The sequence below is a fragment of the Vibrio gigantis genome (assembly GCF_024347515.1).
Lineage (GTDB): Bacteria > Pseudomonadota > Gammaproteobacteria > Enterobacterales > Vibrionaceae > Vibrio > Vibrio gigantis.
On record NZ_AP025494.1, the window covers coordinates 113918 to 169399 of the forward strand.

Consider the following 55482-nt stretch of genomic DNA (forward strand, 5'->3'; position numbering starts at 1 on the left):
GATTAATAATTGCTTCACCAGATTGGTGATATAACAGTCCCAATTGGAAAAGAATTGGTAGTAACCAACTTCGGTTTTCACAATGATTCAATTCGCTCAACAAAACTGGGAAATCACGTTTAGATATTCTAAATCGCTCATTAAGCTTCTCGCCGTTGAACGGCATTGTAAGCTCAACTTGTGATGATATCTTTTCCCAGTTTGAATCGTGCAATCGCTTAATCACTGCGCCTTTGTTTAGTATTCGTCGCAACATGATGCGCTTAAACTTCGGACTATCGGGGATCTCGATAGCTCCCCTTTCCACCCAAGTCGACAGGTTAACATCGATACTATTACTCATAAGCTACGCAACCTTGTTTGAATTAACACCCGCGATTTGTCTAGCTAACTCAGCAAAACCAAGGCATACAGCAACTTCATGTTTCTCGACTAACTTCACAGTATGTCTCGGAAATGCACGTTCTAGCGCTCTCGCGAAATCTGGAGCTGGACCACCAGAAACAATAAACTCTTGTATGTCTGATGCTTCACCAAGCATGTTAGTAAGCAAATCGACTGCTTCATTGCACAAACTGTCAATCAGCGGCAAGCAGTCAAAGACACCATCAGCGACAGGGAAGTCATACGCTTCAGCAAATATTTCAAGCTTGTTCGTGTTGAATGCTTTGTCTACCAATTCGGTGCCGATTGATGTACCCAAAATTTCAGACAGGTAGGTGCTCAGGCTTCTGAGAATTTTCCCCTGACCTAGTTCGAATGCCTTTGTACGTTCTTCGTCGATTGTAAGCCCCGTAGAAGTCAAGAAGTCGGTTGTTCCATAACCTGGATCAACAGTAACTCTCGCTCGGTTCCCAAGCGCCTCCATAATCCCGCAGTTCATTTTCTTTGCTTCTGACTTTGCATGATAAGTAAGTGCGCCAAGTGGCTGCGGCAATACATGTGCCTGTTTGACTCGGATCACTCGCCCATCCACATGATGTTCACCAATCATAAAATTGAGTAATTCATCTTTACGATCAAGTTGGTTTAATGGAAGACCAGCCACCAGCAAGTCAATGCAATCCGTTTTTAATAGACTTAAGCCACCGATAAACAGCGCCTTGTAAGCCGGACTTGAGATGTAACGTTTATTAAGAAGTCTTTCGTTGGCGTCAGCTGCTTTTGACAAAACTCCCGGCCCCACTTCATAACTACTTCCGTCAATGTTCACTAAAACCGTATTTCGCTGAGTTGTGCCAAACGATTCCAGTCGCTTCAGCTCTGTAGGATTCACCTTTACAGCTCTTGATGGGAAGCAATGGTAATAACAGTGATCGCCTGTTATTTCAGATGCAACGCAGGTGGTTCCAAAGCCTACATCTATCGCTGCAACTTCCAGTTGTTTGTTCATAATCAATCACTCCGATCATTTGTCTTGATGTCAAACCTAGTGATACACAAAAATTGATGATGGTTTAGCAATTAGTGAGGGCATTTTTCATGTTTATTGTTAGCTGTTGAAAAATATCGTGCATGAATCGAATAAAATTGTATTGCGTATGAGGAAAATCGAGATGCTTGGGAAATATTGATAAACACCGTAATAAATCGGTTAAGGAATGACATTTGTAGAAACAATTGAAAAAAATTGCATAACATCGTTTCCATTTTGGTGGGATTGGGAATTGTATGGGAAGATTTGCTCGTTCTTGAAATTAATTAGCCAGAAATCGAAAATCATTACTCAAAAGAACGCCCATCAACCGACATACACATTTTGAGTGGTTCTGTTAATCCTTATTTTCAACGACGCGCCTTAACGAAAGTAATCTAGTTCTGATCTTCACTGCTAATCAACCACCATAAAACGACAGTTCGTTCCAGAATTTGGCATCACCGTCCCTACATATATCAATGGTGGTATCAAAATTCGATTAAAATTAAACCATCAGAACATTAGTGCCTACTAATAAACAGGAGGTCCGACACCCCCCTCAATATATGTAGGGAATTTGAAAATAAGGATTTTATGAGAGTGGTGGTCATATCTCCTACATATACATGGGGTGGTATCAAAAAGAAGAAAAAGCGACTGGTGACAACGAAAATTCACGCGAAAATTCGGCCTTTTGTCATATATTAGTGGTGGTGTACCACCCTCCGTATAGTAGTATTATAAAGGGGGAGCTAAAAAAAAGGCTCCCGCCAAGGGAGAGGTCGCTGGCGCATGGCAATTTAGAAAAGAGCCTGCCCGAGAGTTAATCATTGACCGTGACACCCTAAGAATCAGAATTGACCCTGCCCGAGCATCTTTCATCGACCGTGACATCCTAAGAATCAGAATCGACCCTGCCCGAGCATCTTTCATCGACCGTGACATCCTAAGAATATGATTCGACCCAGCCCGAGAGTGAATCAATGACCACTGGCTAACCGGAAAGAGTCTAACCAAGACATTGAAATCGAATCCTGAGCGGTACAGTCCTTCTTAAAAACAAAAAAATAAATATAAATATCCAAAAATCATCTCAAGCCGAACGGTACGACCCAAGATTGAGTCGTTGCCCGAGACGGTTCAATTTCTCGGGGTGACAATGAATATGAATTAATTACTAAACAATCTAGAAAATGGTGTTCAAGCCAATTGTCTTTGACGGATTCTCAACTCACGATGACCAGCGGATTCTCGGGTGAAAGACCGGCGCTGGTGCTGCGTCATAACATCCCGTGTCAGTGCGAGACATGGGGAAATGATACTTACGCCGGAGCGAGCGCCTGGGTGCTGGCCAGCCGCCGGTTCCCAGCCGAGGAGCTGGTGCCAGGTTTATTGCATTCAGTGTCAGGCAATGACATTGAGTTTGATAATTTTCATACCAGCGAGGCCCAGGTGATACTCGTGACCAGCAGGTTCTCGGGTGATAAACCGGCGCTGGTGCCGGGACACATCATCCCGTGTCAGTGCAAGACATGGGAATCGACATCTGCGCCGGAAGAAATTCTTGGGTGCTGGTCATCCGCCGGTTCCCAGCCGAGGAGCTGGTGGAAAGTCATTAGTTCCAATGTCATTCAGAGAAATTGAGTTGAGCGACTGCACGAGCTCAAATCGTGAATTCCACGAACGCTGGTCATGTCTAGTCCCCCTTCCCTGTCATAACGAGACAAAGCGTTAGGCTAAACAAATTCAAATTCGTCGCTACGACATTCATGATTGAACCATTGTTCATACCAACGAAAACACCCGCAGACCTGCCCTATTCGAAAAGCAATTCTGAAATCTATTAGCGAAAATTCGTCCCTTATTTGAAAAAACGTCGATTTAATTCATGCAGTATCAACCAATACCCCATTTGGGAAGGAGACAGGGTTTATGCATGAACAGACGGATGTCCTTGACGTTCAAACAGACGAACTTGATGTTCTTACTGAGGACATTGAGGCTGATGTTCAGGTTAAAAAAGACGATATCCATGCAGGTCTAAAATTGGGTTTGCTCACCAAGAACCTAAAACGTAATGCAATGGAACTGAAGGCGGTCTATGCCGAAGCCGGTGAACTTATAGCCGAAATGGAAGACTTGGCTGACAAGTATTACCGAAAACCTCAGCTCGAACAGAACCATACAATTATCAAAGACAATTCTTACCACCGTAGAAGCACGTTCGCCAATACAGGCCATGTACTGATTGGGACTAAGTATTACACCAAAGACAGGGACGGTTGGGAGAAGGTGATGTGTTTTGAACTTCGAATGCGTGACATGAGCCGCTTAAACAAAACAACAAAAAAGAAGGCGTATCACTTTGATCCCGATAAGAAGATTCCGAATTCAGAGAAATACTATGAAATTCCTAAGTTCGCGACGAAGTACGAGAACAAGTCAGAGAACAAGATTCCCTACAAAGTGCTGACCCACCCTTTTTCCAAATCACAATGTAAAAAATACATGAGGGATTGGGAATTAAAGCAGTTCCTAACATTTAAGCAAATTATCAGTCCACCCACACGACGTTACCTCGGATTAAGGGAGCGCTATAAAACGCTTCGAGAGGAACGACGCGTATTACTCAGCATTTTCATTGCAGATAGAGGGCTCCCACTAAGCAGGGAATACAACCGAAAAATAGGCGAGCTAGAAAAGGTCATCGCTGACCATTACCCAGAACTCATCAATCTCTAAGGAGAATCACCATGGCTGAATTTAAGCAAATGCGACGCCACATCCCCGTTTCAATCGTGTGTCGAAGCGAGACAATGTACCGCTACTTAGGTCAAAAAGGCGGTCAATTGGTTGGCGCAACACAACGAATTGCGACGCTGTACGAGTCCACCGAAGACAACGATGAAAACCGTGATGCGGTAGTGTCTATCTTTGAAACCAACTTTGAACATTTGGAAGAAGGTCAAGGTGAGTTTGCAAGACAGGCTGATGCAGTGAAGCGTAAATACCGCAAACAAAATCGCAATGTACCTTTTCCTGAAATCGAAGTACCAGATAACCACAAAGTCGTCATCGATGTGACCCACCCTGTCTTCCAACGTGTGTTGCAGGTCATTCGAAAGTTCGACAACTCGATGGCGGTCATGGAAGTACTTTGGATGGTAGGCGATGTCGACGAAGAACGTTACAAGTACGCGAAAATCAAACTCGCTTCTACGATGTCGCGCTTCTCTAACGACGTGTTCCGTATTACCAACCAACTTCGCTCGCTAGACACTGGTCGCGGCACAACACACCAACGCGTTAATCAACAAATCAATCAAAAGTTGAAACCAGTAGAGGTGGTTGAAGAGGTCACCGATGAGCAGCCAGATAACGTGTCGGCTCCATTGAATGAAGCTGAAACTGAGCAAGAAGCAGAACCGGTGGATATTCATGCTGGTGGCGCTGAGATATTAGGCGAAGACGAAGACCCACTGAGTGCGGAAGAAATTCAAGCCGTAATAACTCAAAAATCCGATGAGTCACTACAGGAATCAGCTTAATGCGAATGTTTGATGGCGTCAGATCAAAATTAACTCAAAGTGCAATTATCGTAAAAGAGAAATTACGCTTGAAAACTGGTGAGCTGCATGAGGAGTTCGCCAGTGAAACTATTTTGAAGCAGCAGCAGGAGATCACTCGCTTGCAGAAAGAAGTCGCAAGCATGATCAAATACCCGCCGACGCCAGATGGTGTCCCTGTCTTAACGGAGGGGGACATTTTATTCGCTTATAGAGGCATTATTAAGGAAACGTTCCTTGCCGTAGGCATGCTCGAAGGTACAGATAAAAGCCTGACTCCATGCTTTATGAACACGTACATGCATGCGATCCGTTCTGTGATTTCATTTTTCCACCTACTGCCTGCTAGTGAGTACCATCATCACAATGAAGTTGGCGGCCTACTTCGTCATTCATTAGATGTTGCCTTAATGACCTTAAGAATGTCGAAGGGCTCTCGACCTTTGGCTATCGGATTCCAAGATGAGGAGATGCTACGAGAACCGCGATGGCGCTTTGCCGCATGGTTAACAGGTTTGTTGCATGATGCAGGGAAAGTCATTTCTGACATGAGGGTTTCGGGGAAAGAGCTGGATACCACTTGGAACCCACAAATTGAAACCATTTACGAATTCAGTGAAAGATATGGTATTGACCGCTACACCGTTAGCTGGAATCCACGCCGTGCTAATCATTACCATGAGAAGCTGTCAGTGCTGTTATTAGACAGAGTACTGAGTGACACAGCAAAGCGCTGGTTATATCAATCTAACGATAACCTTTCAGGACCAATCATTGACGCGCTGCAGAACTATGCCCGTAAGGAAGGGTATATCGAGAAACCATTGCGCCGTGCCGATGCGCTCAGTGCCGAACGAGATCGTAGAACCCAATTCCACAAACTCATCGGACAGCGTAAAGCCGGTAAGAGTCACGGCATTATCTCGGCCATCCGAGATTTACGAAAAAACCGTTGGAACAAAGTCAATGAAATCGGTGCTCGCATGTATGTCATTGATGGGGAGGTATACCTCGATTACCGAAATGGCGTGCAAGACATCATCAGCCACATGAACGCTAATTCTAGCAACTCGGGTCACCTAGCCAGAATTGAATCCAACATTGGTATCGTAGTTCAAGAGATGGAAGAGCTAGGTATTGTGGAGCCGATGCATGAAGAGTCAGACTTTGTGAGGCTCACATTTACAGCGAAGCAAGGGAAGATGCGACAAGTTGATATCGTTCGTATCAGTTATCCAGATTTGGTCTTCGAAGGTGAATTACGCCCACCTAACCTTAAAGACTGTTACATCGAATTTTCTAGCATGGGCGAACGCTTAACAATCGACGCCAAAGGCAGCTTGGATTATACCGAGCCAAAAGATAACCCATTTCAGACCCTTTATAACTTGGACCCAGAACAAGGCTCCCAAGTAAATCGTAATAAAGCTCGTTCGTTGAATTTGCCGGGGCTACCAAAACCACCTGAAGAACTCATGCAAGCTGCTGAAAATCAATCACCGACAACGACCCCGCAGCAGATCAATGCAACAGCACCAGCACCGGCCAACACGAGCAACAATGGGAAGCCAGCAACAGCGACACCTGCTCAGAAAAACGTTCCTGCTCAGAAAAACGTTCCTGCACAGAAAAACGTTCCTGCTCAAAACAACGTCCCTGCACAGAAACCAGCACCCAAACCTCAAGCAACGAAAAAGCCAGCGACGAAAAAAGCAGCGACTAAGACGAACACCACAAAGGCAAACTCACCGTCAAAGACAAGTGGGCCAACAATCGTGTTCGAAAATGAAACAAATCAGTCGGTGGAAGAAAACAATGCGGCACCTAGTGTATGGGATGGCATGAACATCAACGCAGCTGACGACAAACCGGTTCAGGCACCGTCGTCCAAACCTCTAGCCACCGCAGCTAAAGGGCGTAAGTCCCAAACACAGAAAGCACAGCAAAGAGCTTCCGCTTTAAAAAATGTGTCTGATAAAGACCTAAGAACCCTATGTTATGTGATGGCATGGGCGCTATCCAATGGTAAGACCGATGGTGATTCCATTGTCAGCTACAGCTCAAGAAATGCGATCTACGCGCACAAAACGTGGGTTCTTTGTCTTGTAGAGATGACCAACATGGAAATGAATACGACGGCCTTTTTTGACCGCTTCGGAGATGACATAGAACCAGGGAAAATATTGGGCATTGACGCGACAGAGCACATCAAGTTGGACAGCAGTTGCGTCAAAGCCTTCGCAGAACTGTTCGGTGTGGGCGAAAAACTGTTCTTAGATCAAATTAAAAATTTCAATGACTATGGTAGGCCAGAGCGTATGGATAACCTCGATTTCTTTGCAGGAAAGCTCACCATTAACAGCGAGCAAGAGAAGTTAATTTTAGATTCAAACCTCGCCAAAGAATTGAACTTAATTGCTAATGGAGTCGCTTCTGATGTTTAAGTCAAAGACAAAACCCCTGTATGACGATATTCAAGACTACTTCCGTGAAGTGTTTGAGATACAACAAGCTCGCGCATGGCTGGCTTCGGGTGCTTTTTTCAGTGTCGCTGGTGGATATCAAGCATTGTACAACCTATTCACTGAGACACCGGCTCCCGATACGGTGATGTTGACAGGGCTAGGTATGGCCACCAGCTTTGTCATGGCCGCCAAACGATCTTCTGAAGCATGGCCAATTCTAAAGATGCAGGCTCGATTGTGTTCGAACAAACTGGATATAGAGTCTTTGGAAGACACTCGAAAGAAGGCAGAGAAATACAAAGACCGTATGTACTTAGGGACCGGCTTTAATTGGGGGCCAGAGCACGCCATCAATATGTATAAAATCAATGCCCTCCCTTCTGCACGCCGCGACCAAAAAGTGCCTTTATATTTAAGGAAGTTGATCCCCTATAACCCTGTTCTGAACGAAGCATTAGGTGGGGAGCCATTCCTCATGGCCTTGGGCAACGAGAAAGATGTGACTGTGCATTATGATGTAGGCCGCGCACACACAATCATCTACGGCGTTCCAGGCTCAGGCAAAACAACGTTGTTAAAGTTAATCGCATTAAACAAACTGTGGTCAAAGCGAAAATGCTTGCTCATCATCATCGACCCAAAAAATACGCCGGAAATGCGAAATGGGTTGAAAGCAGAGATGGAGCGTCAGGGTAAAGGGGACCAGTTCTACTATTTTGCCCCCGCACGGCCATCTGAATCTGTCGTTGTTGATTGCCTAGCCAACTATAACCGAACATCGGAACTGGCAACCCGTGTCGTTGAATGTATTCCAACGGGCGGCTCTTCTGGGGAAGTCTTTAAACAATTCTGTTGGGAACGTGTAAACCAAATTACTCAGGCAGCGGAATACATCGGTGAACGACTCACACTTCGTACCCTTCATTATTATCTGCGTGAAGGTCTAGTACGTCTGGTAGAGAAAACGTGTGAAACGTACTTCAGTCAAGAAATAGGTGTGGACTGGAAAGCCCAAATGAACGGTCGCATCAAAGCCATGGGCTCGCAAGACTGGCTTGAAAATATGATCATGTATTATTCCGATGTCATGGCTAAAGACAAACCTTGCTCTCAACTTTCAGGGATCATTGACGCCTTCCATAAAAAATCGTCTGAAGTGAGCACCAAAACTGGCTCACTGAATGCAATTCTGGAACAACTTTGCTCGGCGCCTCTAGATACATTGTTGTCCCCTGATTTAAATAATTTATCGGACAACCAACCGAACGTCGTCAATTTACGCGAGTTATCAAACACAGGTGGAGTGCTGTACTGCGCCACAGACGGTTTAACAGACCCAGTGATTTCAGGCACCTTATCGAAGCTTGTGTCGGCAGCTGCAGCGGCATCGTCAGCTGAACGTTATAACTTTGGTACAGGAGAAGAGCCAGAGGTTTGCTTTATGGTCGATGAAGCCCATAACGCACTTAATGATCCAATCCTGAATTTACTCGCCGTCGGTCGTCAGTCCAAATACGAACTGTACTTAAGTACACAGTCCATGCCCGACATCGTAGAAAAAACCTCGCAAGCGACCGCCGATAGGATAACCGAGCTGTGTGCCAATACCATCGCCATGCGATGTGAAGGCAAAGTAACTCGTGAATATGTATCAGAAAAGATGGGGGCTGCCGATCTAAGAAAGCATCAAAAGATGATTTCAAACAGCGCCTCAACACAAGATTCCGTCTCTTCATTCAATTCAGGTTCTGGTGTACGTGAGTCATCAGAAGAGCGCAGTTTATTTCCACCGTTCATGGTATCGGCCTTACCCAATTTGCAAGCTATATGCAGCTTCTCAAATGGAAATAAAACCCTACTCCGCCTGCCTGTAGAGCCACGTTAAGGAAATATTATGAAAGTATCGACCAAATTCAAAAAAATTACTGCCAGCGTTTATCTGAATCGAACGATCGATAAAGAGTTGAGCGAGCGATTGAATTATCAAGCGTTTATTTGGCCGTCTCTTGGTGAGGTTCAAATGCGAGTAGTGAGGTTATTCGGTGACGTTGTGCCAGCTTCTTTCAATGAAGGAGAAGAAGAACTCTTACTTGACGTGGTATTGCGAGAGATGGCCGATACATGGGATGAGCATTATGAGACACACGGCAAGGAAGTCGCCTTCAAGCACATCTTTTTGAAAGTGTTTGACCGAACCTCAGAACTATTCAAAGTCATGGTCACATCAGAAGACACAAAGGCAGGCTGCGACCTAATCTGGGACCCGATTCGCTGTTCATTTTCAGACTTTGCTACGTCCAGCCGCGTATGTTGCATGGAAGTCATTGACAGAAAACTAACCTCAGAGAGCGAGAAACATTGTCGCCAACTGAGCCTGTTACTGCTCCCTCAACTCTTCGGTCGTCCTGAACTCAATACAATGGGTATCGCACCCTACGCCTTCGAAGACCCTCGCTCGGTGAATTTGTTAGACCTGTTACTCAAACCTGAAAAGATATTGGAGGCTGCTCATGGCGCATGATACCCAATCTTTTATCGACGAAGGTAACAAAGCCCTACTCGGTGATGGTGTCTCGATACTAAACCCGTGGGTAAGGTTGGGGTTTATGATCTGGTTCTTTTCTTTGTTGTATTGCTGGTTTGGTATGTCAGCGGAGCAATTTAGAGCCGACGTCATCGATGAGGTGTCCATTGTTCAGTCGACAATGACCGAAGAGCAATCAGAAATAGTGTTCGACCGTGTAAACGGTCAATACCAGACGACGATGGTCGATACGGGCATCTCCAATGTCATTGATAGATTTTATATCAAACCTGAAAAAACAAATGGGTCCGGGGTCTTTATTGCAGGTATATCAGAGCGGCTGGTGGATAACACAAAGATGTGGTGGTATCGCAGCATACTTCGACTGAACGTACTCATGGAATGGCTTCTTTTAGGCGGGGTGCTTATCTTCGCGTTCATGAGTGATTCTTACTACGAATATCGTAAGCGAATCTACGCCTTTACACAGCACAACGTGAAAATAGCGGCAATGGCCTTTCGCATGATATTCATCATTCTCTTTTCACTATGGGTCTTCCTTGTTGTCCCCATCATTGATGGCGGATTCTGGCGATATTTACCCCTATTTTTCATTGGTTTATGCATCCTATTAACCACCACGATCATGCGTGAATTCCAACGCTTTTAAACAGACATAGGTAATCAATAACATGCGGATATTTAAAAAGAAGAATCAAGAACCAAAGTCATTGAGAGAAAACCTCAAAGAGTTTACGCAGCGATACCGGTCTATTCACAACCTAAATCGGATTAAGGTTGGTTTCATTGTTTTTGGTGTGTTGTTCGCGGTCGGTCAAACCATATACCGAAGTCACTATTTCAACATGCCGGTTCCGCACATAGCGCTCATACAACTGGAGGGAGCCGTAGAGAGAGGCAGTCCGACAGCTGATGGAACTATCCTGTCAGAAAGCATAAGAAAAGCCATGAAAGATCCATTGGCTCATGCCATTTTGATTGAAGCGAACTCACCAGGTGGCAGCCCAGTGCAGGCCGAGATATTACATAGGACTTTAATGTCCATGAGAGAAACTACCAATAAGCCGGTCTATTTTTCGATAGGTGAAATGTGTGCGTCGGCTTGTTTATACATCAGCTCCTCGGCAGACAAAGTGTATGCCCATAAAAACTCGTTGATCGGCAGTGTCGGTGTCAGAATGGATACCTGGGGATTCGACAAACTCATTCAACAACTTCAAGTTCAAAGACGGACATACACAGCGGGTAAAAACAAAGCCTTGCTGGACCCGTTTTTACCCGAGAACCCTGAAGCAACAGAGCACATAGAGTCACATGTCCTCCAGCCATTATTTGAGGAGTTCAAAGGAGCGTTAATTGAAGGTCGTGGCGAGAAATTGGAAACAGACAACCCGGACATCTTCACTGGTTACATTTGGACAGGTTCAGAGGCCGTTGAAATCGGATTTGCCGACGACATTCAAACCCATTTCGAGATCCGTGAAAATCTGCGTGATGAGTACCAAGTGACGGACATACAGAACTACACCAAGCCTAAGTTCAGCATGATGAAGCTCCTGAGTTCCGATTTCTGGGCTGAGGTGTTAGCGAAAACTGCCATGAAGTTAGACTCAGGCAGCGAGATGGAGCTTAGATAGACAAATGGAGTGTTGGTTGTTCAATGAAAGACAATCAACACTCCTCTTCTGCTGGCAAGGTGGTGCAAGAACGTCGGTTCGTCGCTGGTGGAGGGGTGGCAAAAAATAGACGTCGCCCGTATGCGATAACATAATATGGTAATGAAAATCAGGCAAAGACAGGCAGGGTAAATGGGAAATTTCTTATCTCGGATGCGTCTTCACCCTAGTAAGAATCGTTAACTGGGAGCTTAAACTGTGAGGCGCGTTGCACTTTTGTTGAGAGGATGTAAAGGCATTTCATCGATAAACCCCTTCCCAATAAATGTGACGTGATTCAAACCTAAGCAGAATTTCAGTCAACAAAATCATATGCTTGTGTATATGTGAAATGCAAGTCATTGATATGTAGACACAAAAAACATACAAAAAAGCTATCTATAAATTACCTTACATTAGTCATGGTTATGCACATAATTCGGTAAACAGCAATATCTTATTTGGTGATTTGCCAATACTAAAACCCTTAATTACTATTAATTATTATGTTGAAAACTCTCAAAATTTTATTATTTAATATTAATGCAGTTGGGTGTCATTATGAGTAATAAGAAAACAGGAAATGAAAATGATACACACGCCGGTGAGCTCAGTTTGAAACATCTTCGTCCTGTATCTTTCGACAGCGACACAGCAGCTGACGCACATACCATTTTGCACAAAGTGTCTCTCACGGACCATGAAACGAATAAGTTCGATGCGGAATGCTGCAAGAAAGTGGCTGATAAGTTAAAACGCCTATACGAATCACGGGGACTGATTGATGGGGATCTTACTGAGCACCACAAAGAAATGGTAAACTTTTCACCTGAAGTTGAGCTACAACGATACTTATCGGGTCAGCCTAACCAAAACCAACTGCCCAGCGAAAATGGTCACTCAGACCACCAGCATTTAGTTCAAATCCCACATTACTCACTTGAAACACCGGATGAGCGCATTCTCGCGATTGTTGCAGAAGGAAAATATCTAGAAAACAAAATGAAAGAGCTTGGCGCTAAAGGTGGTGGGATCAATACCATGAAACGCTCAATTAAGTGTTTGATGCCCGACTGGGTACTGAAGCATTTTGACGTGATCACTCCTACTCATTACAAAGCGCTCCATGTTCATAATTACACGGTCAGTCGAGACGAAGCAGAAGCTTTTTTGGAAGCCTGCTCTAAGGTGAGAATGGGGTTCTTTTGTATAGCGGAGAAACCGAGCTTTAAATAGGCAGCGGTACGAACAGATATTTTCTATTTCTGTCACTCCAATTTCTGTGGAATGACTTCCCACCCTCTCGATTCTTAACTCTCGGGGTGGGTAGACTCACTCAGGTCATACTCAAAATTTAATGCCGATTCATGAAGGATACTGGCCGTTGTCTCTGCACGAATTTCGGCCATAAATAAAGATACTTTGTGGGCGATTTCTACTTTATTCACTGCATTAAACATCCTTGACGTTCTCTTTCGTTTGGACGACCACTTCCCATGTTCATTATATGAAAATTCGGTCCAAGATAAGTCAAAGGCATCGTAGGTTTTTCCTCTAGAATGGAGCCTAGATTCTCTTACCGACACTTGGCACCCATATTTAAGTTTCTGTACCCATTGTGGGTTCGAATGTATCAATAAAGCGCGTCTGTCGCCGTAGATGCGAGCCAATAACGCTTTCACCTGTTGCTGTGCAGCCCTTTCGGGGTTTTTATATCGGGAACTGGAAAAGTACTCTTTTAGAAGTGGCTTATCAGACCAAACAGTCGGGATCTGGATATAATAAGATCCCGCCCGTTTACTACATGGAATTACATAGCTGTTCATTGATTTATAGTGTCCATCCTTGGTCTAATACCAGTCGAATCATGGTGACACGACTTTGCCAGTATTTAGTTATACAATTTTTCAAATTGAGCCACATCGAAGAAGATACTTTGATATGACTTCCACTTTGCATCAACGCCCTCTTGCCATGGAAAGCGGCCATTGGGATCGGGTAAAACCAGTTGAAACATCGGAATTTGCTTGTCATTCATACCCAGTGTGGTTTCAGCGACAGTGAACGTCCCATCGAGCATACAGTCCTGAGACACTTTAACCAACGCAACCGGCACATTGAATACCTCTTCAACATAAGTGATAGGCTCATCTAATTCAATCACACGTTCTTTGAGGTGTTTAGCAAAATGATTACCAAAGAAGTGCATTTGATCTGGACTTAAACCCGTGAGGGCGATCTCGAACTGATTATCCGTGCTGACGGATAGACCAACAGAATACACATAATCATTACCCTTTGGGCTGGCAGTCATAATGAACGTGGCCTCACCTCGATCTAACGACTTAGAAATTGAATCAACAACTTTAAAACGTTCCATAATTACCTCTCTCATTGTGTGGATGGGAGTATTATGTAAGTCCTTTTGCCCGTATCCCCCCGATGTATGAATCGTCCAAGCATTCAAAAGGGTTCATGGATTAAACGGGGGGTAACCGTAGTTGGTTTGAGGTTTAATTTCATGAAACGAAATCGGTTTGTTTCATCATCACACTGAAAAACGGAAGTAAGGTTGGGATTACCAAAATCCGCCCTGTCTCTTTTATGAGAATGAGTCCAAATTATACCTTATTTTCTTGATGGAAGCTGTCTTGCTTGGTAAACAGATATTAATGCATATGAGTGCTATGACACAAAACACTTAAAATGGCGTTAGGAAATGGAGTACACGACTTAGAGAAACTCTCGGGTGAACTATAACGGTCGCTATATTGTTACCTTTATTCAAAAATTTATACTAAGTCTTCAAATTCTTTCCGTTAATTGACATTTTGAACCAAACTCATCTGCATACTGTTTTACATGGACGGAAGTTCAATATCATTAGTAAAGCAAACGACTTTACAATGAATGCTATAATCACATAACAAAAAATAGATATAACACTCACAACCATTCAAAGCTTGAATGAAAGATGGGTAAAGCCTTTTGTATAAGGCACTGAACAAAGAAAAAAGCTAACCACGTCAAACGTTGCAAACAAGTTGATATATCCGATTAAAAGTAAAGGGGTGTAAGTCTAAACATTTCCTAAACATTTATAGCCATACGTAAGTCTGGTTTAACAAAAAGATAAGAAGACTAAGTTAATATTATGCAACTACATCATACGCACGAGCTAAACACCACATCGAATCCATTTGAAACGTTTGATGAAAATATCATTATGTTTTTGGAACATTACCAGATCCGAGACTTCAGTTTCGAATCCCTTACTGCCTTTTTAAAAGCAGAATACTGCGCAGCTAAAAAAACCGCTTCATTAAACCTCTCCTATCAGGAGTGGGCCGTGAAGAACGATGAGTATGTATCCACTGTCTCATCCTACTTCATATACAAAAACTGGTTAGTCCAATATGCACCAGAAGATTCGAGTTCAATCGTTACACTTCATTGACTGAACGCGTAAAGCCCAATCATCGATTACAATGATTGGGCTTTATATTTGTCTATCCCGCCACTCTTTCTATTCAATTGCGCCAGGTATTATCCTGTGCGATTCGGTGACTCCAAGTAAAATTGAACCTTACTTGTGTTTCTAGAAATGACATCGATCTGCTGTATGGACACGCTATCAGGAAGTGCAGGCTTACCACCAGCCTGTTCGAGATATTGTAGTTTTAGAAGTAACTGAATGAAGAACGCTTTGCACAGCAACCCAGAAATATCTTCGACACAAACAGACAAGTGCGCCAATGGGCTTGGCTTATCGAGGTTATTAAAGTATTCATTCTCAATGAAAGACAAGGTGATGGCACCAGAGCCAACACAAGGCTCATAAAGGGAAATTGACTCTCCATCCGTCTTCACACTACCGCGATTCAAACCGGCCATCAGTTTTGCTAACTCTATCGGCGTTGGAAAAAAGTCATTACTTTTCGCCAAGCTAGAGTACTTCGACAGCAAATCCCCTAATACATCCGTTTCTCCGCCTTCAACGGCCAATGTCGTGATCAAGTGAGTCATCAACTGACAATCCTTCTCGACATCCGGTGCTTTTAATTGCCCCATCACCACCTCGCTTGGTGGGTACATGTTCGTGTGCAAGAAACACCAATGGTCAATGAACATGTCGAGAAAGGAATGCGTCCCAAATTGATATCGCATCCCTTCAATGACCTTGTGAAGTTGGTTCTTAAGTGGTGTGCTCATGCGATTCTCTCCCAATGCTTCATCGTATTGGGATCAACGCAAAGCGCCCTTTCTAGCCATTCTCCTAGCGTGTCATCGCAATAGAACCGATAACTGAAAGCACAAGACTGCTGCTCTAAGTTGCCACGGATGTCAGTAAAACCTTCACTCGATACCGCTACCTTGAGATGTCGGGAGTCTTCAGAGAAAGTCAGCTGGTACTTCTGCATATACGACAACAGGGCAAACGGATCATCGAACTTACCATGTAGCGCGAAGAACCTCCCTTGAGTCTGTATCAACTGTTGAGTCATACGCTTCACACACTCAAGGTTATCGATAGGTACAACACGACCACTGTCCAACGACACATTGTGATTGATGACAAACCGAGGTGGCTTGTCATCGATGATCATGTAAATGGCACGACTTCGATAGCTCTGTTTCGAAAATGTGGTACGTAATACCCCATGATGCGTGCTGCTAAACAAAATAATGCTCATATGTCACCTCAGTATTAGTCGAGCTCGTATCCGTATTCGTCGAGACACAGACCACCAGCGTCATTGAGCCTCACTGAAACACCTTCAATACCCGTGTTATATACAGGGGTCGCCTCTGAACTCCCGTTCGCTATTGCCTCATCAATGAAGGCTTTAAGTTCCCCTAGCGTTAATAAGTCTTGGGTCTGTGGTGCTGTGTCGATGTCTTGCATTGGAATTGTGTCTGTCATGATCGTCACCTTAGTGGTATTAGTTAGTAGTTGGGTTGTGTGCATAGGTGGAAAGAAACCATTAGGCTGTACACCAATGGTTAAGCGAATTGGCAGTTACCATTCGAATGTTTCAAACAAAGGGATTTGATTTGCGTCTCGGTCGAATTCAATTAAGCCGATGCGGTTGCCGGTTGCCCAAGCCATGATTTGATTGAAGGCGTCACTCATCCCGTCGATATTATTGAGCGTTCGAGCTTCGGTGTTCATTACGACATCGGGGTCAGCGGCTTGCAGCTTAATGAAGTAACCATACTCACGCTCTAAAACGTGTGCGTTAACGGGGCCATCTTGTTGACTCAATAAGCTCAAGCGTTCAGAGTCTTCTTGGGTGAGATGGCAGGTAGACAAAGCCAGTGATAAGTAGAGCTCCATACTGCTTGTTTCAGTGAACTTTTGAATATCGCTTTGGATAGAGTTAATCATCGTCAATCTCCAAGTTATGTTTGGTACATAAGTTATGGCCAATCATAAAATGTGATGACAGCGGCTCCCCCCGATCTGGATGAGCGTGCAACCCTGACAATAGATAGAGTGCCAAACGGGGGGCTGAGTTTTACACGGCGGCTTTAATGACGATCGTAATAGACATACACAACACAATCGGAGGTCAATATGAGTGATAAACACCCAGTGATGTACGCACATTTAAAAGAGAGACGCTTGATGCCTGAGTTATATTCGGGGCTACATGTCGACACTGAGGTTGTTGTGTTTTGTATTTAGATTATGGTCACTAACCGGACGACTCGTTGGTTATCAACAGTACCGACCGTTTGCCCCAAAACACACAGCACCCGATCACCGTAAGCAAGCACGATATTTCACATATGTGTCGAAAGAACATATGGCCACCAGCCTTGCTGCATTTGGCGTCGAGCAACTGGATCTGAAACAACGAGTGCTGTTTCTCGCAGAAGGCGTCTTCGATGTTGTGCCTTTACATCGACTTGGCGTAAATGCATTGGCCGTTCTAGGAAATAATCCGAAGCACCTGAAAGAGTGGCTAAACACACTGCCTTTCCATGTCGTTGCATTATGTGATGGTGATGAGGCAGGCCAAACACTGGCTCGGTTCGCGCACCAAACCGTATCCTTGCCATCAGGCAAAGATCCTGGGGACATGTCCGACGAATGGTTTAAAAGTATGTTATCCGACTTTGGGTATCGTTTTTGAACGCCTTGCGTTGTGAGCACAGCGAATAAAGTATTTAAAGTGTGGGTCGCACTTATCGCGTTTGCGGTCCCACTTTAAATATTGCTTTTTGTTCCATGTCTTGACGCACTAGGACTGCGTTCAGAGTTTTCAATTAGCCTGCTCCCGCTTAGACCGCGAATAACAGCCTACGGCCATAGCGAGTAGACAGTACGGCTTTAAGAGTGAGTACTCATCATGAATTGTGCTCATGCTGAACCCTTCCCTTCCCTTCCCTCCCCCCTAAAATGATTCGACTCATCGGTTGATGCTCCCTGTGCAACGAAACGGGGGGATAGCCGAAGATTGGGCGCTAAATTGTTCATTCAACTGCTGACCTTTTCTCAGCAACAGCCAATTAAACAATGCCCACTTGGAGGTAAGCCATGGGAACCCTAATGAACAAAAACCAAGTAACAAAAAGTATGGGGAAAGCCTTTGGCTTATTAGCTGGCGAAGTCGCACTGGATTCTTTCGCTGGTGGCGGTGGTGCCAGTACAGGTATCGAGCAAGTTTTAGGGTGCTCTGTAGACATCGCGATCAATCATAATTTAGATGCCATCGAGATGCACAAGATGAACCACCCCAATGCACAGCATTACTGTGAGGACATTTGGGATGTGGACCCAGAAGAAGCCTTGCTTCGTAGTGGCGGAAATTCGATTGGATTAGCTTGGTGGTCACCCGACTGTACCCATTTTTCCATTGCAAAAGGAGGTACGCCCGTCAATCAAGCAATTCGTGGGTTAGCTTGGGTTGTCATCAAATGGGCGCTTCGTGTTCCAATCCGCGTTAACTTTCTTGAGAACGTTAAGGAATTCCGTACATGGGGTCCCTTATTGCAAGACGACAACGGCGACTGGCGACCAGACCCTGACCGTAAGGGAGAGACATTCGAAGATTTCATCAAAGCCCTCACTGTCGGATTATCTCCTCGTGACCCTTCATGGAGAGAGTGCGTACAGGCATGCGGGATTCAATACAACATCAAACAGAAACTTAAACTCTTCAAAGGGCTTAAGTACGACGTAGATTTCCGCGAACTCGTGGCAAGTGACTATGGCGCACCAACAATTAGAAAGCGTTTGTTTATGGTCATGAGAAATGACGGACAACCGATTGAATGGCCAGAAGTCACTCACGGTGATCCAGCAATCAATAAACAATTAGCCCCACAAAAGGTTGCTGCCGACGTGATTGATTGGACTATCCCTGTAAAATCCATATTCAATCGTAAAAAGCCATTGGTAGAGAAAACCATGGCTCGAATCGCGAAGGGCTTACAAAAATTCGTTTTTGATTCTGATGCGCCTTATATCGTCGAACACAAAAACCAACGACCATTCATTACCGAACACGCCAATGCGAGCAGTCAACGCAATATGCCAATCGATGAGCCATTAAGAACCATTTGCGCTCAGGTGAAAGGGGGTCATTTTGCAGTCGTTTCAGCCGATTTAGAGCAAGCTTATCCCAACGAGCAGAACAGTGACTCGACATCGGTTAAGGACAATAAACAAGAGCTGTTAGCATTCATGGCCAAGCACTTTACGGGCTGTGCTGGCGCGAGTATCGATGATCCTCTAGCGACCATTACAGGCGTCGACCACAACGCACTGGTCACAGCGAACGTCGAAAAATCCATCATTCCTACGTATGAAGAGTGGATTCAGTCAACGGAGAAGTGGGGAGGAACACGCGCTGAATATGATCGCCTTTTTGGTGAAGACGTGGACACAGTTACTACCAGTCACGTTATTAAGATGAGAGGCACCAACCTTGGGCATACCGTGAGTGAACCGGCTCATACAGTGAGCGCAGGTGGCAATCATTTAGGGATCGTCAACAGCTTTCTCATTAAGTATTTCGGTTCGAATTTCGGCACTGACATCAATACGCCAGTTCACACGTTAACCACCAAAGAGCGATTTGGGCTTGTTGTCGTTCAGGGCGAAGTCATGGTTAAGATGCACGGTGCTATCTATCGAGTGCTCGATATCGGCATGAGAATGCTAGAGCCTCATGAACTCTTCTTAGCTCAAGGCTTCCCAAAAAACTATCAATTTCAATTTGACCAAAATGGAAAGAAAATCAGCAAAGCCAAACAGGTTGCACGCTGTGGTAATTCTGTTTGTCCACCAGTAGCAAAAGCATTGGTTTCAGCCAACATCAAGCACATCCCGTTGAACTACGCTTTACCACTAGCCGCGTAGGAATTACGACACCAATACCCATACACTAGCGGCCAAGAGGGTCGCTAGTACCCAAACACAAGAACGTCACATCTCCACCAATGAAACTTGGGGTTAGCATGGCAACACAACTCAAAGGCGAAATCAAAATCTCGACAAGTGCAATGTCCGTTACAGCGGTGCCTGTTCACTACAACGGCAACAAATTTCTCGGGCTCATTGACCAAGACGGAGAAGTCATAGGCATGCTGTTCAATGACCGACCGTATAAGCCAGTCAACCCATACAGTGATTCCCACAACAAACCACGTATCGGTGAGCTCTACATCGGTTATGCCGCCAAGCAGCGTTTCGATGGCTCCTACGACGTCCTATCCGAACCCAAGCCTGTTTCAACATCCTGGGAGGACATCGAAGATGCACAAGTCACCGAACTTTAATGCAAATAAATACCGGAATCTCTGCGGTTAATTGAAATTGTGTCGAGCCTTAATTGTTATAAGTGGATATCACCTCAATTGGAGAGAGCATAATGCTAAAGAAAATCACGTTTCTTACCCTTAAATCAGTCCTCGCAATATTGGTAACGATAGTCATCGTAGCATTCGGTCAAATAGGTCAACTCATGGCGAGTAAAAACCACCTTGAGATGTCAGTCATTGAAAATTGGGTTACCGCTCACCCAGCTGATATCGTGCTGGTGGCTGAGTATCGAGAGAATTGCTTAAATCATGGCAAACAGGTTACCAGAGATAATCTCGAACAATCCTTAGCAGAGGCCAAACTAGAAGATGTCCTTGTCACCAAAGAGCGCTGTGCTAAATCGATGGGCCTAGAAGAGCTGCATAACAACATTGAAGTCGCCTTCCAACAAATCGAGTCGTATGCTTGGCCATTGTCATTGCTGGACGACTCACTAACAAACTAACGATGAGGAACCTGCGATGTTGCATACACAAATGAGCCCCACTACGGCACAACTAAAACGTATTATGAAAAAAGCCGAACAAGACAAGGCGTATCGATTAAAAACGGCAGCGTTTAAAGAGTGGCTGCACAAACTCCACCCAAATGATCAACTCCCCCGAGGTGCCTTCTTTAAAAACAAACGTGCGGGAAAGCCCATCGTTATCATGGACGAATGTCATATGTACTTCAAAAGACCAGCACGTCCATTCCCTCATGACCCAACAGCCGCTCTCAACTTCACAGACCAAACACAGAACGCTTTAGCCTAAGCCGCATTGGGAACACGAGTGCGAATACAATTCAGAAGATAGGAGATAGGTATGACAATTTCACATGGAGCAATGCAAGAGGCGTTGGATGCACAAGTTGAGTTCACAGCAGAACAAACAGGTGTCAGTGCGTTTTGGATAGAGATGGGGATGGTACTAATACCATTACTGATAATGCCTTGATTGTGGTTACGTCCTATTCGTTGTTATCCAAGCTGTCATCGAAAGAAGATGTGTTGTCATCGAAGGACAGTGAAGGAAAGTAATCGAGCGGAAGTAGAGGGAAAATACGATGAAAAAGCTAATTGCATCAGCACTTTTAATAATGTCGGCATCGAACGTGGTAGCTACTGAAGAAAAAGAACCCTATCCCGCTGCTGAACTAAAAAAGGTAGTGCAAAAGTTCGATGTGGCTCAGTTTGGTCAGCAAGTCGCGGTTATGGCACTGAGTTACGTCAAAGATATTCGAGAGGTAGATGGTCAGAAAGTGGTCGATGTGGTTGTAGTGGACAAGCTTTGCCATGTAACGGTTATTGAGCATGACAACGGGTTACAAGCTGAACAAGTCGCTTGTGATGCAGGAAATTATTTCGACAATCGATCCAAGTAGGGAAAAGAAATCGAACGGAAATGGCAGGTCAAAATATGCACAGTTTATGCAATTGGATTTCTTAGGCACCGATTTGGTTAAAAAATACACGGGGGTTATACCCCCAAATCCTCTGAATGACAATCAAGCAAGTGAATATAGCTGCATAATAATTCACACTAAAAGGCCCTGACATCCACTATCAACCTAGAAAATAATGTCGATACTCCGTCGAGCGTCTGAACCACATCATCTCTACGCCAACAAAGCGATTCAGTTCACCATAAGTCTGTTTCATTTCACTCATCAAAACTGATGTTATTTCAAAGAGTTTGTAATAGATAAATTCATACTTTCGCTCGTTAAGTTTGGCCAATACTTGATAGGTAGGGTCTACATAGTCGCCATTAGCCAGTTTGAGCCAGCAGTGTTCTACCGGTAGCCAAGTGCCGCTACAATTGACCATCGCAACCCCGTAAACCACACTGTCTGCATTCAGTAAATTCAAAGCCAGAGCGCTGTTGTCATAACAAAACTTCGGAATTGTTATTTCCTCTATGACGGCCAATTTATCATCAGGAAGGTCAGTCACCGTGACCCCCTGCATATGCTCGGGATTAACAAAGATCATTTTCCCCATTTCGGGACTCGCTTGAATACTCATACTATGCCCACCACGGTTTTGTGCAGGCCCAAACAATGGTCGCTCCCGCTTCATATTTGCATTGCTCTGCAAAGTCATGAGCCTCTTCTGAATTGCCAAAGCTTTCATCGGTATCAATACCGAACTCATCTGCCGCATGACCGTTCAGTCTTACGCCGAAGCCTGTGAACTGATTCGCTTTATCAAGGACTTCATAAATCGTTGCTGTGTTTTCTTCTGTATTCGTTGCTGTATTGATAGACATAGTAAGAACCTGTTTTTTGTTGAGGACAGGTTCATTATGCGCAGTCCAAAATGCGTTCCCCCCAGAACCAGGTGATGGTCAATGATTTAGGGTTTCTGAGGCATTTACGGGGGGAAGTGGGGGGAAGAGCCTTGCCTGCCCATGACTGCACGCAGGGGTTAGAATATGTAGTGTTCTCTCACACAGACAATATCATTTCAGTTTCAGTCCATGACATCACAAGACGCACACATCACTGAAAGCCGTTGCAGGGCTCTTTGAACGTGGACCATAGACATCAGTGACCTTTACCTAGCAAGTCATGATCTTGTAGTGTCCCATTGTCCCTCTTAGAAATTCTTTTGATACCCTCTTAATGTGCTCGATATCTGAGTCGTTGAGCTCAGGGTAGTAGTTGACAACCAAGGCACGCACCGCCGCATCACGACTGACATGTATACCCAAATCTCTTTCAATGACATTAACAAACTCAACGTTGCCTGAACCGCAATTACCTTGATCACGCTTCCGGCACGTCTTGAAAATAGCCCACTCTTTCTTGCTCATCGTAAAGCCCTTTTATTCTGGATGCGCTCTCAATTAACGCGACGCGACCTTGACCACCAAATCAATGAATGGGGGTTAACGTCATACTGAAATCAGGTGCCACCCATTGCTTGAAGTCACCGGAATGAACAACAAGTTGTAGCTTATAGCCAGTACAATTGAGCTCTTTTTTAGCAAGCCTCACTAGAGCTAGACCTGTTTTGTCCGTTTTAAATTCAACTGTCTTTGATGTGAATGCCGAGTGCAGTTCCGCTTTAAATGTTTGCATGAAATATCTCACTCTGTTCGTTAGATATCTCCAGTATCCACCCCCTTACTTCCTTCTCCCCCCATTTGGGGTTTGGCGTTATATATGCCCTACACACATTGATCGAAAGGGGGGAAAAATAGTGTGCAGCCATAGAATGAAAGTTCAGGTACATAAACCGTCATTCAAGAACAAGGAGCAGAGCATGAGCCAAACCATTACCGTGTACTCATCGAGCTACCATCATGGAAGCAAGTCTGATGGCGTATCGAGCGACGATCTGGAACCGTACATCTCCAACAATTACGCCGACGCTTTGGGTTACATATTCGATTACGTGAAACAGCGTATCATCCATTCTTGCCCAGACCTCTTTGTTGAAGAGCAGCTTGAACGTCCGTCGATGAACTGCGATGAGCTAAAAGTAGTGCTCGACGAAGCGAGCCAAGATCAGCAGGAGAACTATTGTGATTGGTATTTTGAAATGGAGAATGAAAGCCTGACCACGGCTTCGTATTGCATCAAAGAGCATTCTATTACGTTGTCGTGATGACGGATGGGGGAGTCCACCAGCAAATACGTATTGAACCAATGTCAGTCTTAGACGGTGAGCCCCCTTTCCCTTTATTGATGATGATGGAAAGATCAGCTTAAAATATTTTCTATCGAGATTCGCCCTCAAAAAATGAGCCTATCCATTTCGTCCTTAACAGAATTAAACTAAACCATCGTAAATGTATGAAGCATGGGTGTGTCCAACGATAAAAAAGAAGTCGATGTTCAACTCATCCCTAGCCAACATCTCCTCGGTGACAATCAGGCAAGGAACACGAGAGCTATTGCATAGGATGTGTCCTACCTCAAGTTTGTCTTTTTCTGCCTTAACTGCATTAGGATATACCGTTTTGACATCAGCTTCAGCTCGCTGCTGGTCTGTTAAGTGACGTACTACAGATGATTTTTTCATAGTAATTTCCTGATATTAAACTTCGCTAATCCAAGGTAATCGACGTGACTACCCACATCGACTGCCTTCATTCCTGCTTAAAGTGTTACAAGGAATCGTCTTGTACGACCGTTCCAATTGTCTGCTCCGTTGTCAGGTTCACCAAACGCATATCACAGACTCGCGCCACATTTTTAACCAAACATGCCACCTCATCGTCCGGTCCTGCGTCATAGTCGTCTGAAAACATCGATATGGTTTCCGTCAATGATTCAAAGGTACTGTAAGTCTTAAATACCGGCTGACCTTCACTAAACTCGTTGTAGCCATGAGTCGTGATGACATCCAAAAGAAAGGGCTTCCCATTTGTCGGTGCGACCTCTACTGCACCAAAATTAAGGATACCATCGAAGTCATGACCTTTAAGGGTAATAACCAAGGCTAACTGAGCGATTAGATTTTCATTACGTTCTTGTTGACTAGGTACTGTTGATATCGCTGCTGTATCGGTCTGATTCGTTTGAGGTGCTGCAATTACTTGTTCCATGTTCAATCCCTTGTGTTATTCACTTAGTTGCTTGGAATGAGTCTATACCTGCCGCTCTGAATGGACAAAAAAAGACGGGGGGAGGTGAATTAAAATGGGGGGAGTCCAATGACATATGCCTGTGCTTTCGATGCGACTGCCTAAGTCCTTGAATGTAAGCCACCAGCAAACATCAGTAGTTACTGAATGGCTAACACATAGTTTGGCAAACAGTTAACACGTAGAGCACGATAGATCGGCGTGTTGTTTTCAGATGAGCTGAATTTCGCCGTTTCAATGCAATAAAAGTGGGGAGCTTGTGATTGATAGGGACAATAGCCTACATATGACGCAGCGTTTGTTTCAAAAGGCTCAAAATCAATTAGCGTACCTCGGATGACGGCATGCACCAATTTTGATTGCTCTCGTTTAACCCTTGCTTGCCCCTTCTCGCTTACGACAAACTCACAGTCAATCAATGACACTGAGGAAGAGTAGCCAATCACCTTTCCATAAGACTCTTTCTCTCGTGACCGAATAGAATACACACGCGTCGTATCGGTGGAGCGATGTAAGTTCAGATACACATCAACTTTCATGTCATGATCTCCAAGGTCTTAAGAGAAAGAATCGAACAAGGTGTCACTTAGCAATAACGAGCTTCATGAGCAGCTTTGAGTTTTTCCATCAATGACGACAAAACAGCGGCTTCCGTTTCAGGCAGGGAATCACGAGCGAATGCTTCTAAGAACTCGAAATCCAGCGCTTCATACGTAGCATCGAACTGACATACCTCATTCGGAGCTTCAACTGCTGTTCTGTGCATGTCATCCAATAGTTTGCAATGGTCTAGGTATTGCTCGGTCGTTCCATCAAGCAACTGGTTGGTTTCAAGCCAATGAAGGAGCCTATTCCATGCCATGTCTTCGTCCGTGGCATAAACAAGGTATGATTCTGGTTCGAAACCTTCTGCGTGAGTAACGACTAAGTACGGTTGTTTCATGTCTATCTCCAATTTAAAACGTTAGGGACTGGGTGCTGCCCACGCCCCGTTCCAGTTAGGTTATGCCAGCTCGTGAGCATGCTTTGTCGCGATGTCCACAATTTCGCTTTCGAGGAATTCCTTTATTTTACTTTTACGAATTTGCTTCAAGTTCTTGGCTTTAAGTTGAAAGTCTTCAATGGTTTCCTTGCTGGTGGCAATTTTCGATTTCCAATACTGAACATGGTCAGGGTCAGATTTCAGCTGAACCTTAAACTCATCAAGATCACATTGCGTGTCATTGACCACCCATAGGTGAGCAAGCAGATCCGATCTGGATTTATCTAGGATATGACTTTTGCAGGCCAGCATCGCTGATCGTTGGTCTTTATGCTCAATGAAGGAAAAGCCTGAATTTTCAGGTAACGAAGGCATGATCACTTCTACAATCTCGTTGCCTTGACTGTCGTAGCCTCCATGAGCACTTGGGTACTTCGATAGCATTAGAATGCCGCAATATGCGAGCTCATCATGAATGACTTGATACCAGACGTTGCCCCAAAACATTGCCATGTGATTTCTCCATTCGTTTGTGTGTAATGACAACCAAAGCATAGGTTCAACCTCTCTCTCTTCCCCCCACTCACTCTGGCAAGTCAAACGATATCGACTCTGTACTCCAATATGGGGGGAGCCCTTCCATTCATCGAATAAAGTATCCCTAACGCCAATCAAGGAGATGCAGCATGAACAACCTTACTTTTGAACAATGGGTGGAATCCTTTAAACCAATCATCAACGAGAATGGGGGTAGCGCCATCTTCCTTGATGACAAATGCATCTCATTCGAAACCTATGGCAACGACCTAGAAACCATCAAAACAACCGACGCCAGTCGAGTCTGGACGATCATCGAGATTGATATCGACGAAGAAGAAGATGAGCTGGGTGAGCCTGTCGACAGTAAGTGGGTAATTGTGAATGGTTGCCATTGGGTTAACCGAGTCGGTTACATCATTACTGAAACGCCATGGCAAGACGGCATTGACTACGAAATTACTTACGACTGATACAAATCAGACGGACTCCTGAAGAGGCAAAGAGAGGCAAATATGGACATTAATAATCAAAAAATCGTCGCTAACGATCTACTCAAGGCAAGAAGTACTGCTGATCCATCAATCGTATTGGAATGTGCTGATGGCAAAGTTCGCATTTATTCGTTTCCAATCTCAGACCAAGACAGCAAAGAAAAGATGACCATGGCGCTGCGCGTACTGATGGGCAAACTCAACGTGCTCAAATACACGTTCGTTCTAGAAGCTTGGATGAGTACCAACCCCGACATCCGACCTTCGATGTCGCCTGCACGTCAAGAATATATGGTGTTTTTGATCAATAACCGTGTAGACGAAACATGCACCTTCTGGCCAATTCAACGCAATGAAGATGGTTCTGGTTTTGTCACCGAAACACACGATGTAAACCAAAACGGACAATCCGGTTTAATGTGCGATTTGTTTGACACTGAACCGTATGAAAAACTCAGTTTTACGAAAAAAAGAGCGGTCGACAAATTGGTTATCCGATTACTGAACATGCGTGCAGAAGCAACGCCCACCATGCATTAGTTTGGTTGTTCCCATGTAAAAAAGAGCACCATTGTGTGCTCTTTTTCAGTTAGGCGACTTGTGGGAACTTCCTTTCCGGTTCGCCATCTCTCACCAACTCATAAAGCATTGGTTCATAATGGTTTGTGGCCATCAGTATTAAATAGACGGGAACACCTTGGTCATACAGTGATTTTTGAAACACTTTGACTTCTTTCACTATCATTGAAGCTGTGCGTTCCCTCATCATTCGCGCTTCGCTGACCATGCTATCCGAATAAAACTGCCCAGCCTTGGAGTTGACCTTCAGGTATGGTTGAATGCGCTTACCCAATCGGTCTAACAAGAATTGGTCACTAAAACCCGACTGCTTCAATCTGAGAACCTTGTCCTTCAGTTGTTTCCTTCGATCAAAGACGTAGCGCTTTTGTTCATTGACCAATTGAGCGGCCTTATCCGTGAGTCCCTTTTTGTTTTTGAAAATACCATGCCTTGCGAGTCCCAATAACTCATGTTCATTCACTGTCGTTGATGAGGGCGAACCATCAAGGTTATACCGGGTATAGCAAGCTTGATGGCAATTAATCAGCGCCAGCTTGTACTCTCTGCTGGTGAAAAAACGGTCCAGAAAAAAAGAAACGTCTGCCTGACTGAACGATTGACACAACGTTTCTTGCAAAGCGGCACCAGCTCCGATGGCAAGAGGTTTGAGAGGCTTTCCTGACAAAATGGGAAAGCGTTTGAATGCATATTGTTGGATTTGCTCTTGAATAACACGATCCATGTTTACCCTCTTCGGTTGTTCCATACCCTCATCATTGTATCTAACTGAGTTTACAGATTGACAAATAGCGAGAGCAAAAGACGAAATTACCCAACTCAACAAAATGGACTGGTAAATTGCTAAACTGTCATGGTTTTCGTCGTATAACAAAGTTAGTGCATAACTAGCGAGATATAGTATGACGCCTGAATTTGAAGCAAAACTCGACCGCTTGAATAAACTTCGAAAAAACGCAATGAAAAGCAATGCGTTCTCGGATGCTGCCAAAGAACACGAAAAAGCCATCCAACAAACCGACAGCCACTCCCCTGCCACCACCAAAAAGACCAAAAAGAAAGGTCCCAAATCATTAGCGGAAATCTACAAACCGCATACACATGAAGAAACCCATTAGATAATGGAATCTAAGAATGGGCGCTGCTGGTGGTATTAGCGGATACCCAATCTTTGATATACGCCGAAAATGCACTCTGGTCAGAGATATGCCCCGAGCAAGCCGGTTGACCCGTAAACTCCGCTTTTCGTTTAGCAATAAAAGCCATGAACTCCCAATTGGTGCCAGTTGGACACCATTGTTTGAAAGCCAAATATCGTTCATTCATGATTCTTCTCCTCGGCAGAAACGCTGTCTATTGATAGTAACGTCCCCTCGTCAGAGTACCTAGAAACCTCCCCCCGTTTGGTATCGCTGGTGGTTGAAATCATCGCCATCGAAGCCCTTTCTATTCTGGCTGCAGCTCTGTACTCAGAACCCGTCATCCGCCTGAGATATGAAAGTCACAGTTGGTCGATGCATGGAACTCAATAAAGCATATTGATTGTCAACAATGAAATTTTGGATAAATCAAGATTTTGCCACATAAAAATAAGCATAAATAACAGGTACTTATGTAAAAAACAAATAAACCTAAAAAAACGGCTCACTATTTGGAATTCAAAATTAGGTTACCTGCAATGATTCAAGGGCCTACTTAAAAGGTATTTACCGGAATTATTGGAGATATTTCTATGCAAAACACAATCAACGTCAATGATGTACAAAAAGTAGATTCAAAGACGACATACCTCGGCTTAATTACATTCGCGCTTATGTTTTTTACCGTCTCGGCCATTGCCGGTTCAGGTGGTGATGCGTTCCAAGGCTTATTTGATGAACTAGTGAGCTTTGCTGAAGGTGTTCCTGGACAAATTATCGCGTTCTGTTCTTTCGCAGGGATCATCATCTTCTCAATGGTTCGACCAAACCTTATCGGTCTTGGTGTTTCTGTCATCATCATGCTGGTGCTGGCGCAACTTCAAACCATTATCACTACCATGCTAACTGCCGGTCTTCCGGTATAAAGCAACAGATGTCTCTGGGCCTTATAGAAGAGGCCCAGAAGTACATAAGGGGGTCATATGAGTAAGTTAGACATCAATAATGATGCTCGTCCTCAACTACCGAACAATCAAACCTATGTGCCACTTCGAGTAAACGACAAACAATCGGTGATCGGAATGGAGTCGGATACAGCGGGGATTTTGCTTGTCGGTATCGCTATCGGACACATCAGCAAGAACCTGTTACTTATCGGTGGAATCGCCATTCTTCTCGCTCTCGCCTATTCATGGGTCAAAGATAACTATCCCAAAGGTCGGCTCAAACACATGTTGTGGTGGGCTGGAATCATTAACTTTAAATCCCGTAAATCGTTTCCAGAAGCATTTAACCGTACTTATTTTCGCTAACTCTTTGTAGCGATCCGTTTTTAAATTCTATGTGTTGTTTTAGCAAAAGTTTGAGGTTTGCTATGAATATATTTAACCGCAAAAAAAAGGGGCAGGATGAGTCTGAACTGGAGCATGATTCAGATTCGAATGTCCAACGTTCTTGGCAAGCAGCCATCGACCACAGTAACAAAATGACAAAGATGATGGGGCTGTCCATCATTATCTGCGCGTTTCTAGCGTTTAAGGTAATGACAGCGAAACCCGTCACCGTTGTTACCCCGCCTAATTTCTCTGAAGAAATTGTCATGATAGGCAACAAAGCCAACTCAGGTTACAAGAAGCAATGGGGCATATTCATTGCCAGCATGCTTGGTAACGTGAATGTCCGTAATGTGGATATTGTCTTAGATACGCTAAAACCAATGCTCTCCATTCGAGATTACGAAGCATTGAATGAGCAAGTGATCAGTCATGTGAAAGCTTTAGACATCAGGGACCAAGTGCAAGAGTTCAACGTATTAGATGTGTTCTACGACAACAAATACGACAAAGTGATTGTTTACGGCGAGCGTAAGCTTACCGAGCGAAAGAAACGCGGCAATAAAAGCGATGAACGCCGTGCAGTACGCTGGACATACGAACTCAAGATTGCCAATGCACATGGTAGTCCAAAGATGCAGTCCATTGACCAATACGAAGGCGCTCCGCAGATAGAACGCAATCGTATCGAACGCAAGCAAGACAAGTAGGTCCCGTTATGAAAAATTCACATCAACTCGCTAGATATACGACCTTGCTTTGTGCCACATTATCATTCGGTGCAATGGCAAACCAAAACGTCATCCCTATTGAACCTGTTGGCTCGAAAGTGGAGCGACAAACAACGCAACCAGAAAATAAAGCGACTGTTGCTGCAATGGTTGACCAAGTAGTCAAATCTTTACCGACCGATAAGCAAGAGTCATTAAGTCAATTCACTCCAGTCAATGACCCAGCTGCGAAGCAACCTATTGTCAGCACAAAATCCGTCGATGAATTTGGAAGAGTCACCCAATCAGACAAGAACGTGATTGTCGCAACACCACCAACGGCCCAACCACCAAAACCTTCTCTGACTGCATTCGAACGTATGCAGCGCCAAATGGCGAAGAAATTTAAGCCAGTTCAGAAGTACAAACTACGCCCTTCAGACAATATTACGTTGCCTGCAGCAAAGTACATACTCAACAGTATTCGCACCTCTTTCAAAGAAATTAACATTCGCAGTTCAGATCCCAATGTCGTCATGAAAGTGGATGGTAGCTTTATCTATTTCACGTCTAACAACGATGCCCCTTTTAATATCATTATGTTCGAAAAAGGGGTGCCTGAAACCCAAGTCAACTTAACGATTTGGCCACTTGATGTCATGCCTGCAATGGTACAAGTCGATGTCCGATACAACAAAGCATTACAAGCAAAAGTGAACCGCGTATTGGCGTCAAAAAAACAGGATAAAATTGAGCAAGAAAAGCGCATTCAAGATATGGAATCTGAATTGGCCATTGCCAGTGATCCTCAAGTTAAGTCATCTCCATACGTCGAGGGTATCAACAAACTGTTTGCGCAAACGGCAGGAAAAGCAACACCTACCGGTTTTGACTTGCAGACCAACATTCCGCGAGACGCGTTACGTCCTTGTCGATTTGGAACATATGCAGAGACGAAACAACGTTTAATATCGTCTCGACGAATCGTGGACATTGTATTGGTTAAAAACGTTACGAATCGAAATGTGGTTTTGCGAGAGCAGGATTGCTGGGTAGATGATGACGTGATCGCAACGGGTATCTTAAACAAAGCGACCTTAAAGCCATCAGAAAAAACCGAAGTATACGTATTGCGCGACCGACTGTACTACCAACGTATGCATTCTCGCAATGAACGTCCATCACTTCTGGATTAATCGAGGTGAACCATGAAGATTAACTTTAAAGAACTTTGGGAAACCAACAAAAATTTCCGATATGGGGTGATTGGCGTCTGTATTGTTCCTGCCGCCTATGTAGCGATGCAATTTATTCATCCGGGCAAAATTCAACGACCGAACGCAGACGCGAATAAAATCGAAAAAGTGTTCATGCCTTCGAGCACACGTACCCAACTAGAGAGGGAAGACGTTGACGGAGTTCGTGACGCCTTAGTTGAAATTTCGGCCATCGATAAAAAGTCGTCGGCACGCAATGACAATTACCAGTACGACCAGTTAAAACAAGAGGTCGATGGTCTTCGTCAAAAAATGGCCGATCAAGATGCTGAGATTGCCGAATGGAAGTCAGGCAAACGCCAATTGGAAAGAACCAACTATGATCCGAACCAAATTCGACAAGGCCGCCAAGTCGTTGTAGATCGACACGGGAACGCAACGGAAATCACTGTCGACGCTAATGGCGTGCCGAACCAACAAGTGAGCCAGTTGCGCAGCTCCCCTCCCCCAGCTCTTGCAGGCATTCGAAGTGTCGATGAAGGGAATGATGCGATTTTGTTGCAAGACGGGCGTGTAAAAACCTTAGTAGAAGCAAACCAACTGGTCGATGAAGATGAAATGTCAGAGGCGCAAAAACGTGAGGCATTGAATCAGAAAGAAATGGAGTTGGCTGCTGCCTTGAAGAACTATCAGCAAAAACCTGAGCAAAAAGGGTATTCAATTTCATTGCCAACCACCAGCCTTGTAACCGGCACTTTGCTATCAGGCATGCAAGCTCCAACCAGTATTGGTTCAGCGAGAGAGCCCCTTCCGGCGGTCATGCGAATCAAGACAGATGCACTATTGCCAAATGGTTATCGTGCTGACCTAAGAGACTGTCAGGCACTATTATCCGGCATTGGTCAATTGTCAGATCGCAGAGCCTACATGAGACTAGAAAAAGTGGTCTGCATCGATGAGGACGGACTCACGGCAGAAGCAGCGGCGCAAGGCTTTGCTACTGGCTCTGACGGTCAGGCAGGGATTCCAGGCACGTTAGTTGCTCGAAACGGCGAAGTATTGAAAGGCTCCATGTGGGCGGGTTTCTTTTCAGGACTGGCACAAGGTATCGCCCCATCAAGGGTGCCGGGTGTCGACATCAACTCTGACGGAACAGGCTTTCAAACACCCGATCTAGGGACACTAGGCACCTCGGCAGTACTCCAAGGTGGCGCCTCATCTTTGGACCGCATTTCGGAATACTACGTGAAAATGTTGGAAGAAATCTGGCCAACCGTTGACGTACCAGCAATGCAAGAAGTGACCTTCCTACTTCAAGCCCCTTTAAAACTGACGTTTAAGGAGATCTAATATGGCCACTGGTGATAATGAAAAGAAAAATGACCAACCAACTGAGGCGTCGAATTCCAGTCAGGAGCTTGAACAACTCATTGAGAAGGCATCAAAACCAACAATGCCCGACGAACCTAAAGGCGACGAAGAACCGACCGTGATTGAAGCAACGCCAACGCAAACGGAAAGTAAGACGTCAAATCTATTTCCGAAGATCATCGTAGTGTGGTTAATGGTCCTATCAGGGGTAATGGCTTATGCCATGATGGTGATCGACAAACAAAGTGAAACGTCATTGAGCCAACACCCCATTGTGTTTTACCCGTTTGGTAAAGCGTTTTCGGCTCTTAAATCTCAGGGTTATGATTTTGCTGCTATAGAAAAATATAACAACAACATGATCCAGATATTGAACTCTGAAGGGAAAGTGGTGCTACCTGCAGCTAGTGTGCATGGTCAGTTACCAGATTCTCTTGTTGTTAAGCTAATGTCCGTCGATGAAATGAACAGGCTGGCTTCGCAACAATCGGAGTAACAAAACCAATAAAACTAGCAAACAACACAGCTTGGCCACTTTCACAGTGGCCTTTTTTAATGCACTCCACTCGCGGCATCCATCGCACTCAAACAGATCGTGTCATACTTCGTCTTCATCACATTGACTTTGGTTTCTGCTCGAACCGCTCTGTTGTATGAGGCCAACACCTCTTCGCTAGAGTCTTTCACCAACGCCAAGATCGCTTTTTTCTGAGTCTCTGTTAAGTCGGTGGCCAGCAACGCGTCGATGCTTTCATCTATACGATCAAAATACTGAGCTAACATACTTCCCTCCTAGTTAATTTCATTTTGAATATTCAATAGCAAGTGACGACAAGCATTGTCTCTAAAGCGAACGTAGTCCACGGGAGAACCAATACCATGTCTAAGCGCATCTAATGTTTCCCGAAGGACGACGACTGGCATGTCAGGGTTTCGGCACTGTAGTCCATAAAAGTCGAACTCAAAAACCGTCATGTTTGCTTCGTCGATCTGATAGCGCCTTGAGATATCTTCAATACGTGTAAATAGGCCATAGGCATCGATATATATCGTTTGCCCTTCAATATCGAAAGCATTGAGGTAATGAAGGTCAACGCCATACTCAGACAGAATCACACCCCGAATCGGGAACCGGCTACGTTCTCCAGCCACAATCAAACCCTCGCACAAGACATAACATTTTGAATGAGCGAACTCGTCAATAAATTCAGTGGTGACTGGGCTTGGCTGCTCACACAGATATTGGATGTCACTGAGAGACAATGAACGCATCACATCAATCAGCTCACGACATCCATGGCTATGCCACTTTACCCGCTTTACTTCCTTCTCCATTGTTGCTCCCCGGCTATTCGTTGAATTCAATATACGACGTTTCCCATACCTGGCCTAGCAATCTCCCCCCACTTAGTACGTAACCCACTGAACGAGTGCTCGAAACATGTATTTTGGATTCGTTAATTGCCATTTATTTCAGCCCCATACGCTAGATTGATACGGTTCAACCCGAAAACATCATCACTAGTATTAGTGATCGTTTTCTCCAAGCTGGAGAGCTTCCAATTCTCCCATGCTATGCATGTCCCTTACTGTCAATGCACTTTGACACCAACAAGAGTTACCCACTCGCATTACTACCCGTAATTAACCCCAATCAACGGTTCAACACACACACCCTTGGGTGTTTTTTGTGTACCTGCGATATCACCTACCCGTGAGGAACTATCCATGAAATTAAGCACTTTGTTCACCATATTATTTGGTTTAGCGACGGTTTATTTCTGTATTCACCCTGTTCTTGTTGTTCGTGGCACAGAATTCCCTTCTGCATTCCATGATGTGGTCGAATTCTGTAAAACATGGCGTCATGTTTTGTTGATCACCCTACTCTCTTGGGCTTCAGCAGGCATTACCCTTTGGCTAACGTTTACTATTCACAAACACAGAGTCTAACCCCCTGTTAGCACCTGGTACTTCCACCAGCAACTAACCAACCTCATTGTCCAACAATGACAACGAACCTCATCCCACCGGATGAACCTTCCCGGTCAAATGCTCCTTCAGACATTGATGTCTCGTTGAACGCACTTTTAACCGGCTTGTAACCCCTTGTGTTGTGCTCACCCAGTACTTCGCAGATTCATTACCTACCCTATATCGAGGATAAGACTATGACTAACTCAAACAAATCAGTTCAAATCAAAATTAACGAATCCAATTTTCTCGCGAACCTTGGTGCCATTTTTTCCAACACCGGAAAAGTGATCAATGAATTGATTCAGAACGCCTCTCGCGCTAACGCCACAACCATTTCCTTCACGACTTCAGTAGAAAATGGCCGTGCGAACTTAATCGTACTGGACGATGGTTCAGGTATCACTGACATGCAAAAGCTTCTGTCGGTTGCAGAATCAGGTTGGTCAAGCGATGTGGCTAAATGCAACCCATATGGTATGGGCTTTTTAAGCACTTTGTTTGCGTGCGAACACATCACAATTCAAAGTCAGCATCAAAGGCTCTCAGCAAGTACTGAAGACATCGTTTCAGGTGAATCTATCGAGATAGAAGACAGCCTGCACGGTAACGGTACATTAATTGAAATGGAAGGCGTTACTGACGCTTTGTTTAACTATCTCACATCGACTGCTTATAACCGAGAAATCGACCAAGTTGGTGCAGGTTATGACATAGATGTGGTACTCAACGGGAAAATACTCGCTAAAACACACTCAAGAGTCGTTCTGGATGACATAGGTAACTTAGTTAAATCGAAGTTCAGCTTCGGCACTATTTATTTTAATCCCGAAATCGACAAACTGAGTTGGATCGCTTATCTGCAAGGTGCTTTTATAGCGAATAACTATAACTCTGTGCAATCACGCACCTTACAACCAGATCACATCGTTCATTTGGATGATAGCGTTAGGGCAAGAATGCCGGATCGTGCTGAGTTATTGGACTCCGAAGAAATTAAAAAGTCGATTCACGTTGAAATGAAAAAGCTAATGCAAAATTCACTTCAACAAAAGCTTAATGAGCTAGGTTCTGAAGCATTCGCGGCAAATTCCACACTCTGGAAATGCGCGATAAATTATGCGCCTGAGCTTCTTAACGATATTGATTTTTTAACTGAGTCTGAGATCGAAGAAAGCACAACTTACGAGCTCGCACTCGCTGGACATGATGCCGTAACACATAGCCAACTTGAACAGCCGATTTCTCGCACTGATGTGGAATCATCATTACTCTTTGCATTTCCAGAACGTGAAGAAGAATATGAAACCATCAACATCAACTACCTAATGGGTTTGGACAACGTGGTATTTGTTGATACTCAGAAATTGCATAAAGACCATTGGATCCACAACTGTACTATCCGTTACGTTGAAGATTTGAAGGTCGATATCCAATTGTCTAACCCTAGCCCAACAGAGATACTAAATGGGTTTTACTCCATCTCTATCGTTCTATGTGATGAATACACGCTGTCCGGCGAATACGGTGATGTCATCATTAATGATGATGCAGCTGTAGCCTCAGATCAAACATTGGTGATACCCGCCAAAGAAGATCTGTCAATGGCTTTGCGTATTTATGGAAGTTACGAAGATGAGTGGAATTGCTATTGTGAAAGCGATATGGACCGCGACATTTATCTGCTTGAGAAATTGTATATGAAATTAAGGGCGGAAAGTCCTGAAGTTCTGATCCAAAGAGTTCTCGATGATGCGTTCATGGGATCTGGATTGAAAAACACACTCAATAACCTGAAATTTAGTATTTCGTTTTCAGGAACTGACATTGTAGTTACCGAAACTAAGTAACCACACTAACCCGCCAACCTACCTGTCTTTGTATGGTAGAACACCAAGTATGGAGTTACTATGAACTCATTTACTGACTCCCTCATCGACCATTCTCATGAATTGGGTCGGGGATATGGTCCTTACGCTCAAGTCGATATGTTACACAATATCCTTGAGTTAATTGGCCCAACTTTGGATAAAGTTAAATTGCAGGAACTCATTAACAGTGTAGGGTTTATTGAAGCCCTAGACTTAAAGAGTGAAGAAGATAAGGCATTTGTATTAGGGCAGTTACAAGACGCTCTTAATCAATAACTTATCGTTATCGGAAGCTCCCATCACATGGGAGCTTTTTTTTTGAATCCACAATAGACCGCAGAGTCGAGTTCGTATCGTGTTATGGCACAGCCCTTTCATTACATGGCTGCTTGACCACCAGCATCAAGAGGTAATTATGCCACTGAGTTTATAGTAGGACGCGTCCTACTACCCAAAAACCGCCCTAACCAAACAAAGTTTTGCTGAACTCTTCCAATTGAGCAATCTGCTCAGGCGTTGCATTGTTCAGTTCAATTTTCGACTTTGTTTTACTCACGACTTGGAATGATACCGATACCTTCCCATTCTTTGCCCACGATAGAGGTTCCTTATTAATGCCCCCCAATTTAGGAGAAACAGGACTCCAATCTTTCAACCGTGCAATAAGCTCTTTGTTCACTTCCTCTGCATTCATGGCTTCGAATTCTGAGCGGTTTTCGTCAATCCATTTCGTGAAGGCACTTTGCTTATCTTCACTCTCTGAAACCGTGCCGATCAATTTACGAAGGAACTTGGCATCTCGGCTACTAAAGGCATAGTTTGAAAACAGGCTCTTCAGACTGTCAGGCATCGAGTAGATAGCGAGGGAGAGTGAGATGTCTGATTTTTCGTATAGACGTTCTTTCTCTAATTTGTACGCCGACCAATCATTCACTTCCATCAAACGAGAATAGAGCTTGCCCTTTTCGTAGTAATTGAAAGACGTTTTGATGTCAGACGACGCCACCAGCCAGGTAATGGTTTCAGGTGTTGGGATTTGATCTAATATTTCAAAGTCCAGCCCCACTTTTTTATCCATGGCAATATCAGTACGACATGAGCCATCCACGACATAGATCAGGCCATCTTCACCTTGGTAAGCAAGTACAGGTGAAATTTGCATACCGAACTCGATTTCATCACTCATCTTGTTGAGTTGAATCGTATTGCGGCTCGACTGTTCACGAACGTTGTCCACGTCAATCCTAACCAAAGTCATAATCTCATCGTATGACAAGGTACGTTGGATAGCACGGTAGCTTGTACCATCAATGGACTTAATCTCACGACCTGTTTGCGCAAAGTCCAGCTTCTTAGTCTCAGTTAAAAACTCTTGGAGACTAATGCCGCCCTCCTTTAGTGAAGCTTCAATGGAAGCCAACTTCCCCTGTGCTAAGGTCATAGTGGTTTCGCGCTCATTACCACCCATGAAGGCTTGGGGCTTGCGTTGTGAGCTCGACACACTCTCCACTTCAGGTTCAGTGATTGAAGGTGATTCTTGTGCGGCCTTAGCAGCGTTAGCAGCAGCGATTTTCTTTAGACGGTTATTGGCCATGATTATTGCTCCTCACCTTTGTCCTGTTGTTTCCAAACGTCCGTTATCAGCTTATGAATGTCGGCCACGACTTCTTTACAGTTCGCCTGTGCCGCTTCTAACGCTTTGCCTTTCTTACTGTCCATTGACCTAGAGAATTCGAAAACACTGCTATGCTCAGACGCACAACGTTTTACAGCTTCACTGTGTTTCATTTTGGTCGACAACACTGCATCACCAAACTGACTGACTAGAGCATTGAAAATGTCCAGTTCCGAGTCACTGCCCTTCCAATTGGAAATGACAATCTTCGCAAAGTCGTAGCCTTGATGACCTTTAGCAATGAAGTTACCAATGATGCTATCCAGATATTGAAAGTAGGCGCAGGTCGCATCGGTATCATTATGTTCCGCCTTACACGGAATCAGCACGCTAGTCGCAGCGAAGTAACTGTTCAACGTTGCAAAACCCAATGAAGGCGGAGTATCAATCAATATGATGTCAAACTCACCATCGAGTGCATCTAAGATATTTTTCAAACGCGTTGTAGGGTCAACATTCTGCTTCTTCAAATCGTCGCTGGTACTCAAAGATTCCGTGTCTCTATCAGACTGGGACGCAGGGATAATTTTCAGATTGGGGATGAGCGTATCTGAAACGGCGTTGCGCACATCGTCTTGAAACGTCTCTGTATTAGGATCAATAGTCATCAAGTCGCCAATGCTGGTGCGAGCGTCAGAAATATACTTAGCTCCATTTCGCTCAATGTGTTTGGTTTCGTGTTTATGCACTGGAGGGTAGAAACTTGTCAGAGTTGACTGGCCATCCATGTCAATAAGACAGATCTTGTAACCAACATGATAGTTAATCGCCAAACCTGTTGCTATTGTATTGGACAGTGACGTTTTAGATACCCCGCCCTTTTGGTTTTGAACGGCAATAATCTGCGTCTTTTGTTTCGCTGTTCTTTGGAATGGTTTGTGTCTTTTCTTAAGAACGGTGGTATTCGGCATGTTATCGCGGATCAAGTACAGCTCTTCAAGAGTCAGGTAGTACTGAATACCAACCTCAGCATAGCGTTTAGGATCGATACCTAACGCTTTCGTTAAATCGGTCAATACCTTTTGAGAACATTCGAGGTACTTCAATGCCTCAGCTTGTGTGAAAGAACGAGGTTGCTTTTCATTTGTTTCGCGGCGCAATTCCAAGAATTTAGCACCTCCGTCCCCAAGTTCGTCAACTAATTCAAGCGTCTTGAGCTGTTTCTCTGTCATTGTTCCCATAGCAATATCCACCAGTGGCCTGTTTGAAAGCTAGTATGAACCAATATTAAAGGTAAGAAAAGATATAATAAGTCAACTTTGGATAAATTCATTGAAATTCGACTTACGATAAAGTTTTAAACTAATGATGTACTTTTCTGCAAAAGATAGGGGAACGATAGAGGAAAAAACAAAACACAACAAAAACAACAACTTAAAATAGTAGGACGCGTCCTACTATTGTACTTATCGGCCATGTTGTGCAATTCATAAACGGACGTGAGTAAGGAGTAATGGGTTTGAAGCCACCACTAACATACGAAAAGTCAGCTCTGCGATACATAAACGCGGGAACTGACTGAATGTTAGGCTTCAATGTATGAGAAAGAAATTTTGTTGTAGTAGTGACCAAACAGGTGTGATGAGAATGTGGAAATGCCAACAAGATGAAAGCAAACCAGAATGAAGCTAGTCACACTAAACAATCAAAATCTCTTACTATTCTGTCATGATGACAGATTAGAACACGGTTGACTTCTTCCATCCGTAAACGGAGGGAATTCTTAGTTCGACACGCTTTCACTAGACTGGATTGCTCCAATCCCCGATCCAGTCGCTCCCTAAGCTAACACCGCCAGCCCGACGGTTTTTATATTCATAGCTGCGTTAATATCGCGGTCATTGGTGCGTCCACAATCAGGACAGTCCCACTCACGGATATCAAGCGGCATTGATTCGTGTACAAACCCGCAACCATTACAACGCTTTGAGCTAGGGAAGAAACGGTCTATCTCTGCGATAGTGCGTCCCGCCCATTCCGCTTTGTACTTCAATTGACGGACGAACTCGCCCCACGAAGCATCAGCGATATGCTTTGCCAGTTTTGGATTGCGGATCATATTCTTCACAGCTAGAGATTCGACACAAACGACTTGGTTATCGTTAATGAGTTTGCGAGACAACTTGTGGAGGTTATCTAGTCGACTATCAGCAATTTTTGCATGTAGGCGTGCTACTTTCTGGCGTGCCTTGTTGCGGTTCTTACTGCCTTTTTGTTTCTTGGCTAGTTTACGCTGTAGGTATGCCAGTTTCTTTTCGTAGCGTTTAGTGTGGCGAGGATTATCGACTTTCTCACCGCTATCTGTGATGAACAGGTTATTTAAACCCAAATCAATACCTACCGTCTTAGCTGTTACAGGCATTGGTTTAGATTCAAACTCGCAAAGCATCGACACGAAGTATCGACCAGCTTTGTCTTTTGAAATAGTGATAGAGCTAGGTTCGCTTGGTAGCTCACGCGACCAACGAACATCTAAAGGTTGCTTTGACTTGGCAATGAACAATTGACCGTCACGATATTTAAAGGCGACTTTGGTCAGTCTGATTGATTGCTTGTCGTGTTTGGATTTGAACTTTGGGTACTTGGCTCGTTTATCCCAAAAATTTTTGAATGCTTCTTGCTGATCGCGCAATGCTTGCTGAAAGATGACGCTCGATACCTCTTTAAGCCACTCAAACTCTACTTTCAGAGGCACTAATCGCTTCTCTAGTGCTGAATGAGCAATAGACTCACTTCTCTCGTAGTACGCATCTGTACGGTGCTTAAGAGAGTTATTCCAAACAAAACGACAACAGCCAAACGACTTTGCTAGTAGTTCGGCTTGCTGCTGAGTAGGATAGAATCTGTATTTGAATGCTCGTTTCATTTGGCGCAATTAACTAGTGCTTTCACGTTGTTGGTTCCTCTCTAGGTGCTTTAGATAATTCTAGGGAGGGGCTTTTCGCAAGAATCAGGTAAATGCCGGAGATATACTCTACGACACTTGCTCCATGAGGTATTCAAAAGCGGTTTCTACCTGTGCATCTGTCATCGAATCAAATTCAAATCCTTCCATCGATTCTATTAACTTACTGGGTACAGGTTGCGTGTCGTGTTCAGAGTGAGTGCTCGGCACTTTAGTGGTATTCATCCATCACCTTATTGTCTTTGATGAATACAGAGTACTTGGACATAAACCGCCCTCCCCCCACATTGTAACTGGGGCCTTATCACTAGAGGGAGGGAAAGCAAAACGGGGGGAATCGGGGATTGAGGATGCCGCTGTCATTCGAACTTATGATTCAAGTTGTGTTGAAGAAGACTCCTCATCAAAGCAACTAGAATGAAATTGATAGCTGAAGACTTTCATTAATTTTTGTTCTCGAACGGTGGCCACCAGCGCAATTTGGTAACCCTTCGAAAAGAAGTCATCATACGAATAGGGAATTTGTGTAACTCGTTCGAGAGTGTCGGTAAACCCCAAAACCCAAGAATTTGAACTTGAATCAAAGTCGATGATGGTCAATAAGATAGAACGACGTGCATCGAACCGGTAGAGAGCGTTATGAGACATAGAGAAAGCAAAGCCATACTCGCAATCCACTGTTGGTTCAGCCGAGTGACGGGCATCAACAAAGAGCTGACGGGTCGATAGATCTTTGAAAAGGGCGTCGCCAGCACCCTCGGCTCTATCAAAGAAACCCGATATAACACCAAGGCAAGTGTAACCACGCTTGTTCGCCATCTTTCCAAGACCTGGCAACGTAGATTGAGCCTCACTGTCAATCAATACCGCAATTTCTGTTTTTACTTTGGTTTTGCGCCAAATGGGTACTAACGACATCCAATGACTCATAGGAAGGCCGGTATACCCGTGTTCGGTTTTCAAAGTAGCGAAGTAGCCAGAATCCTCGGGGTAAATGGTGAGTACGGCCAAATCGAAGTTTTCACTGCCACGAGTCGGATAGAACCGACAGTCGGAGCCAAAGTTATCAGTGGTATCAGCGAAGTGAATGTCATTGTCAATCCAAGACATCGATGGTTCTGGCACTCGAAAACGGACTAACACATCTCTTTCTCGAACCGTTCTATATTCCTTGGGAAGTTCTAAAAGTGACATGTGTGGCAGGTTAATATCATCGGTATGAGCTTGTAAACTCTTCACCACTTGCTGGTGGATATACACATCGGCCTGCTCTTGCGTACACTGAACTTCTTTGAGAGAACCTGTATCGCTGCGCTTGGTTTGGTAGATCAGTTTATTGGAGCTCTGATTTACTACCGAATGAGTAAGAAACACATTCTTCTGTTTGCCTAGTGTAATGATACTCGCCGTTCGTAATCGCTCGGGCTCATTGCGCGTTTCTGTGATTGTCATTAGTACCCCCACCCGCCCATAAAGCCATCTGAACCAAGTGTGGATGTCGATGGGTTTTCAGTTTGCGGTTGTTCTGTTTCATCTTGAGCCGTAGGAACAAAGTCCAAGGTAGGTCCGTCAGTAGAGCCTACACGCTTAATCAAGTCGGCAGCAGACATACCTGTATGTGACACTACTTTCGAAGTACATACCGTATTAGCATTCTTAATAGGCTGCCCAAAGGTGTTGACCGGAACGCTGTCTTTACTCGTACCTAACAATGCTTTCTCTTTCTTTGCACGAGCGATTTCATGGTCCATGGAGGATTTCATATTCGTCCACATGTTATCTTCCACGCTCATAAGCGTCTTAATACGACTGCGGTAGTGAGGTTTGTCGAAACCGAGTTGATTGAACAACAAACGCATCATTCTACGAATCGCAGATTTCTTACGCATCTGACCGACAAAAGCAGTATTCCAAACCGATTGGTTAGAACTGAAGCTCATAGCCGCCATCAGCTCAATCTCATCTAACTCTTCGCGTGAAAGGGCTTCACAATAGACGTGACCTGCTAACGTCTCTCCAACAGCATAAGCACACAATAAATCTCCACTCGCGTAAGCCCCTTGAGAGGTATGCTCAGGCAGCGAACGTGAACCATGATAGATAAACTGATCATGACTAAACACTTGATCAGCACTGACCTGCGCCATCTCCCCCGACTCGAACGCTAAATGAATTAGCCCATGGTATGTGGGCATGAATTCCAATACGAAGAAATTGGACACATAATCGTGACGATATAAAAAGGTGCCGTGATTTAACCCCTCCTCAACAGACAAACCGATGGTGGCCTGATTGAGTATGCTCCAATATACCGAATTGGCGTCCATGTTAGAGGTAATCGACTCACCAAAACTCTCCAGAATATAGGCCACATATTCCAGCTCTAAGTCTGTATCAAGACCCGATTGGTTCTCAGCAACGATAGTCGAAAAATGAGGACGTGCAGCCTCGACTGCTTGTAATACTAGTGATTGATTAGTCATGATAGCGCCCTCCAATTAACGGCAGTACTTCGGAATAGTGATAGAAGTGATTCCTGATAGATTCACGCGTTTTGTCCATACGCCTGTAGAAAGGCAAGTCGCCAATGAATGTAGCCCATCTTTGAACTTAATCATCGATTCTTCCTTTCTTTGTAAGTCATAGACTTCACATAAATCAGCATCGACATACTCAATGCATGCAAACAAGAAGGCACCCAAGTTCACCTCAAGCAAGCTTGCTACGTAGGTATAGAACGCTTCTTGAATGTGATATCCCAAGTTACCCGCTTGCTTGGCAAACGCATCAGGGTCCGTACTCGCAGTTGTTTTTACATCAACGGCAATACAGTCGAAGCGTAGCCAGTCAAAGCGACACTTGAGCCACAAGCCAGTTTCTGGGCAGCGAGCGATAAAGGAGATCTCTGGTAACCCGTCTTGAATCAATGCATCTGCATCAACATTATCTCGACATGTTTCGTGTACGCGGTGTGCATCGTCCCAGACAATGGCATCAATCGCTTTTTTTCCTTTATGGATAGTCTTATTGTTGTGCTCTTCTAAAACCGTATCCCAAAATTGCAGGGTCGGTTCTACTGCCAATAACTCTTTCATCAAACGCTCTTTATTAGCGCTTTTTGGCACATTAGGGATGTTAAGCTTCTCAACAAGCGCTTGCATTTCTGCGACCGTTCTAAGGGCATTTGGGTAATCAGCTGGCACAATATCGCGGTAATAGCGGTCATAGAACCCATGAGGCTCTAGGATCAACTCATGACCATAGGTGCCTGCATCAAAGGTGCGTTGCAGCGACTTCGACACGGTTCTACCACGGTCAATATCGCTTATGTATTTTCTGTAAAAGTGGGCAGGGGATTTCTTTACGAGCAGCTTCAACTGAGATGATGAATACGCGGGTAGGGCATGGTAAACCTCGTTCTCCATACCAATGTAAATCCCCTCGATGAGCTCATCTTTTTCATCAAGCCAGCTCGGGGACCCATCTTTGTTGTATGCCTTAAGCACATCACAAGTACTACCATCAAATTTGAATGGAGTAACCGAATCTCTTAGCGAGCTAATCATTTCAGTAATCATAATATGCCTTCTTAAACTTGTTTGTGATGTTATGAATATACATCACGGAATCCGTTTTTTAGTAGTAATCTCCCCCCACTTTGAAAATTAGTGAATTCGTCTTGAGCCCTTATATATCAATGTCTTTGAAAGAAATCCTAACTGTCTAAACCAGTCCAAAATCGGTGTATAACCAATGATGACAGAATCAAAAATGGACAACGAATATGCTAGGTATGAACTATGTAATTCCATACGCCAAACACAGAACAAATACTGGCAGTGGCGCAGGTGTGCCGTTGATATTGAAATCGAAAGGGCTCGCAAATGGTGAAGGACTTTATGGTGATTGCTTTAACTTGCCGATAAAGCAAGGCGGGGGGGTGGTTGAAAGAAGCCGAAATGGAATCAATGCTCACGAGCACGCTGGTGGAGCTCGGTAAGATACCGAAGAAATTTATAATCACCCGGTTAAACTTAGGACCAAAGGCTGTTCCTGATGAGTTGTTTCTCAATATCTTTGCGAGACATTCTCTGCCCTCAAATGTGAAGCTCAATGGTGTTTGGGCAAGAACGCTTGTCCCCGAGTCGCCGTTTGTACTTTCTGTTATCGACCTGCGTGGGCAGAAGTGTGAATTATCCGTGACGGAAAAAGTCAGCCTGCTGCTGGGCAATGTATCCGGAGAAGTCGCGATACTGTCAGACTCCCCTTATACGACCTTTCCAAAGTGCCAATATCAAGCCAAGATGCTGAACGCGGATTATGACAATGATGGCCGTGTAGCTGGGCGGCTATTGAATTTTGAACAGCTACAGCTTTCTAATGCGGCTGCGCTTTTGATCGATGAATCTACGAAACCAGAAAGACTTCAACAAGTGCTCCATTGGTGTGAGTTGTATCAAATAAAGGTCCGAAAGATAGACGCACGGCACAGTCAACAATAAATATTGTCAATTAACGCCCGAAAATTGGCTCTTTAATTGAAAACATCGTTTGAGGGAAACGTTACCTTATTACCGTCTTTACGTTTATTGGTAACTCTATGATCCACTTCCTAACTATTGCTGCCGCCATTTGGGTACTTAAGTATCTGATGGAGCGCTTCAACAAGAGCAGAGTACTCGTGTTTATCACGGGAATAGTTGGTGTACCTTTACATGAACTCGGACATTACCTGATGTGCAAATTGGTTGGGTTTAAGGTAACCGAAGTGAAACTGTTTCAAATGCCGACTCAAGATAATCCCGTGCTCGGCTACGTAAATTACGAATACCCAATGTCCATCTCCGGTTCAATTCGAAAAGTAATAGTCAGTATTGGCCCAATTTTCACAGGCATCGTCGCACTGTATTTCCTCTCACCACAAGTGACACCGTATCTTTTTAATAACAACACAATTGACCTAACGTTGTTCATGAATAAAGCAGCGTGGCAACAGTGGTTTCTAATCTGGGTTTTATCTTCAGTAACACTGCACATGCTTCCATCTCTCACTGACATCAAAATCGCAATGGCTGGCTCACTGTGGATTGGGGTGTTTACTTATGTCGGCTTAATCTACGCAGCTTCACACACCACAACCGTTCTAAGAAGCGTCAATATCTATCTGGAAGAAATGGCAGGTTTGATGAGTGTTGGGGCAATCATCGCAACAGTCCCAGTCGCTATAACGCTACTTCAATTTATTTTCTCAACTATGAGTTCGCGTATGTATAACAAAAGCGTTAATTCATTAAAAAGAGACTAGACCAATGAAAATGACTCAAAAGAAAACATTAGCTGCGTTCATGATTTCAATCATGGCAGTCGGTTGTGCATCTAACGACATGACCAAATTGGAAGTAGAAAAGGCGAAGCATGACGCAACGGTTGACCGTGTGGATGAGACGCTGAGTAACATTCCTTCTTGGTACATGAAACCACCGAAGTCTAACGGTGAAGGCTTTTTTGCAGCCGGAACAGGAATGAGCTCTGACTTAGACATGGCGGTAACTAAAGCGAAGATTAACGCTGAGTTTGAATTGGCCAAGAAATATCGCCAAATCGTATCGGGCAGTGAACGTGCGTACACATCAGAAACAACCAATTCAGCGACGACGGAAAGCAAAGTCGTATCGTTGACCGAAAAGACAATCGATAAGCTGGTGGCGAACGCACAGCTCTCTGACTATGACGTAACGGATACAGAAATTATCCGTGAAAGTACTCAGTACCGCGTCTACTTATTGTCATTCATGCCATACGATTCGAACAATGATGGCAATGATGACTTATTCCGTGACGTTCGAGCAGCAAGCGACATTGCTTTTAAAGACTTAGAGCGTCGTGTAGATAAGGCAACAAACGGCAACGCTGTTGAGTAGGGTGGTGCCGTGTGAAGGCTATCAATCATCAAATAACAACAGCAAGCGCCTATTACATCTGCATGAATACCATGCAAGACACATTCTATTGGATGTCATTTGCAGGTATGGGTTTCGCGATGTTAGGAGCATTACTGCCTGACATTGACACCAGACATAGCAGGGTAGGGCGCATTGTTCCGTTTTTGAGTATACCGATTGAAGGCATTCTCGGGCATCGAGGAGCGCTACATAGTTTACTTGCCGCGTTCGGCCTTTGGTTCTTATGTGCGACGTATGAGTTTCCTTGGGCGTACTCGCTAACATTTGGCTATATAGGTCACCTTGTGGGGGATGCTTGTACCAAATCAGGCATCAATTTCTTTTGGCCGATAACTACTCGGTATCGAGTACCGCTGACGCCAGCAAGTAACGGCTTCTTTGAGGCAATTACCACGCTTGGATGTGTCGTGATGGCGAGTTGGATTGCATTGAGATAAGTCCAAATTGAGGTTTAGGTATGAATACAGGTTAAGAAAGTACATTAGATAGGATCAACATCACACATTCCCCGTGTAAAACACGGATTTTGTGTGTGAGTTGGGATATAACACGGAAAAACTGTATTGCTTAACACGGTATCGGTAATGCAAACACGGATATCTTGTGTGAATACGCCTAATATTGGCAAATAACACGGGTAACATGTGTGATTAACCGGAAATTTGAGTGTTTACACGGATAATATGATCATCAAGGAGGGTTATGAATAGGAAGTATCGGTTAGCGAGTACGATATAGCGTAAATAGTGTGCATATACAGACTACAAAACCATCAAACCAACAGAAGTTCTTGTGTCTTGGCATCACCGGAAAATGTGTAATGAATGAAATAGCGACACGGAGAGCTTGTATGAACACCGTCCAGCAACCATTCAGGCACGGATTTTTTGTTGTAATTTAGGATACGATAAATGTTATGTCATGTTTTTACACGGATAATCTGTGTTGAAACACGGATAAACTGATCAAAAAACCTCTGTAGTAGGTTTACGATGGAAAAACACGGATTATTTGTAATGCTACACGGGTAAACTGATCATTGAAGCAGTTAATTTGTCGATTCAGCTTCAAAACACGGATAAAGAGTGATGATACACGGATAAATTGATCATTTAATGCCGAAATTTGAATGCCTCTGTTAAATAGGACGGGAAAACTGTTCTAAATAGACGGGGGCTTTGGTGTATCTTGGAATCAAACACGGATAAATAGATCAATACAGGTATTGGTTTGGATAAATTTCAAACAAATAAAATGCATAACCATAAGTATAAAACCTTTATAACTTAGTACCCAACCACAGACAAAACGATATAAAACAACATCATACCAATTAATTTGAAGTGATATCTGCCATGAAATAAGTACGCGGATTATATGTGTTATTGCACGGATAAACAGATCAATAACTACAGAAATAGTACACTATAAACGCTCACTACTGCGTACATCAGCATGGTTAAAGGAATGGGTGTTCAATTTGTATTCAGGAAATTGAAAGCTTTATGGCAGATGGCCGGGACTCTCAAATGAAGAAACGCGGATTTCTTGTTGGGATACACGGATTTCTAGAGTTAATAACGGAAAAGCTGTGATACTAACACGGATAAAGTGTTATACTTTCACACAGTAGAAAATACAGTTGAGATTAGGCATGGATAGTAAGGTCACTACCTCGAAGAAACACACACTTCCAAAACAGTTTAAAAAGGCGCACAAGCTTGTATTCTCGCAGCAGGACCTTACACAACGTGAGGCAGACCTGTTTGCCTTGATGATAGCCCACATGAAGCCTGAAGACTGGGAAAACAATAATACTCCAACCTATCAATTCACCTCAACTCAGCTTTCGAGATGGTTGAACATTGATCCCAAAGAACTCGCAAAGACACTACGACCTGTTGCCGATAGACTGACTAAGAAAAACATTGGCGTGTTGGTTGAAGATGATACCAAAGAGATCCAGGAGTTCGACTTCATCTCGATATTCAAACGTGTGACATACAAAGATAGACGCCTGACAATGAAGCCCAATGAAGAGCTGAAAGACGCCTACATTGAGTATAACAATAGCTATGCGCTTATTACCACACAGAGTTTTCTTAGCCTGAAAAAAGAGTATGCTAAACGTCTTTACGAAATCCTTAGTCGTTTTAAAAGTGGCGGTACCTATCTGCAAACCTTTGATATTGAAGACTTAAAAGGCTTATTTGGGCTCCATGACCCAGCAGGAAAGATAAAGTCAGGTAAGCGATCCTTTTCCAATAACAGTGTCTTTATTGATCGTTGCATTAAAGCCAGCATTAAAGGTATAGAGGATGACTCAGAGACAAATCAGGAGATCATGTTCTTTGACTCTGAAGATGGCAGAACCCATGGTTATGAGGTTTACCGTGAAGGTCGTAAGATATCTAAGATCAAATTTTTATACCGTTGGGTAGAGAAGAAAGGCCCAGTTCAAAAACTCAACCTTGATGACATCAAACGTATAATCTCTTCATTAGAAATGAAGCGTGTCGGTGGAAGTGACCTCACGACTGACGAACTTAAGAACCTTGCACATTGCTATACGTCTATTGGGGAGCAGGACAGAGCAAGCAAGATCAATATAGCCATCAAGCGTCGCGAAAAAGAAGAAGAACAACGTGTGGAAATGGCACAATCTATTGAGAGTTTCCTAAACGAAATTAACAACCTATCTGTTGATGATAATTACTAATAAATACAATAATTTAAGTCACTTACACACAGCTAGAAATAATGCTTTAAAACTATTCAGTGACAAGATGGTGATTACACGGATAAAGTGTGCTTTTAAAGAGAGCTAAAAGATCAATAAACAAGGATATACAGATCAAAGAATCGGATAGAAAGATCATAAGTTCGGGTAGGATGATCATACATTCGGAAAATGAGATCAAATATACGGGTAATGTGTAATTGAAAACGCCAAAAGCTCTTTCTAAACAGTTACTTACGATGCTTCATAGTTATTATAGATCCCATACTTTCAATACTTAATAATAGAAATAAATAGTAATTAATATAGAGTGTAGATAATAACAGTAGTTCAAGGCCATGATTGCTTAAGACAGTTAACCATCATCAGGACAACTCCAACTACATTTCAAATTCGCATCGGTTGAAAAAATAAAGAACCCAACGTGGGTTCTTTATTTCGATTAACTGTCGTCTGAAACCACCCAATGGTCAGCCACCAGCCGCGTTATAAAGGCATCGAAGAATTCTTTTTTACCGAATATACCCATTTCATTAAAATCATTGTTGCAGTAGCTACACAGCACCTCAGTTATTTCTTCATTCACTAGATAGTGGATTTCTTGCTCATTGCGAATGAAAGGGCAGTCCTCTCCACTCAAATCTAACTGTGCGTAATGGGTGCTGAGAAGTTGAGTGATGGCACCGCGCCAACACTTCTCAGTGGTCTTAGCTTTAAAGAAAATGGGCTTCCATAGACCTGTCCTCTTACATAAGCCCCCGCGGGTGACAGACAAATGTATGTGCACATTCCAATTCAGCTTTCTCCCGTAGGTATGAAGTGCACAGAACACGCCAATATCGATATCGAGTTGCCTTGCCCATCCAAGAAGATTTTGGCTGCACAGCTAAAGAGATGATTGAGAAGAAAGCGATTATCCCGAAAGATTGGCCACAGCGTGTGAGGAAGAGTCAACGTAACGTGTTGATACTCACACTCAGGAAGGCTTTGTTTCCTAATTGGATCTCAGATAGAAACGGCCAGTATGGGTGATTATTAGGCTATTTCTATCGTTTTAGGCATACCTAACCCTGTGAGCTTATTCAACGCTTTAATCATGGCGTAGGTTTCACCAACCTGAGCATTATAGTTTCTTAAACTTAATCGCCCACCAAACAGTGTCTTTACACGGAACATAGCCGTCTCTGAAAGTGACCGTTTATGGTAACCGTACTTCTTTTTCCAATGTTTATTTGAGCCGTATAATTTCTGGCAAGCTACCGCCAGATTACGGGGGTGACCTCGTAACCAAAAAGCAGCACCTTCTCTCGGTGGAATAAGTGGAACAGCTTGTTTAATACGTATTGCTTCGTAGCATTGTCTTGTATCGTAAGCTCCATCACCAGATATCTCATTGATTCTACGACGAGTTTGATTCAGTAAATTAGGAAGAGCTTCACCGTCAGTGACATTCGATAAACTTAACTCAGCCGCAATGATTTCATGAGTGCCAGTGTCTACGGCTAAATGGAGCTTACGCCAAACTCGACGCTTCCCGTCAGTACCATGTTTTTTTACTTTCCATTCACCTTCACCGTAGACCTTTAGCCCTGTTGCATCAATGGCTAAATGCTGTATTGCGCCTCGGGTCTTTGTCTTGAATGACACATTAACCGTTTTGGCTCGTTTACTGATGCATGAATAATGAGGACATGACAACGGGAGTTGAGCGAGTTTGAAAACAGAATCGATGAATCCTTGTAACGCTCTCAACGGCATCGCGAATACTCGTTTAACCATGAGGGCGGTCGTAATGGCTAAGTCACTAAACAATCGAGGTCGACCTCGTTTACCTTGCTTGAGTTGCTTCCACTGTTGAATCGTTTCCTCATCAATCCAGAATGTCAGTGAACCACGATTGATTAGGGCTTGGTTATATTGTTTCCAGTTAGTTGTTCTGTAGCGAGGCTTTGGCATTGCTCTAAGTATGTGAGTGAACTTAGATGATCTGATCGTAGCTTTAAGCATTAGTTCCCTGATTTAGGAAACAAAGCCAGTCGGACTTTGTAAGCTTATCTGTTTTAAATATTGTCGGTTGAAAGTCTGCGTGAGGTGGAAAACACGGGATAGTTAACCTAATGTCCTACATGACTGTAATATTATAAATTGTGCCATGGTGGCACCTGTTATTTGGTAATCGTAATGAAAAATGTATTGGTAGCTGTAACCGGCGCAAGCCCACAAGTTCTAACAGAGACTGTTTATGCACTGTATAAGCAGGGAAACCCGATGCCAGAAGAGATCTTTGTTATCACAACAGAAAACTCGAAACAAACTCTAATTGATGGTTTTTTTGTTAAAGGCCACTGGCAAAAATTGATAGAAGATTACCACCTACCAGAGATTAAATTTGACGAGAACAATATTTGGCTGATTGAAGATGAGCAAGGCAATGTATTAAGTGATGCAAAAGGTGAAGCAGATCAAACAATCATGGCAGACTTTATCACTAGTAAAATTGCACAACTAACTCAAAATGATGATCTGATGATTCATGCATCTATAGCGGGTGGCCGAAAAACGATGGCGTTTTATATGGGATATGCAATGTCACTCTATGGTCGAGAACAAGATGTTTTGAGTCATGTATTTGTAGATGATGATTATGAATTTACGAGTGAGTTTTATTATCCAACGCCATATGATAAGCATATCGTTGGCCGAGATAAGAAAAAAGTGGTCAATACCAAAAATGCAAACGTAACCCTCGCTGAGATTCCTTTTGTACGTATGCGTCGTCAGGTTGATGAAGCAATGTTTACTCAAATGAACGAACATTCATTCTCCAAAACAGTCTCTGCAATGAACAGTGCGGCTGGTAAAGACGTCATTGTCAATATTAACACCTTGAGTAAAGAGCTTGAGGTTGCTGGTATCTCCATAAAATTGACAGGCAAAGCCTTGGCGATTTACTTGTTCTTCTTAACTCACTCAGATCGAAAAGAGACGCTAGATCGCTTTTTTGAAGATGATGTGACCCATACGCAACGCTATTTAGAAATACTCAACACTATCAAAGCGGATGTTAGACTTTATAAAAGTATGGGGTTAGAGGATGAAGGGGAATGGAGGCAATCACCAACTCAGGTTACTCCGAAAATGACAAAAGACTTTGTGCGCCAATCTTTGAATGGCCTCCATAAATTATTTGAAAAGTCGCTGGCCCCCCATCTAGTGGAACAAATAAAAGTGCACTCAGATGGTTTGAAATCAGGAGCGACGTATAGTGTCAAACAAGAGCTGAAAATCTACTTAGATGGTAAGCGTCTACGAACCGACTCATTGACTTTCTAATATCTACGCAGATACCGCCAACTAAGGCGGTATCTGTCATTCTGAGCGGTATTCTGTAGGGGCGGACTATTCCGTCTTTGGCATGTTCCAAGGTAGAAGATGACCATGGTCATCCTCACTCTTCAGTTTCGGGATTTCTCGTAACACGTATTCGAGGTACTCATACGGCTCACAGTCGTTAGCCTTCGCGGTTTCGATAAGACTGTACAACACTGCACTGGCGCGGGCTCCATTATGAGTCTTTGAGAACAACCACTTGTTCCGTCCTACCGTGAACGGACGTACTGAACGTTCCGCTCGGTTATTATCCATGCTTAACCGGCCATCATCGATAACTCTTACTAGCTTCGACCATTGATTGAGACTGTAGCTAATCGCCTCACCCAATTTACTTTTAGGGGGCACCTGAGTGACCGATTTATCTAACCACGCCTTGAACTCATTGAGCTGAGACTGAGTCTTTGATTGGCGGGTAAGATATCGCTCTTCCCTCGTCTTATCTTTGAGTGCTTGTTCAACACGATAGAGCTTTTGGAACCAATTGACTGCCCACTGGATTTTACCCCCTTTACCTTGCTTGCCTTTTGGTTGGCTCTGCTCGGCCTCTATGAACTTGCGTCTTGCATGCGCCCAGCAACCCACCAACTTCGCCTCTGTCTTTTCATACGCTTTATACCCATCCACATGAAGGTATCCAGTGTAGTTTGACAGGTACCATTCAGGGCAGTGGTGACCGCGACTCCCTTCCTGGTAGTCGAACAAGACGATACCGGGGGATTTCGCATTCCCTCCTCGGTCCGGACCACACCCATACAACCAGATGTAACTTTTCTTTCTTTCGTCATCGAGCACGGTCAACGTGGTCTCGTCCGCGAACAGAACATCTTGAGCAAGGAGGCTTTCTTTCAGTAAGGCGATTAACGGCTCTACCTTATCAGCGCAACGCAGTATCCACTGACTCATCGTTTTTCGGCTGAGCGCTAACCCATATTGTCTGAACAACGATTCTTGACGATAGAGAGGCAAGGCATAGTGGTATTTGTTCGTGATGATTTGCGCAAGCAAAGAGGGCGTCGCGATGCTTTTCGGGATAATCGATGCTGGCGGTGGAGCCATCAACATGAGGCTCTTTTCTCCTAGCACGTCACATTGACGACAGACGTATTTGGGTCTTTCAGTGACTTCAACGTATAACTTGGCTGGGATATACACCAGTTTTTCACTGGTGCTCTGTCCCATCTTGCAGAGTAACGACTGGCAACACGAGCAGGTTTTTTCTGATTCTGGAATGTCCACCACAACACGCTCTCGTGGTAGGTCTTCGGGAAGCTTTGGGCGACCACGTCGTTTTGTCTCGGATGAAGTGTTTTTTGCTTCCGATGTTTTATCATTCTGAGTATCGGCCGCTTCCTCTTCACCTGTCGTATCGGCATGAGTCTCCGCCTCATTGAACTCTAAGTCCTGAGGGGGCATGGTTTCGCTACTGCTACCAAAGCGTTTACGCCGCGCTAGGTTGAGTTTTTCAACCAGCGATTGGATAGTTATTTCGCTCTCGTTTAGAGACTGGCGAAGTGTGAGTACGTTCGATTTACTCTCGTCT

At 44.0% G+C, this 55482-nt stretch carries 64 protein-coding genes and 1 pseudogene (2 of these 65 only partly in view); 35 read left to right on the plus strand and 30 right to left on the minus strand.

Annotation, left to right across the window (positions count from 1 at the left end; translation table 11 throughout):
* Nucleotides 1-343: the 5' portion of a hypothetical protein gene (locus OCV56_RS25500; RefSeq protein WP_086715036.1), read on the minus strand. The gene continues 152 nt to the left of window position 1, outside the view; the window shows 343 of its 495 coding nt (coding positions 1-343); its start codon is at nt 341-343; the stop codon falls past the left edge of the window.
* A 3-nt stretch (nt 344-346) separates the two neighbouring features.
* Entirely contained in the window at nt 347-1393 is a 1047-nt protein-coding gene (locus OCV56_RS25505) for a ParM/StbA family protein (RefSeq protein ID WP_086715034.1), read from the minus strand.
* A gap of 1956 nt (nt 1394-3349) precedes the next feature.
* Here OCV56_RS25505 and OCV56_RS25510 point away from each other — a divergent pair.
* From OCV56_RS25510 to OCV56_RS25545, 8 genes are all read left to right on the plus strand, one after another.
* On the plus strand, nt 3350-4159 hold the full coding sequence (locus OCV56_RS25510; RefSeq protein ID WP_086715028.1) for a hypothetical protein: 810 nt from the start codon (nt 3350-3352) through the stop codon (nt 4157-4159).
* An 11-nt stretch (nt 4160-4170) separates the two neighbouring features.
* On the plus strand, nt 4171-4965 hold the full coding sequence (locus tag OCV56_RS25515; protein ID WP_081230202.1) for a hypothetical protein: 795 nt from the start codon (nt 4171-4173) through the stop codon (nt 4963-4965).
* Nucleotides 4965-7427 carry a MobH family relaxase gene (gene mobH, locus OCV56_RS25520; protein ID WP_086715026.1) on the plus strand — a complete coding sequence of 821 codons (2463 nt, stop codon included), beginning with the start codon at nt 4965-4967 and terminating at the stop codon, nt 7425-7427. Before OCV56_RS25515 ends, mobH begins: the two co-directional genes overlap by 1 nt.
* Nucleotides 7420-9333, plus strand: coding sequence for a conjugative transfer system coupling protein TraD (gene traD / locus OCV56_RS25525; RefSeq protein ID WP_158094635.1), 1914 nt, complete (start codon nt 7420-7422; stop codon nt 9331-9333). The genes mobH and traD overlap by 8 nt, the downstream gene beginning before the upstream one ends.
* A 9-nt stretch (nt 9334-9342) precedes the next feature.
* Nucleotides 9343-9969, plus strand: coding sequence for a hypothetical protein (locus OCV56_RS25530; RefSeq protein ID WP_086715022.1), 627 nt, complete (start codon nt 9343-9345; stop codon nt 9967-9969).
* A complete protein-coding gene (locus tag OCV56_RS25535; protein ID WP_081230206.1) occupies nt 9959-10642 on the plus strand; it encodes a DUF4400 domain-containing protein in 684 nt (227 codons plus the stop codon). Before OCV56_RS25530 ends, OCV56_RS25535 begins: the two co-directional genes overlap by 11 nt.
* Nucleotides 10643-10664: 22 nt before the next feature.
* Nucleotides 10665-11630, plus strand: coding sequence for a S49 family peptidase (locus tag OCV56_RS25540; RefSeq protein WP_081230207.1), 966 nt, complete (start codon nt 10665-10667; stop codon nt 11628-11630).
* A 579-nt stretch (nt 11631-12209) separates the two neighbouring features.
* Complete coding sequence (locus OCV56_RS25545; protein WP_086715020.1) at nt 12210-12884, plus strand: hypothetical protein; 675 nt, start codon at nt 12210-12212, stop codon at nt 12882-12884.
* A 655-nt stretch (nt 12885-13539) separates the two neighbouring features.
* Here OCV56_RS25545 and OCV56_RS25550 read toward each other — a convergent pair.
* The 5 genes from OCV56_RS25550 to OCV56_RS25570 all read right to left on the minus strand — a co-directional run bounded on the left by OCV56_RS25550 (nt 13540) and on the right by OCV56_RS25570 (nt 17037).
* Nucleotides 13540-14028, minus strand: a complete 489-nt coding sequence (locus OCV56_RS25550) for a DUF4262 domain-containing protein (protein WP_158094634.1) — start codon at nt 14026-14028, stop codon at nt 13540-13542.
* A gap of 1166 nt (nt 14029-15194) precedes the next feature.
* Nucleotides 15195-15860, minus strand: coding sequence for an N-6 DNA methylase family protein (locus OCV56_RS25555; RefSeq protein ID WP_086715013.1), 666 nt, complete (start codon nt 15858-15860; stop codon nt 15195-15197).
* Nucleotides 15857-16342, minus strand: coding sequence for a hypothetical protein (locus OCV56_RS25560; RefSeq protein WP_143691588.1), 486 nt, complete (start codon nt 16340-16342; stop codon nt 15857-15859). Before OCV56_RS25560 ends, OCV56_RS25555 begins: the two co-directional genes overlap by 4 nt.
* A gap of 14 nt (nt 16343-16356) precedes the next feature.
* Complete coding sequence (locus tag OCV56_RS25565) at nt 16357-16572, minus strand: hypothetical protein (RefSeq protein ID WP_081230214.1); 216 nt, start codon at nt 16570-16572, stop codon at nt 16357-16359.
* A 96-nt stretch (nt 16573-16668) separates the two neighbouring features.
* Nucleotides 16669-17037 (minus strand): DUF5983 family protein, encoded by a 369-nt coding sequence (locus OCV56_RS25570; protein WP_086715010.1) that lies wholly within the window; start codon nt 17035-17037, stop codon nt 16669-16671.
* 421 nt (nt 17038-17458) lie between these two features.
* Here OCV56_RS25570 and OCV56_RS25575 point away from each other — a divergent pair, with 421 nt between their 5' ends.
* The 7 genes from OCV56_RS25575 (at nt 17459) to OCV56_RS25605 (ending at nt 21846) form a co-directional block, all read left to right on the plus strand.
* Complete coding sequence (locus OCV56_RS25575; protein ID WP_157939164.1) at nt 17459-17788, plus strand: toprim domain-containing protein; 330 nt, start codon at nt 17459-17461, stop codon at nt 17786-17788.
* 416 nt (nt 17789-18204) lie between these two features.
* Nucleotides 18205-20019 (plus strand): DNA cytosine methyltransferase, encoded by a 1815-nt coding sequence (locus tag OCV56_RS25580; protein WP_198595699.1) that lies wholly within the window; start codon nt 18205-18207, stop codon nt 20017-20019.
* Between the two features lie 98 nt (nt 20020-20117).
* On the plus strand, nt 20118-20438 hold the full coding sequence (locus tag OCV56_RS25585; RefSeq protein WP_086715009.1) for a hypothetical protein: 321 nt from the start codon (nt 20118-20120) through the stop codon (nt 20436-20438).
* A 92-nt stretch (nt 20439-20530) separates the two neighbouring features.
* Nucleotides 20531-20926, plus strand: coding sequence for a hypothetical protein (locus OCV56_RS25590; protein ID WP_086715008.1), 396 nt, complete (start codon nt 20531-20533; stop codon nt 20924-20926).
* 16 nt (nt 20927-20942) lie between these two features.
* A complete protein-coding gene (locus tag OCV56_RS25595; RefSeq protein ID WP_086715007.1) occupies nt 20943-21236 on the plus strand; it encodes a hypothetical protein in 294 nt (97 codons plus the stop codon).
* A gap of 51 nt (nt 21237-21287) precedes the next feature.
* Entirely contained in the window at nt 21288-21419 is a 132-nt protein-coding gene (locus OCV56_RS25600) for a hypothetical protein (RefSeq protein ID WP_261901431.1), read from the plus strand.
* A 109-nt stretch (nt 21420-21528) separates the two neighbouring features.
* Nucleotides 21529-21846 (plus strand): hypothetical protein, encoded by a 318-nt coding sequence (locus OCV56_RS25605; RefSeq protein ID WP_086715006.1) that lies wholly within the window; start codon nt 21529-21531, stop codon nt 21844-21846.
* 181 nt (nt 21847-22027) lie between these two features.
* Here the strand turns inward: OCV56_RS25605 and OCV56_RS25610 are convergent, their stop codons facing one another.
* The 4 genes from OCV56_RS25610 to OCV56_RS25625 form a co-directional block, all read right to left on the minus strand.
* Nucleotides 22028-22489 (minus strand): hypothetical protein, encoded by a 462-nt coding sequence (locus OCV56_RS25610; RefSeq protein ID WP_086715005.1) that lies wholly within the window; start codon nt 22487-22489, stop codon nt 22028-22030.
* A gap of 1 nt (nt 22490) precedes the next feature.
* On the minus strand, nt 22491-22733 hold the full coding sequence (locus tag OCV56_RS25615; protein WP_081230224.1) for a hypothetical protein: 243 nt from the start codon (nt 22731-22733) through the stop codon (nt 22491-22493).
* A gap of 291 nt (nt 22734-23024) precedes the next feature.
* The gene (locus OCV56_RS25620; protein ID WP_081230225.1) at nt 23025-23279 is read right to left on the minus strand and encodes a hypothetical protein; all 255 of its coding nucleotides are present in this window, start codon (nt 23277-23279) and stop codon (nt 23025-23027) included.
* A 61-nt stretch (nt 23280-23340) separates the two neighbouring features.
* On the minus strand, nt 23341-23547 hold the full coding sequence (locus OCV56_RS25625) for a hypothetical protein (protein ID WP_081230226.1): 207 nt from the start codon (nt 23545-23547) through the stop codon (nt 23341-23343).
* Nucleotides 23548-23731: 184 nt separating this feature from the next.
* On the opposite strand from OCV56_RS25625, the gene OCV56_RS25630 reads away from it, so the two are divergent.
* Nucleotides 23732-24076: a hypothetical protein gene (locus OCV56_RS25630; RefSeq protein WP_081230227.1), complete on the plus strand. Its 345-nt coding sequence runs from the start codon at nt 23732-23734 to the stop codon at nt 24074-24076.
* Between the two features lie 165 nt (nt 24077-24241).
* Here the strand turns inward: OCV56_RS25630 and OCV56_RS25635 are convergent, their stop codons facing one another.
* From OCV56_RS25635 to OCV56_RS25655, 5 genes are all read right to left on the minus strand, one after another.
* Complete coding sequence (locus OCV56_RS25635) at nt 24242-24493, minus strand: hypothetical protein (protein WP_081230228.1); 252 nt, start codon at nt 24491-24493, stop codon at nt 24242-24244.
* 85 nt (nt 24494-24578) lie between these two features.
* Nucleotides 24579-25019, minus strand: coding sequence for a hypothetical protein (locus tag OCV56_RS25640; protein WP_086715004.1), 441 nt, complete (start codon nt 25017-25019; stop codon nt 24579-24581).
* A gap of 179 nt (nt 25020-25198) precedes the next feature.
* Entirely contained in the window at nt 25199-25597 is a 399-nt protein-coding gene (locus OCV56_RS25645; protein ID WP_081230230.1) for a hypothetical protein, read from the minus strand.
* A 47-nt stretch (nt 25598-25644) separates the two neighbouring features.
* Nucleotides 25645-26001, minus strand: a complete 357-nt coding sequence (locus OCV56_RS25650) for a hypothetical protein (RefSeq protein ID WP_081230231.1) — start codon at nt 25999-26001, stop codon at nt 25645-25647.
* Between the two features lie 60 nt (nt 26002-26061).
* Nucleotides 26062-26553 carry a hypothetical protein gene (locus tag OCV56_RS25655; protein ID WP_081230232.1) on the minus strand — a complete coding sequence of 164 codons (492 nt, stop codon included), beginning with the start codon at nt 26551-26553 and terminating at the stop codon, nt 26062-26064.
* Between the two features lie 173 nt (nt 26554-26726).
* Here OCV56_RS25655 and OCV56_RS25660 point away from each other — a divergent pair, with 173 nt between their 5' ends.
* Nucleotides 26727-27050, plus strand: coding sequence for a hypothetical protein (locus OCV56_RS25660; protein ID WP_081230233.1), 324 nt, complete (start codon nt 26727-26729; stop codon nt 27048-27050).
* Nucleotides 27051-27092: 42 nt separating this feature from the next.
* A complete protein-coding gene (locus tag OCV56_RS25665) occupies nt 27093-27611 on the plus strand; it encodes a hypothetical protein (RefSeq protein ID WP_086715003.1) in 519 nt (172 codons plus the stop codon).
* Nucleotides 27612-27660: 49 nt separating this feature from the next.
* On the opposite strand, the gene OCV56_RS25670 is transcribed toward OCV56_RS25665, so the two are convergent.
* A complete protein-coding gene (locus OCV56_RS25670) occupies nt 27661-28374 on the minus strand; it encodes a hypothetical protein (RefSeq protein ID WP_143691587.1) in 714 nt (237 codons plus the stop codon).
* Nucleotides 28375-28552: 178 nt separating this feature from the next.
* Between OCV56_RS25670 and OCV56_RS25675 the strand changes: the two genes are divergently transcribed.
* On the plus strand, nt 28553-28768 hold the full coding sequence (locus OCV56_RS25675) for a hypothetical protein (protein ID WP_081230236.1): 216 nt from the start codon (nt 28553-28555) through the stop codon (nt 28766-28768).
* 10 nt (nt 28769-28778) lie between these two features.
* On the opposite strand, the gene OCV56_RS25680 is transcribed toward OCV56_RS25675, so the two are convergent.
* Nucleotides 28779-28976, minus strand: coding sequence for a hypothetical protein (locus OCV56_RS25680; RefSeq protein ID WP_081230237.1), 198 nt, complete (start codon nt 28974-28976; stop codon nt 28779-28781).
* Nucleotides 28977-29382: 406 nt separating this feature from the next.
* Here OCV56_RS25680 and OCV56_RS25685 point away from each other — a divergent pair, with 406 nt between their 5' ends.
* The 6 genes from OCV56_RS25685 (at nt 29383) to OCV56_RS25710 (ending at nt 33917) form a co-directional block, all read left to right on the plus strand.
* Entirely contained in the window at nt 29383-29715 is a 333-nt protein-coding gene (locus tag OCV56_RS25685; protein WP_081230238.1) for a hypothetical protein, read from the plus strand.
* 57 nt (nt 29716-29772) lie between these two features.
* Nucleotides 29773-30102 carry a type IV conjugative transfer system protein TraL gene (locus OCV56_RS25690; RefSeq protein WP_081230239.1) on the plus strand — a complete coding sequence of 110 codons (330 nt, stop codon included), beginning with the start codon at nt 29773-29775 and terminating at the stop codon, nt 30100-30102.
* A 62-nt stretch (nt 30103-30164) separates the two neighbouring features.
* Nucleotides 30165-30833, plus strand: coding sequence for a TraE/TraK family type IV conjugative transfer system protein (locus tag OCV56_RS25695; RefSeq protein ID WP_157939163.1), 669 nt, complete (start codon nt 30165-30167; stop codon nt 30831-30833).
* Between the two features lie 8 nt (nt 30834-30841).
* Nucleotides 30842-32029 (plus strand): hypothetical protein, encoded by a 1188-nt coding sequence (locus tag OCV56_RS25700; RefSeq protein ID WP_081230241.1) that lies wholly within the window; start codon nt 30842-30844, stop codon nt 32027-32029.
* 12 nt (nt 32030-32041) lie between these two features.
* A complete protein-coding gene (locus tag OCV56_RS25705) occupies nt 32042-33400 on the plus strand; it encodes a TraB/VirB10 family protein (protein ID WP_086715001.1) in 1359 nt (452 codons plus the stop codon).
* A gap of 1 nt (nt 33401) precedes the next feature.
* Nucleotides 33402-33917 carry a hypothetical protein gene (locus OCV56_RS25710; RefSeq protein WP_086715000.1) on the plus strand — a complete coding sequence of 172 codons (516 nt, stop codon included), beginning with the start codon at nt 33402-33404 and terminating at the stop codon, nt 33915-33917.
* Between the two features lie 56 nt (nt 33918-33973).
* Here OCV56_RS25710 and OCV56_RS25715 read toward each other — a convergent pair whose 3' ends face one another.
* The gene (locus OCV56_RS25715; protein WP_086714999.1) at nt 33974-34204 is read right to left on the minus strand and encodes a hypothetical protein; all 231 of its coding nucleotides are present in this window, start codon (nt 34202-34204) and stop codon (nt 33974-33976) included.
* A 9-nt stretch (nt 34205-34213) separates the two neighbouring features.
* Nucleotides 34214-34756, minus strand: coding sequence for a hypothetical protein (locus OCV56_RS25720; protein WP_086714998.1), 543 nt, complete (start codon nt 34754-34756; stop codon nt 34214-34216).
* Nucleotides 34757-35149: 393 nt separating this feature from the next.
* Here OCV56_RS25720 and OCV56_RS25725 point away from each other — a divergent pair, with 393 nt between their 5' ends.
* The 3 genes from OCV56_RS25725 to OCV56_RS25735 all read left to right on the plus strand — a co-directional run bounded on the left by OCV56_RS25725 (nt 35150) and on the right by OCV56_RS25735 (nt 37542).
* Nucleotides 35150-35374: a hypothetical protein gene (locus OCV56_RS25725; protein WP_081230246.1), complete on the plus strand. Its 225-nt coding sequence runs from the start codon at nt 35150-35152 to the stop codon at nt 35372-35374.
* A 218-nt stretch (nt 35375-35592) separates the two neighbouring features.
* Nucleotides 35593-37245, plus strand: coding sequence for an ATP-binding protein (locus OCV56_RS25730; RefSeq protein WP_086714997.1), 1653 nt, complete (start codon nt 35593-35595; stop codon nt 37243-37245).
* A gap of 60 nt (nt 37246-37305) precedes the next feature.
* Nucleotides 37306-37542, plus strand: coding sequence for a hypothetical protein (locus OCV56_RS25735; RefSeq protein ID WP_086714996.1), 237 nt, complete (start codon nt 37306-37308; stop codon nt 37540-37542).
* 187 nt (nt 37543-37729) lie between these two features.
* Here OCV56_RS25735 and OCV56_RS25740 read toward each other — a convergent pair whose 3' ends face one another.
* The 7 genes from OCV56_RS25740 to OCV56_RS25770 form a co-directional block, all read right to left on the minus strand.
* Nucleotides 37730-38860, minus strand: coding sequence for a ParB N-terminal domain-containing protein (locus OCV56_RS25740; RefSeq protein WP_086714995.1), 1131 nt, complete (start codon nt 38858-38860; stop codon nt 37730-37732).
* Nucleotides 38861-38862: 2 nt separating this feature from the next.
* Nucleotides 38863-40122 (minus strand): ParA family protein, encoded by a 1260-nt coding sequence (locus tag OCV56_RS25745; RefSeq protein ID WP_086714994.1) that lies wholly within the window; start codon nt 40120-40122, stop codon nt 38863-38865.
* Between the two features lie 599 nt (nt 40123-40721).
* A complete protein-coding gene (locus tag OCV56_RS25750; protein WP_086714993.1) occupies nt 40722-41807 on the minus strand; it encodes an RNA-guided endonuclease InsQ/TnpB family protein in 1086 nt (361 codons plus the stop codon).
* Nucleotides 41808-41915: 108 nt separating this feature from the next.
* Entirely contained in the window at nt 41916-42071 is a 156-nt protein-coding gene (locus OCV56_RS25755; RefSeq protein ID WP_158094633.1) for a hypothetical protein, read from the minus strand.
* 144 nt (nt 42072-42215) lie between these two features.
* Nucleotides 42216-43298: a hypothetical protein gene (locus tag OCV56_RS25760; protein WP_086714992.1), complete on the minus strand. Its 1083-nt coding sequence runs from the start codon at nt 43296-43298 to the stop codon at nt 42216-42218.
* The gene (locus tag OCV56_RS25765; RefSeq protein ID WP_086714991.1) at nt 43298-44329 is read right to left on the minus strand and encodes a recombinase RecT; all 1032 of its coding nucleotides are present in this window, start codon (nt 44327-44329) and stop codon (nt 43298-43300) included. The genes OCV56_RS25760 and OCV56_RS25765 overlap by 1 nt, the downstream gene beginning before the upstream one ends.
* 15 nt (nt 44330-44344) lie before the next feature.
* Nucleotides 44345-45424, minus strand: a complete 1080-nt coding sequence (locus tag OCV56_RS25770; RefSeq protein WP_086714990.1) for a PD-(D/E)XK nuclease-like domain-containing protein — start codon at nt 45422-45424, stop codon at nt 44345-44347.
* A gap of 206 nt (nt 45425-45630) precedes the next feature.
* Between OCV56_RS25770 and OCV56_RS25775 the strand changes: the two genes are divergently transcribed.
* From OCV56_RS25775 to OCV56_RS25800, 6 genes are all read left to right on the plus strand, one after another.
* Nucleotides 45631-45846 carry a hypothetical protein gene (locus OCV56_RS25775; RefSeq protein WP_150330748.1) on the plus strand — a complete coding sequence of 72 codons (216 nt, stop codon included), beginning with the start codon at nt 45631-45633 and terminating at the stop codon, nt 45844-45846.
* Nucleotides 45806-46348 carry a hypothetical protein gene (locus tag OCV56_RS25780; RefSeq protein ID WP_086714989.1) on the plus strand — a complete coding sequence of 181 codons (543 nt, stop codon included), beginning with the start codon at nt 45806-45808 and terminating at the stop codon, nt 46346-46348. The genes OCV56_RS25775 and OCV56_RS25780 overlap by 41 nt, the downstream gene beginning before the upstream one ends.
* A gap of 98 nt (nt 46349-46446) precedes the next feature.
* Entirely contained in the window at nt 46447-47151 is a 705-nt protein-coding gene (locus OCV56_RS25785) for a hypothetical protein (protein WP_086714988.1), read from the plus strand.
* A 4-nt stretch (nt 47152-47155) separates the two neighbouring features.
* Nucleotides 47156-47767 carry an LPP20 family lipoprotein gene (locus OCV56_RS25790; protein WP_086714987.1) on the plus strand — a complete coding sequence of 204 codons (612 nt, stop codon included), beginning with the start codon at nt 47156-47158 and terminating at the stop codon, nt 47765-47767.
* Between the two features lie 11 nt (nt 47768-47778).
* Nucleotides 47779-48246: a metal-dependent hydrolase gene (locus tag OCV56_RS25795; RefSeq protein ID WP_086714986.1), complete on the plus strand. Its 468-nt coding sequence runs from the start codon at nt 47779-47781 to the stop codon at nt 48244-48246.
* Between the two features lie 1217 nt (nt 48247-49463).
* Nucleotides 49464-50528, plus strand: coding sequence for a replication initiation protein (locus OCV56_RS25800; RefSeq protein WP_086714985.1), 1065 nt, complete (start codon nt 49464-49466; stop codon nt 50526-50528).
* Between the two features lie 619 nt (nt 50529-51147).
* Here OCV56_RS25800 and OCV56_RS25805 read toward each other — a convergent pair.
* Together OCV56_RS25805 and OCV56_RS25810 are read right to left on the minus strand one after the other, a co-directional pair.
* A pseudogene (locus OCV56_RS25805) lies at nt 51148-51548 on the minus strand (transposase); the annotation flags it as partial.
* Nucleotides 51549-51584: 36 nt separating this feature from the next.
* Nucleotides 51585-52505: an IS5 family transposase gene (locus OCV56_RS25810; RefSeq protein WP_086715048.1), complete on the minus strand. Its 921-nt coding sequence runs from the start codon at nt 52503-52505 to the stop codon at nt 51585-51587.
* 225 nt (nt 52506-52730) lie between these two features.
* Here OCV56_RS25810 and csm6 point away from each other — a divergent pair, with 225 nt between their 5' ends.
* Nucleotides 52731-53882, plus strand: a complete 1152-nt coding sequence (gene csm6 / locus OCV56_RS25815; RefSeq protein WP_086714984.1) for a CRISPR-associated ring nuclease Csm6 — start codon at nt 52731-52733, stop codon at nt 53880-53882.
* A 66-nt stretch (nt 53883-53948) separates the two neighbouring features.
* Here the strand turns inward: csm6 and tnpC are convergent, their stop codons facing one another.
* A protein-coding gene (gene tnpC / locus OCV56_RS25820; protein ID WP_086714983.1) for an IS66 family transposase crosses the window boundary here: on the minus strand, nt 53949-55482 show its 3' portion. 134 nt of this gene lie beyond the right edge of the window; 1534 of the gene's 1668 nt are visible here — the last part of the coding sequence; its start codon lies beyond the right edge, outside the window — the gene reads right to left on this strand; it ends in the stop codon at nt 53949-53951.

What these genes read in the sequence shown, in the direction of transcription:
- OCV56_RS25505 (WP_086715034.1), bottom strand. Translation starts at nt 1,393, where the DNA reads ATGAACAAACAACTGGAAGTTGCAGCGATAGATGTAGGCTTTGGAACC.
- OCV56_RS25510 (WP_086715028.1), top strand. Translation starts at nt 3,350, where the DNA reads ATGCATGAACAGACGGATGTCCTTGACGTTCAAACAGACGAACTTGAT.
- OCV56_RS25515 (WP_081230202.1), top strand. Translation starts at nt 4,171, where the DNA reads ATGGCTGAATTTAAGCAAATGCGACGCCACATCCCCGTTTCAATCGTG.
- mobH (WP_086715026.1), top strand. Translation starts at nt 4,965, where the DNA reads ATGCGAATGTTTGATGGCGTCAGATCAAAATTAACTCAAAGTGCAATT.
- traD (WP_158094635.1), top strand. Translation starts at nt 7,420, where the DNA reads ATGTTTAAGTCAAAGACAAAACCCCTGTATGACGATATTCAAGACTAC.
- OCV56_RS25530 (WP_086715022.1), top strand. Translation starts at nt 9,343, where the DNA reads ATGAAAGTATCGACCAAATTCAAAAAAATTACTGCCAGCGTTTATCTG.
- OCV56_RS25535 (WP_081230206.1), top strand. Translation starts at nt 9,959, where the DNA reads ATGGCGCATGATACCCAATCTTTTATCGACGAAGGTAACAAAGCCCTA.
- OCV56_RS25540 (WP_081230207.1), top strand. Translation starts at nt 10,665, where the DNA reads ATGCGGATATTTAAAAAGAAGAATCAAGAACCAAAGTCATTGAGAGAA.
- OCV56_RS25545 (WP_086715020.1), top strand. Translation starts at nt 12,210, where the DNA reads ATGAGTAATAAGAAAACAGGAAATGAAAATGATACACACGCCGGTGAG.
- OCV56_RS25550 (WP_158094634.1), bottom strand. Translation starts at nt 14,028, where the DNA reads ATGGAACGTTTTAAAGTTGTTGATTCAATTTCTAAGTCGTTAGATCGA.
- OCV56_RS25555 (WP_086715013.1), bottom strand. Translation starts at nt 15,860, where the DNA reads ATGAGCACACCACTTAAGAACCAACTTCACAAGGTCATTGAAGGGATG.
- OCV56_RS25560 (WP_143691588.1), bottom strand. Translation starts at nt 16,342, where the DNA reads ATGAGCATTATTTTGTTTAGCAGCACGCATCATGGGGTATTACGTACC.
- OCV56_RS25565 (WP_081230214.1), bottom strand. Translation starts at nt 16,572, where the DNA reads ATGACAGACACAATTCCAATGCAAGACATCGACACAGCACCACAGACC.
- OCV56_RS25570 (WP_086715010.1), bottom strand. Translation starts at nt 17,037, where the DNA reads ATGATTAACTCTATCCAAAGCGATATTCAAAAGTTCACTGAAACAAGC.
- OCV56_RS25575 (WP_157939164.1), top strand. Translation starts at nt 17,459, where the DNA reads ATGGCCACCAGCCTTGCTGCATTTGGCGTCGAGCAACTGGATCTGAAA.
- OCV56_RS25580 (WP_198595699.1), top strand. Translation starts at nt 18,205, where the DNA reads ATGAACAAAAACCAAGTAACAAAAAGTATGGGGAAAGCCTTTGGCTTA.
- OCV56_RS25585 (WP_086715009.1), top strand. Translation starts at nt 20,118, where the DNA reads ATGGCAACACAACTCAAAGGCGAAATCAAAATCTCGACAAGTGCAATG.
- OCV56_RS25590 (WP_086715008.1), top strand. Translation starts at nt 20,531, where the DNA reads ATGCTAAAGAAAATCACGTTTCTTACCCTTAAATCAGTCCTCGCAATA.
- OCV56_RS25595 (WP_086715007.1), top strand. Translation starts at nt 20,943, where the DNA reads ATGTTGCATACACAAATGAGCCCCACTACGGCACAACTAAAACGTATT.
- OCV56_RS25600 (WP_261901431.1), top strand. Translation starts at nt 21,288, where the DNA reads ATGACAATTTCACATGGAGCAATGCAAGAGGCGTTGGATGCACAAGTT.
- OCV56_RS25605 (WP_086715006.1), top strand. Translation starts at nt 21,529, where the DNA reads ATGAAAAAGCTAATTGCATCAGCACTTTTAATAATGTCGGCATCGAAC.
- OCV56_RS25610 (WP_086715005.1), bottom strand. Translation starts at nt 22,489, where the DNA reads ATGAGTATTCAAGCGAGTCCCGAAATGGGGAAAATGATCTTTGTTAAT.
- OCV56_RS25615 (WP_081230224.1), bottom strand. Translation starts at nt 22,733, where the DNA reads ATGTCTATCAATACAGCAACGAATACAGAAGAAAACACAGCAACGATT.
- OCV56_RS25620 (WP_081230225.1), bottom strand. Translation starts at nt 23,279, where the DNA reads ATGAGCAAGAAAGAGTGGGCTATTTTCAAGACGTGCCGGAAGCGTGAT.
- OCV56_RS25625 (WP_081230226.1), bottom strand. Translation starts at nt 23,547, where the DNA reads ATGCAAACATTTAAAGCGGAACTGCACTCGGCATTCACATCAAAGACA.
- OCV56_RS25630 (WP_081230227.1), top strand. Translation starts at nt 23,732, where the DNA reads ATGAGCCAAACCATTACCGTGTACTCATCGAGCTACCATCATGGAAGC.
- OCV56_RS25635 (WP_081230228.1), bottom strand. Translation starts at nt 24,493, where the DNA reads ATGAAAAAATCATCTGTAGTACGTCACTTAACAGACCAGCAGCGAGCT.
- OCV56_RS25640 (WP_086715004.1), bottom strand. Translation starts at nt 25,019, where the DNA reads ATGGAACAAGTAATTGCAGCACCTCAAACGAATCAGACCGATACAGCA.
- OCV56_RS25645 (WP_081230230.1), bottom strand. Translation starts at nt 25,597, where the DNA reads ATGAAAGTTGATGTGTATCTGAACTTACATCGCTCCACCGATACGACG.
- OCV56_RS25650 (WP_081230231.1), bottom strand. Translation starts at nt 26,001, where the DNA reads ATGAAACAACCGTACTTAGTCGTTACTCACGCAGAAGGTTTCGAACCA.
- OCV56_RS25655 (WP_081230232.1), bottom strand. Translation starts at nt 26,553, where the DNA reads ATGGCAATGTTTTGGGGCAACGTCTGGTATCAAGTCATTCATGATGAG.
- OCV56_RS25660 (WP_081230233.1), top strand. Translation starts at nt 26,727, where the DNA reads ATGAACAACCTTACTTTTGAACAATGGGTGGAATCCTTTAAACCAATC.
- OCV56_RS25665 (WP_086715003.1), top strand. Translation starts at nt 27,093, where the DNA reads ATGGACATTAATAATCAAAAAATCGTCGCTAACGATCTACTCAAGGCA.
- OCV56_RS25670 (WP_143691587.1), bottom strand. Translation starts at nt 28,374, where the DNA reads ATGGATCGTGTTATTCAAGAGCAAATCCAACAATATGCATTCAAACGC.
- OCV56_RS25675 (WP_081230236.1), top strand. Translation starts at nt 28,553, where the DNA reads ATGACGCCTGAATTTGAAGCAAAACTCGACCGCTTGAATAAACTTCGA.
- OCV56_RS25680 (WP_081230237.1), bottom strand. Translation starts at nt 28,976, where the DNA reads ATGAATGAACGATATTTGGCTTTCAAACAATGGTGTCCAACTGGCACC.
- OCV56_RS25685 (WP_081230238.1), top strand. Translation starts at nt 29,383, where the DNA reads ATGCAAAACACAATCAACGTCAATGATGTACAAAAAGTAGATTCAAAG.
- OCV56_RS25690 (WP_081230239.1), top strand. Translation starts at nt 29,773, where the DNA reads ATGAGTAAGTTAGACATCAATAATGATGCTCGTCCTCAACTACCGAAC.
- OCV56_RS25695 (WP_157939163.1), top strand. Translation starts at nt 30,165, where the DNA reads ATGAATATATTTAACCGCAAAAAAAAGGGGCAGGATGAGTCTGAACTG.
- OCV56_RS25700 (WP_081230241.1), top strand. Translation starts at nt 30,842, where the DNA reads ATGAAAAATTCACATCAACTCGCTAGATATACGACCTTGCTTTGTGCC.
- OCV56_RS25705 (WP_086715001.1), top strand. Translation starts at nt 32,042, where the DNA reads ATGAAGATTAACTTTAAAGAACTTTGGGAAACCAACAAAAATTTCCGA.
- OCV56_RS25710 (WP_086715000.1), top strand. Translation starts at nt 33,402, where the DNA reads ATGGCCACTGGTGATAATGAAAAGAAAAATGACCAACCAACTGAGGCG.
- OCV56_RS25715 (WP_086714999.1), bottom strand. Translation starts at nt 34,204, where the DNA reads ATGTTAGCTCAGTATTTTGATCGTATAGATGAAAGCATCGACGCGTTG.
- OCV56_RS25720 (WP_086714998.1), bottom strand. Translation starts at nt 34,756, where the DNA reads ATGGAGAAGGAAGTAAAGCGGGTAAAGTGGCATAGCCATGGATGTCGT.
- OCV56_RS25725 (WP_081230246.1), top strand. Translation starts at nt 35,150, where the DNA reads ATGAAATTAAGCACTTTGTTCACCATATTATTTGGTTTAGCGACGGTT.
- OCV56_RS25730 (WP_086714997.1), top strand. Translation starts at nt 35,593, where the DNA reads ATGACTAACTCAAACAAATCAGTTCAAATCAAAATTAACGAATCCAAT.
- OCV56_RS25735 (WP_086714996.1), top strand. Translation starts at nt 37,306, where the DNA reads ATGAACTCATTTACTGACTCCCTCATCGACCATTCTCATGAATTGGGT.
- OCV56_RS25740 (WP_086714995.1), bottom strand. Translation starts at nt 38,860, where the DNA reads ATGGCCAATAACCGTCTAAAGAAAATCGCTGCTGCTAACGCTGCTAAG.
- OCV56_RS25745 (WP_086714994.1), bottom strand. Translation starts at nt 40,122, where the DNA reads ATGGGAACAATGACAGAGAAACAGCTCAAGACGCTTGAATTAGTTGAC.
- OCV56_RS25750 (WP_086714993.1), bottom strand. Translation starts at nt 41,807, where the DNA reads ATGAAACGAGCATTCAAATACAGATTCTATCCTACTCAGCAGCAAGCC.
- OCV56_RS25755 (WP_158094633.1), bottom strand. Translation starts at nt 42,071, where the DNA reads ATGAATACCACTAAAGTGCCGAGCACTCACTCTGAACACGACACGCAA.
- OCV56_RS25760 (WP_086714992.1), bottom strand. Translation starts at nt 43,298, where the DNA reads ATGACAATCACAGAAACGCGCAATGAGCCCGAGCGATTACGAACGGCG.
- OCV56_RS25765 (WP_086714991.1), bottom strand. Translation starts at nt 44,329, where the DNA reads ATGACTAATCAATCACTAGTATTACAAGCAGTCGAGGCTGCACGTCCT.
- OCV56_RS25770 (WP_086714990.1), bottom strand. Translation starts at nt 45,424, where the DNA reads ATGATTACTGAAATGATTAGCTCGCTAAGAGATTCGGTTACTCCATTC.
- OCV56_RS25775 (WP_150330748.1), top strand. Translation starts at nt 45,631, where the DNA reads ATGCTAGGTATGAACTATGTAATTCCATACGCCAAACACAGAACAAAT.
- OCV56_RS25780 (WP_086714989.1), top strand. Translation starts at nt 45,806, where the DNA reads ATGGAATCAATGCTCACGAGCACGCTGGTGGAGCTCGGTAAGATACCG.
- OCV56_RS25785 (WP_086714988.1), top strand. Translation starts at nt 46,447, where the DNA reads ATGATCCACTTCCTAACTATTGCTGCCGCCATTTGGGTACTTAAGTAT.
- OCV56_RS25790 (WP_086714987.1), top strand. Translation starts at nt 47,156, where the DNA reads ATGAAAATGACTCAAAAGAAAACATTAGCTGCGTTCATGATTTCAATC.
- OCV56_RS25800 (WP_086714985.1), top strand. Translation starts at nt 49,464, where the DNA reads ATGGATAGTAAGGTCACTACCTCGAAGAAACACACACTTCCAAAACAG.
- OCV56_RS25810 (WP_086715048.1), bottom strand. Translation starts at nt 52,505, where the DNA reads ATGCCAAAGCCTCGCTACAGAACAACTAACTGGAAACAATATAACCAA.
- csm6 (WP_086714984.1), top strand. Translation starts at nt 52,731, where the DNA reads ATGAAAAATGTATTGGTAGCTGTAACCGGCGCAAGCCCACAAGTTCTA.